58 protein-coding genes are annotated in these 56,161 nt (G+C 59.7%); 15 read left to right on the top strand and 43 right to left on the bottom strand.

Annotated elements, in window-relative coordinates; translation table 11 throughout:
• Positions 1–116: 116 nt before the first annotated feature.
• A complete protein-coding gene (locus HMPREF3140_RS07155) occupies positions 117–512 on the top strand; it encodes a YybH family protein (RefSeq protein WP_004180829.1) in 396 nt (131 codons plus the stop codon).
• Here HMPREF3140_RS07155 and cysM read toward each other — a convergent pair.
• The 5 genes from cysM to cysP form a co-directional block, all read right to left on the bottom strand.
• Positions 509–1,420: a cysteine synthase CysM gene (cysM, locus tag HMPREF3140_RS07150; RefSeq protein ID WP_023285409.1), complete on the bottom strand. Its 912-nt coding sequence runs from the start codon at positions 1,418–1,420 to the stop codon at positions 509–511. The genes HMPREF3140_RS07155 and cysM overlap by 4 nt on opposite strands.
• A 118-nt stretch (positions 1,421–1,538) precedes the next feature.
• On the bottom strand, positions 1,539–2,633 hold the full coding sequence (cysA, locus tag HMPREF3140_RS07145; RefSeq protein WP_023285410.1) for a sulfate/thiosulfate ABC transporter ATP-binding protein CysA: 1,095 nt from the start codon (positions 2,631–2,633) through the stop codon (positions 1,539–1,541).
• The gene (gene cysW / locus HMPREF3140_RS07140) at positions 2,623–3,498 is read right to left on the bottom strand and encodes a sulfate/thiosulfate ABC transporter permease CysW (protein ID WP_002913625.1); all 876 of its coding nucleotides are present in this window, start codon (positions 3,496–3,498) and stop codon (positions 2,623–2,625) included. Before cysW ends, cysA begins: the two co-directional genes overlap by 11 nt.
• A complete protein-coding gene (gene cysT / locus HMPREF3140_RS07135) occupies positions 3,498–4,331 on the bottom strand; it encodes a sulfate/thiosulfate ABC transporter permease CysT (protein WP_070552898.1) in 834 nt (277 codons plus the stop codon). Before cysT ends, cysW begins: the two co-directional genes overlap by 1 nt.
• The gene (cysP, locus tag HMPREF3140_RS07130; RefSeq protein WP_004185040.1) at positions 4,331–5,347 is read right to left on the bottom strand and encodes a thiosulfate/sulfate ABC transporter substrate-binding protein CysP; all 1,017 of its coding nucleotides are present in this window, start codon (positions 5,345–5,347) and stop codon (positions 4,331–4,333) included. The genes cysT and cysP overlap by 1 nt, the downstream gene beginning before the upstream one ends.
• Positions 5,348–5,622: 275 nt before the next feature.
• Between cysP and HMPREF3140_RS29625 the strand changes: the two genes are divergently transcribed.
• Positions 5,623–5,832, top strand: coding sequence for an endonuclease domain-containing protein (locus tag HMPREF3140_RS29625; protein ID WP_352600667.1), 210 nt, complete (start codon positions 5,623–5,625; stop codon positions 5,830–5,832).
• 154 nt (positions 5,833–5,986) lie between these two features.
• On the opposite strand, the gene HMPREF3140_RS07115 is transcribed toward HMPREF3140_RS29625, so the two are convergent.
• From HMPREF3140_RS07115 to HMPREF3140_RS07100, 4 genes are all read right to left on the bottom strand, one after another.
• The gene (locus HMPREF3140_RS07115) at positions 5,987–6,886 is read right to left on the bottom strand and encodes a Dyp-type peroxidase (RefSeq protein WP_004145614.1); all 900 of its coding nucleotides are present in this window, start codon (positions 6,884–6,886) and stop codon (positions 5,987–5,989) included.
• 94 nt (positions 6,887–6,980) lie between these two features.
• Positions 6,981–7,556 (bottom strand): RpoE-regulated lipoprotein, encoded by a 576-nt coding sequence (locus HMPREF3140_RS07110; RefSeq protein ID WP_032412112.1) that lies wholly within the window; start codon positions 7,554–7,556, stop codon positions 6,981–6,983.
• A gap of 61 nt (positions 7,557–7,617) precedes the next feature.
• Complete coding sequence (locus HMPREF3140_RS07105) at positions 7,618–8,067, bottom strand: DUF2919 domain-containing protein (protein ID WP_004185043.1); 450 nt, start codon at positions 8,065–8,067, stop codon at positions 7,618–7,620.
• Entirely contained in the window at positions 8,054–8,479 is a 426-nt protein-coding gene (locus HMPREF3140_RS07100; protein ID WP_002913637.1) for a GNAT family acetyltransferase, read from the bottom strand. Before HMPREF3140_RS07100 ends, HMPREF3140_RS07105 begins: the two co-directional genes overlap by 14 nt.
• Before the next feature lie 211 nt (positions 8,480–8,690).
• Between HMPREF3140_RS07100 and amiA the strand changes: the two genes are divergently transcribed.
• Complete coding sequence (gene amiA / locus HMPREF3140_RS07095) at positions 8,691–9,563, top strand: N-acetylmuramoyl-L-alanine amidase AmiA (protein WP_070552897.1); 873 nt, start codon at positions 8,691–8,693, stop codon at positions 9,561–9,563.
• Positions 9,563–10,462, top strand: coding sequence for an oxygen-dependent coproporphyrinogen oxidase (gene hemF / locus HMPREF3140_RS07090; protein WP_004145617.1), 900 nt, complete (start codon positions 9,563–9,565; stop codon positions 10,460–10,462). The genes amiA and hemF overlap by 1 nt, the downstream gene beginning before the upstream one ends.
• 43 nt (positions 10,463–10,505) lie before the next feature.
• Here hemF and eutR read toward each other — a convergent pair whose 3' ends face one another.
• The 18 genes from eutR to maeB all read right to left on the bottom strand — a co-directional run bounded on the left by eutR (position 10,506) and on the right by maeB (position 27,882).
• Positions 10,506–11,558 carry an HTH-type transcriptional regulator EutR gene (gene eutR, locus HMPREF3140_RS07085; RefSeq protein ID WP_070552896.1) on the bottom strand — a complete coding sequence of 351 codons (1,053 nt, stop codon included), beginning with the start codon at positions 11,556–11,558 and terminating at the stop codon, positions 10,506–10,508.
• Between the two features lie 45 nt (positions 11,559–11,603).
• Positions 11,604–12,089, bottom strand: a complete 486-nt coding sequence (eutK, locus tag HMPREF3140_RS07080; protein WP_004213215.1) for an ethanolamine utilization microcompartment protein EutK — start codon at positions 12,087–12,089, stop codon at positions 11,604–11,606.
• Positions 12,090–12,100: 11 nt separating this feature from the next.
• Positions 12,101–12,760, bottom strand: coding sequence for an ethanolamine utilization microcompartment protein EutL (eutL, locus tag HMPREF3140_RS07075; RefSeq protein ID WP_004174905.1), 660 nt, complete (start codon positions 12,758–12,760; stop codon positions 12,101–12,103).
• A 9-nt stretch (positions 12,761–12,769) separates the two neighbouring features.
• Positions 12,770–13,669: an ethanolamine ammonia-lyase subunit EutC gene (gene eutC, locus HMPREF3140_RS07070; protein WP_004213213.1), complete on the bottom strand. Its 900-nt coding sequence runs from the start codon at positions 13,667–13,669 to the stop codon at positions 12,770–12,772.
• Positions 13,670–13,689: 20 nt separating this feature from the next.
• Positions 13,690–15,051 (bottom strand): ethanolamine ammonia-lyase subunit alpha, encoded by a 1,362-nt coding sequence (eutB, locus tag HMPREF3140_RS07065; RefSeq protein ID WP_004152001.1) that lies wholly within the window; start codon positions 15,049–15,051, stop codon positions 13,690–13,692.
• Between the two features lie 11 nt (positions 15,052–15,062).
• On the bottom strand, positions 15,063–16,466 hold the full coding sequence (eutA, locus tag HMPREF3140_RS07060; protein ID WP_029884016.1) for an ethanolamine ammonia-lyase reactivating factor EutA: 1,404 nt from the start codon (positions 16,464–16,466) through the stop codon (positions 15,063–15,065).
• Positions 16,463–17,695 (bottom strand): ethanolamine utilization protein EutH, encoded by a 1,233-nt coding sequence (gene eutH / locus HMPREF3140_RS07055; RefSeq protein ID WP_004149260.1) that lies wholly within the window; start codon positions 17,693–17,695, stop codon positions 16,463–16,465. Before eutH ends, eutA begins: the two co-directional genes overlap by 4 nt.
• 199 nt (positions 17,696–17,894) lie before the next feature.
• Positions 17,895–19,082, bottom strand: a complete 1,188-nt coding sequence (gene eutG / locus HMPREF3140_RS07050; RefSeq protein ID WP_016947278.1) for an ethanolamine utilization ethanol dehydrogenase EutG — start codon at positions 19,080–19,082, stop codon at positions 17,895–17,897.
• The gene (gene eutJ, locus HMPREF3140_RS07045; protein WP_004180842.1) at positions 19,072–19,911 is read right to left on the bottom strand and encodes an ethanolamine utilization protein EutJ; all 840 of its coding nucleotides are present in this window, start codon (positions 19,909–19,911) and stop codon (positions 19,072–19,074) included. Before eutJ ends, eutG begins: the two co-directional genes overlap by 11 nt.
• Positions 19,912–19,920: 9 nt before the next feature.
• On the bottom strand, positions 19,921–21,324 hold the full coding sequence (locus HMPREF3140_RS07040; RefSeq protein WP_004152003.1) for an aldehyde dehydrogenase family protein: 1,404 nt from the start codon (positions 21,322–21,324) through the stop codon (positions 19,921–19,923).
• An 11-nt stretch (positions 21,325–21,335) separates the two neighbouring features.
• Positions 21,336–21,623: an ethanolamine utilization microcompartment protein EutN gene (gene eutN, locus HMPREF3140_RS07035; protein WP_002913719.1), complete on the bottom strand. Its 288-nt coding sequence runs from the start codon at positions 21,621–21,623 to the stop codon at positions 21,336–21,338.
• 128 nt (positions 21,624–21,751) lie between these two features.
• The gene (eutM, locus tag HMPREF3140_RS07030) at positions 21,752–22,042 is read right to left on the bottom strand and encodes an ethanolamine utilization microcompartment protein EutM (protein WP_000387720.1); all 291 of its coding nucleotides are present in this window, start codon (positions 22,040–22,042) and stop codon (positions 21,752–21,754) included.
• A gap of 38 nt (positions 22,043–22,080) precedes the next feature.
• A complete protein-coding gene (pta, locus tag HMPREF3140_RS07025) occupies positions 22,081–23,097 on the bottom strand; it encodes a phosphate acetyltransferase (protein WP_032412119.1) in 1,017 nt (338 codons plus the stop codon).
• Complete coding sequence (gene eutT / locus HMPREF3140_RS07020; protein ID WP_004890478.1) at positions 23,087–23,893, bottom strand: ethanolamine utilization cob(I)yrinic acid a,c-diamide adenosyltransferase EutT; 807 nt, start codon at positions 23,891–23,893, stop codon at positions 23,087–23,089. Before eutT ends, pta begins: the two co-directional genes overlap by 11 nt.
• The gene (eutQ, locus tag HMPREF3140_RS07015) at positions 23,890–24,579 is read right to left on the bottom strand and encodes an ethanolamine utilization acetate kinase EutQ (RefSeq protein WP_032412121.1); all 690 of its coding nucleotides are present in this window, start codon (positions 24,577–24,579) and stop codon (positions 23,890–23,892) included. The genes eutT and eutQ overlap by 4 nt, the downstream gene beginning before the upstream one ends.
• Positions 24,557–25,036: an ethanolamine utilization acetate kinase EutP gene (gene eutP, locus HMPREF3140_RS07010; protein ID WP_002913727.1), complete on the bottom strand. Its 480-nt coding sequence runs from the start codon at positions 25,034–25,036 to the stop codon at positions 24,557–24,559. Before eutP ends, eutQ begins: the two co-directional genes overlap by 23 nt.
• Positions 25,037–25,048: 12 nt before the next feature.
• Positions 25,049–25,384, bottom strand: coding sequence for an ethanolamine utilization microcompartment protein EutS (gene eutS, locus HMPREF3140_RS07005; RefSeq protein WP_002913729.1), 336 nt, complete (start codon positions 25,382–25,384; stop codon positions 25,049–25,051).
• A gap of 218 nt (positions 25,385–25,602) precedes the next feature.
• On the bottom strand, positions 25,603–27,882 hold the full coding sequence (maeB, locus tag HMPREF3140_RS07000; RefSeq protein WP_004185057.1) for an NADP-dependent oxaloacetate-decarboxylating malate dehydrogenase: 2,280 nt from the start codon (positions 27,880–27,882) through the stop codon (positions 25,603–25,605).
• A 294-nt stretch (positions 27,883–28,176) separates the two neighbouring features.
• On the opposite strand from maeB, the gene tal reads away from it, so the two are divergent.
• Positions 28,177–29,133: a transaldolase gene (gene tal / locus HMPREF3140_RS06995; RefSeq protein WP_004174884.1), complete on the top strand. Its 957-nt coding sequence runs from the start codon at positions 28,177–28,179 to the stop codon at positions 29,131–29,133.
• A 16-nt stretch (positions 29,134–29,149) separates the two neighbouring features.
• Positions 29,150–31,144, top strand: coding sequence for a transketolase (gene tkt / locus HMPREF3140_RS06990; protein ID WP_032412124.1), 1,995 nt, complete (start codon positions 29,150–29,152; stop codon positions 31,142–31,144).
• Here tkt and HMPREF3140_RS06985 read toward each other — a convergent pair.
• The 3 genes from HMPREF3140_RS06985 to aegA all read right to left on the bottom strand — a co-directional run bounded on the left by HMPREF3140_RS06985 (position 31,134) and on the right by aegA (position 34,881).
• Positions 31,134–32,180, bottom strand: coding sequence for a DUF1176 domain-containing protein (locus tag HMPREF3140_RS06985; RefSeq protein WP_004149270.1), 1,047 nt, complete (start codon positions 32,178–32,180; stop codon positions 31,134–31,136). The two genes, tkt and HMPREF3140_RS06985, sit on opposite strands and share 11 nt — an antisense overlap.
• Before the next feature lie 63 nt (positions 32,181–32,243).
• The gene (gene nudK, locus HMPREF3140_RS06980; RefSeq protein ID WP_002913754.1) at positions 32,244–32,840 is read right to left on the bottom strand and encodes a GDP-mannose pyrophosphatase NudK; all 597 of its coding nucleotides are present in this window, start codon (positions 32,838–32,840) and stop codon (positions 32,244–32,246) included.
• Between the two features lie 58 nt (positions 32,841–32,898).
• Complete coding sequence (aegA, locus tag HMPREF3140_RS06975; RefSeq protein ID WP_070552895.1) at positions 32,899–34,881, bottom strand: formate-dependent uric acid utilization protein AegA; 1,983 nt, start codon at positions 34,879–34,881, stop codon at positions 32,899–32,901.
• Between the two features lie 372 nt (positions 34,882–35,253).
• Between aegA and acrD the strand changes: the two genes are divergently transcribed.
• A complete protein-coding gene (gene acrD / locus HMPREF3140_RS06970) occupies positions 35,254–38,367 on the top strand; it encodes a multidrug efflux RND transporter permease AcrD (RefSeq protein WP_070552894.1) in 3,114 nt (1,037 codons plus the stop codon).
• A gap of 127 nt (positions 38,368–38,494) precedes the next feature.
• Here the strand turns inward: acrD and ypfM are convergent, their stop codons facing one another.
• The gene (gene ypfM / locus HMPREF3140_RS28245) at positions 38,495–38,554 is read right to left on the bottom strand and encodes a protein YpfM (protein ID WP_100181659.1); all 60 of its coding nucleotides are present in this window, start codon (positions 38,552–38,554) and stop codon (positions 38,495–38,497) included.
• 365 nt (positions 38,555–38,919) lie between these two features.
• Here ypfM and HMPREF3140_RS06965 point away from each other — a divergent pair, with 365 nt between their 5' ends.
• The 3 genes from HMPREF3140_RS06965 to HMPREF3140_RS06955 are packed head-to-tail and all read left to right on the top strand — an operon-like array spanning position 38,920 to position 40,634.
• Positions 38,920–39,273, top strand: a complete 354-nt coding sequence (locus tag HMPREF3140_RS06965; protein WP_002913764.1) for an ArsC family reductase — start codon at positions 38,920–38,922, stop codon at positions 39,271–39,273.
• A gap of 3 nt (positions 39,274–39,276) precedes the next feature.
• Positions 39,277–40,404, top strand: coding sequence for a succinyl-diaminopimelate desuccinylase (gene dapE / locus HMPREF3140_RS06960; RefSeq protein WP_002913766.1), 1,128 nt, complete (start codon positions 39,277–39,279; stop codon positions 40,402–40,404).
• Between the two features lie 26 nt (positions 40,405–40,430).
• A complete protein-coding gene (locus HMPREF3140_RS06955) occupies positions 40,431–40,634 on the top strand; it encodes a YpfN family protein (protein ID WP_002913768.1) in 204 nt (67 codons plus the stop codon).
• A 48-nt stretch (positions 40,635–40,682) separates the two neighbouring features.
• Here HMPREF3140_RS06955 and ypfH read toward each other — a convergent pair whose 3' ends face one another.
• The 6 genes from ypfH to dapA form a co-directional block, all read right to left on the bottom strand.
• On the bottom strand, positions 40,683–41,378 hold the full coding sequence (ypfH, locus tag HMPREF3140_RS06950) for an esterase (RefSeq protein WP_070552893.1): 696 nt from the start codon (positions 41,376–41,378) through the stop codon (positions 40,683–40,685).
• A 76-nt stretch (positions 41,379–41,454) separates the two neighbouring features.
• Complete coding sequence (locus HMPREF3140_RS06945) at positions 41,455–43,458, bottom strand: tRNA(Met) cytidine acetyltransferase TmcA (RefSeq protein WP_032412131.1); 2,004 nt, start codon at positions 43,456–43,458, stop codon at positions 41,455–41,457.
• A gap of 9 nt (positions 43,459–43,467) precedes the next feature.
• On the bottom strand, positions 43,468–44,343 hold the full coding sequence (locus tag HMPREF3140_RS06940; RefSeq protein ID WP_002913800.1) for a KPN_02809 family neutral zinc metallopeptidase: 876 nt from the start codon (positions 44,341–44,343) through the stop codon (positions 43,468–43,470).
• A 119-nt stretch (positions 44,344–44,462) separates the two neighbouring features.
• Positions 44,463–45,176 carry a phosphoribosylaminoimidazolesuccinocarboxamide synthase gene (purC, locus tag HMPREF3140_RS06935; protein WP_002913801.1) on the bottom strand — a complete coding sequence of 238 codons (714 nt, stop codon included), beginning with the start codon at positions 45,174–45,176 and terminating at the stop codon, positions 44,463–44,465.
• Positions 45,177–45,392: 216 nt separating this feature from the next.
• The gene (gene bamC, locus HMPREF3140_RS06930; RefSeq protein WP_004149279.1) at positions 45,393–46,427 is read right to left on the bottom strand and encodes an outer membrane protein assembly factor BamC; all 1,035 of its coding nucleotides are present in this window, start codon (positions 46,425–46,427) and stop codon (positions 45,393–45,395) included.
• A 16-nt stretch (positions 46,428–46,443) separates the two neighbouring features.
• Complete coding sequence (gene dapA, locus HMPREF3140_RS06925; protein ID WP_002913803.1) at positions 46,444–47,322, bottom strand: 4-hydroxy-tetrahydrodipicolinate synthase; 879 nt, start codon at positions 47,320–47,322, stop codon at positions 46,444–46,446.
• 153 nt (positions 47,323–47,475) lie between these two features.
• Between dapA and HMPREF3140_RS06920 the strand changes: the two genes are divergently transcribed.
• Entirely contained in the window at positions 47,476–48,042 is a 567-nt protein-coding gene (locus HMPREF3140_RS06920) for a glycine cleavage system transcriptional repressor (protein WP_002913804.1), read from the top strand.
• A gap of 3 nt (positions 48,043–48,045) precedes the next feature.
• Positions 48,046–48,516, top strand: coding sequence for a thioredoxin-dependent thiol peroxidase (gene bcp, locus HMPREF3140_RS06915; RefSeq protein WP_002913805.1), 471 nt, complete (start codon positions 48,046–48,048; stop codon positions 48,514–48,516).
• Positions 48,517–48,577: 61 nt separating this feature from the next.
• Here bcp and HMPREF3140_RS06910 read toward each other — a convergent pair whose 3' ends face one another.
• Both HMPREF3140_RS06910 and HMPREF3140_RS28665 read right to left on the bottom strand, forming a co-directional pair.
• Entirely contained in the window at positions 48,578–49,639 is a 1,062-nt protein-coding gene (locus HMPREF3140_RS06910; protein WP_002913806.1) for an AI-2E family transporter, read from the bottom strand.
• Positions 49,640–49,693: 54 nt separating this feature from the next.
• Positions 49,694–49,810, bottom strand: coding sequence for a hypothetical protein (locus HMPREF3140_RS28665; RefSeq protein ID WP_004221267.1), 117 nt, complete (start codon positions 49,808–49,810; stop codon positions 49,694–49,696).
• Positions 49,811–49,861: 51 nt separating this feature from the next.
• Here HMPREF3140_RS28665 and bepA point away from each other — a divergent pair, with 51 nt between their 5' ends.
• From bepA to HMPREF3140_RS06890, 3 genes are all read left to right on the top strand, one after another.
• Entirely contained in the window at positions 49,862–51,325 is a 1,464-nt protein-coding gene (gene bepA, locus HMPREF3140_RS06900) for a beta-barrel assembly-enhancing protease (RefSeq protein ID WP_002913807.1), read from the top strand.
• Between the two features lie 9 nt (positions 51,326–51,334).
• The gene (arsC, locus tag HMPREF3140_RS06895; protein ID WP_004174871.1) at positions 51,335–51,694 is read left to right on the top strand and encodes an arsenate reductase (glutaredoxin); all 360 of its coding nucleotides are present in this window, start codon (positions 51,335–51,337) and stop codon (positions 51,692–51,694) included.
• A 128-nt stretch (positions 51,695–51,822) separates the two neighbouring features.
• Positions 51,823–52,746, top strand: coding sequence for an Rpn family recombination-promoting nuclease/putative transposase (locus HMPREF3140_RS06890; protein WP_032412135.1), 924 nt, complete (start codon positions 51,823–51,825; stop codon positions 52,744–52,746).
• Here the strand turns inward: HMPREF3140_RS06890 and HMPREF3140_RS06885 are convergent.
• The 4 genes from HMPREF3140_RS06885 to HMPREF3140_RS29225 form a co-directional block, all read right to left on the bottom strand.
• Positions 52,743–53,444 carry a DnaA inactivator Hda gene (locus HMPREF3140_RS06885; RefSeq protein ID WP_020947395.1) on the bottom strand — a complete coding sequence of 234 codons (702 nt, stop codon included), beginning with the start codon at positions 53,442–53,444 and terminating at the stop codon, positions 52,743–52,745. The two genes, HMPREF3140_RS06890 and HMPREF3140_RS06885, sit on opposite strands and share 4 nt — an antisense overlap.
• A gap of 98 nt (positions 53,445–53,542) precedes the next feature.
• Positions 53,543–54,829 (bottom strand): uracil permease, encoded by a 1,287-nt coding sequence (gene uraA, locus HMPREF3140_RS06880; protein ID WP_002913824.1) that lies wholly within the window; start codon positions 54,827–54,829, stop codon positions 53,543–53,545.
• Between the two features lie 95 nt (positions 54,830–54,924).
• Positions 54,925–55,551: a uracil phosphoribosyltransferase gene (gene upp / locus HMPREF3140_RS06875; RefSeq protein ID WP_002913827.1), complete on the bottom strand. Its 627-nt coding sequence runs from the start codon at positions 55,549–55,551 to the stop codon at positions 54,925–54,927.
• 217 nt (positions 55,552–55,768) lie between these two features.
• A partial coding sequence (locus HMPREF3140_RS29225) for a family 1 glycosylhydrolase (protein WP_049118932.1) occupies positions 55,769–56,161 on the bottom strand: 393 nt, incomplete at its 5' end.

Here is a 56,161-nt window from a genome sequence, read left to right as displayed (position 1 = left end):
GGGGAGTGATGGCAGCTGCCGACAAATTAATGAAAAATAAACGACAGCAGGCTAGTCTTACCTGCATGCCCTGATCGCCGAGGCGGACAAATCGCTCACAACAAGGAGCACCAGAGATGCATCACCCTGACCCGGCACTGAAAGCGGTCATTGAAGCCTGCGATCGCGCTATCTCGCAGGAAGATTACGATACCCTGATGAGTTATTACGCAGAAGACGCCGCGCTGGTCGTCAAACCGGGCATGGTGGTCAGAGGGAAAGAGAATATCCGCAAAGCCTTTATCGCCATTGCCGACTATTTCCAGCACCGACTGGTGGTGACTCAGGGGAAAATGGAGGTTATTGAAGGCGGCGGCAATGCGCTGGTGATTATGGAGACCCGGCTGGATATCCCGACGGCGGACGGGATATCCCAGGTCACGCGACGCGCCACCTATGTCTTTCAGAAGCAGGGCGAACGCTGGCTGTGCACCGTCGATAACTCCTACGGCACCGACCTGCTTGATGATTAAATGCCCGCCCCCTGGCTAAAGTGTTCTTCGCCGAAGACGCCGGTGGAAAGGTAACGATCGCCGCGATCGCAGACGATCGCCACCACCACCGCGCCAGGATTTTCGCGGGCTATGCGTAACGCGCCCGCTACCGCGCCGCCCGAACTGACGCCGCAGAAAATGCCTTCCCGCACCGCCAGCTGACGCATGGTGTTCTCGGCATCCTGCTGATGAATATCCAGCACCGTATCCACCAGCGAAGCGTTAAAGATCCCCGGCATATACTCTTCCGGCCAGCGGCGGATCCCGGGAATACTGCTCCCCTCCTCCGGCTGCAGGCCAACAATGGTCACCGGTTTACTCTGTTCACGCAGAAAACGTGACACGCCGGTAATGGTGCCGGTGGTCCCCATACTGGAGACAAAGTGGGTGATACGCCCCGCGGTCTGCTGCCAGATTTCCGGCCCGGTGGTGGTGTAGTGGGCGTAGGGGTTATCCGGGTTGTTAAACTGATCGAGCAGTTTGCCTTCTCCGCGCTGGGCCATTTCCAGAGCCAGGTCGCGGGCCCCCTCCATCCCCTGCTCTTTGCTGACCAGGATAAGCTCGGCGCCGTAAGCGCGCATCGCGGCCCGACGCTCCTGGCTCATGTTGTCGGGCATCAGCAGCTTCATCCGGTAGCCTTTCAGCGCGGCGATCATCGCCAGCGCAATACCGGTGTTGCCGCTGGTCGCTTCGATCAGCACGTCTCCGGGCTGAATTTCGCCGCGCTTTTCCGCTTCGACGATCATCGACAGCGCGGCGCGATCTTTCACCGAGCCGGCCGGATTATTGCCTTCGAGTTTGACCCAGACTTCGCTGCCGTTGTCCGGTCCCAGACGCTGAAGTTTGACCAGAGGGGTATTGCCGATGGTTTGTTCGAGTGTATTCACGATTTTTACTCAATAAAAAAGCCGGGCGGCGCTTCGCTTACCCGGCCTGGCAGACGCGTGATAATTCCAGACCGGGTGAGCAGAGCCTCACCCGGCAAAAGCACATGGATTTAAGCTATCAGGCCGACTCCGCCAGAGCAAGCTCGCCGCGCGGCTCGATACGCTCGGTACCGTTGTACAAACGCGCGTTTTGCAGCCCGACGAACAGCCGTTCGCCGCGGGACGGCGCCTCGCCGCCCGTTAACACCACGCTCAGCGGTTCATCATACCACCCCAGAGGCTGGACGACTAATTGGGTGTAGTGCCCTTTCGGACTGGCCTCCAGGACCTGCACCGGCAGCGGCGAATCCAGGCTGGTCCGCCGGCTGATGTCCACTTCCCACGGGCGCAGGAACAGGTCCACTGGCCCCTGGTATGCCGGGGTATAGCCTAACGGCCAGCGGTGGGCGCCGACCTGGAACTGTCCACCGCGGATGACCCCCTGCAGGCGGTTCACTTCCCCCATAAACTCCAGCACGAAACGGGTAGACGGCTCACGCCATACGCGCTCCGGGGCATCGGCCTGTTCGATGTTGCCCTGGCTCATGACCACCACTCGGTCGGCAACTTCCATCGCCTCTTCCTGATCGTGGGTGACGAACACGCTGGTGAATTTCAGCTCTTCATGCAGCTGACGCAGCCAGCGGCGCAGCTCTTTACGCACCTGCGCATCCAGCGCACCGAAAGGTTCATCCAACAGCAAAATTTGCGGCTCCACCGCCAGGGCGCGCGCCAGCGCCACGCGCTGCTTCTGGCCTCCGGACAGCTGCGCCGGATAGCGATCCGCCAGATGGGCCAGCTGCACCATCTCCAGCAGTTTGGTCACCTTGGCTTTAATCGCCGCCGCATTGGGGCGTTCGCGGCGCGGCAGCACGGTCAGGCCAAAGGCGATGTTATCGAACACCGTCATATGGCGGAACAGCGCATAGTGCTGGAAAACGAAGCCCACTTTACGGTCGCGAGCGTGCATCCGACTGACGTCGGTACCGTGGAAGCGGATATGACCGCTGGTCTGATGCTCCAGACCGGCGATAATTCGCAGCAGGGTGGTTTTTCCGGAGCCCGAGGGCCCCAGCAGCGCAACCATTTGTCCGGAAGGGATATCCAACGAGATATCATTCAGCACCTGGGTGCGACCAAACGATTTCTTAATATTGGCAATCTCAATGCTCATGATTTCCCTCCTGTTGCGCGCGTTCTTTCTGATTGGCCAGACGCCATTGCAACATACTCTTTAAAAACAGGGTCAGAATAGCCATTAACGTCAGCAGGGCGGCGGCGGTAAACGAGCCGACGGTGTTGTAATCCTGCTCCAGTAGTTCAATTTGCAGCGGCAGCGACAGCGTTTCGCCGCGGATCGAGCCGGAAACCACCGACACCGCGCCAAACTCGCCGATGGCGCGGGCGTTGGTCAGCACCACGCCGTACAGCAGCGCCCAGCGAATATTGGGCAACGTCACCCGGCGGAACATCTGCCAGCCGGACGCGCCCAGCAGCACCGCGGCCTCATCTTCATGACTGCCCTGACTCATCATCACCGGCACCAGCTCACGCACCACAAACGGACAGGTAACAAAGATGGTCGCCAGCACCATGCCCGGCCAGGCGAACATGATTTGCAGATTATGCGCGTCAAGCCAGCCGCCCAGCGGACCGTTAGAGCCGTAAAACAGCAGATACACCAGACCGGCCACCACCGGCGAGACGGCGAACGGGATATCCAGCAACGTCAGCAGCAGCTGGCGCCCCGGAAAGGTAAAACGTGTCACCAGCCAGGCCAGCAAGGTACCGAACACCAGGTTCACCGGTACGGTAATCAACGCAATCATCACCGTCAGCCAGATGGCATGCAGCATGTCCGGGTTCGCCAGGTTTTCCAGCACCGGCATCAATCCTTTGCTGAAGGCCTGGATAAAGATGTAGAGCATCGGCACCACAAGGATGAAGGCGGAGACCAGCATCCCGACGCCAATCAGAAACCATTTTCCCCAGTTGATACGGGGCGCGTCGTAGCGTTTCAATTGAGTAACTTCCGCCATTAGTGACCTACCACGCGTCGACCAAAGCGACTCTGCAGGGTATTGATGGAAAACAGCAGCAGCAGTGAGCCGGCCAGGATCACCGAGGCGATGGCGCTCGCCGCCGGATAGTCAAACTCCTGCAGACGAATAAAGATCATCAGCGACGTCACTTCCGTCTTCCACGCGATGTTGCCGGCGATAAAAATCACCCCGCCGAATTCGCCGAGGCTGCGGGTAAACGACAGAGCAATGCCCGCCAGCAGCGCCGGCGACAGCTCCGGCAGCACCACCTTGCGGAAACTCTGCCAGCGCGTGGCGCCCAGCGTTTCCGCCGCTTCCTCATACTCGGGCCCCAACTCTTCCAGCACCGGCTGCACGGTGCGTACCACAAACGGGATGCTGGTGAAGGCCATCGCCACGGCGATGCCGAGCCAGGTATAGGTGACTTTAATATCGAACTTCGCCAGCCATTCCCCGTAAATACCGTTCACCGAAAACAGCGAGGCCAGGGTCAGACCGGCTACCGCCGTCGGCAGCGCAAACGGCAGGTCCATTAAGGCATCCAGCAGCGTGCGGCCCGGAAAACGATAGCGGGTCAGGATCCAGGCCATCAGCAGACCAAAGACGCCGTTAAAAATCGAGGCCACAAACGCCGACAGCAGCGTAACCTTATAGGCAGCCACCACCTGCGGGTTGGTGATCACATCCCAGTACTGCGCCCAACTCATCTGCGCCAGCTGCATCACCAACGCGCTGAGCGGTAATAACAAAATCAGACAGACAAACAGCAGGCTGGTGCCAAGGCTCAGGGTAAAGCCCGGCAGCACGCGCTTGGACGACACAGCAAACATTACTTACGCCCCGCCGCCAGCAGTTTGTCCAGTTCGCCGCCGCTGGCGAAATGGGTTTTCATCACCTCAGGCCAGGAGCCAAACTTATCTTCCACGCGGAACAGCTCGGTCTGCGGGAATTTATCCTTCAGAGCATCCATCACTTTCGGGTTGTTTACCCGATAGTAGTAGTCGGTAATGATAGTTTGCGCCTGTGGCGTATAGAGCCAGTTCAGGTAGGCTTTCGCCGCCTTTTCCGTGCCATTGGCTTTGACGTTTTTATCGACCCAGGCCACCGGGAACTCCGCCAGAATGTTGGTTTTCGGGATAACCACTTCAAATCCCTGCGCCTCATACTGCTTGCGAATATTGTTCACTTCCGATTCGAAGCTAATCAGCACATCGCCGAGGCCGCGCTCGGCGAAGGTGGTGGTCGCTCCGCGCCCGCCGGTGTCAAAGACTTCGACGTTCTTGAGAAACTGAGTCATAAACTGTTCGGTTTTAGCTTTATCGCCGCCATCGGCTTTATCCGCCGCGCCCCATGCCGCCAGGTAGGTGTATCGGGCGTTACCCGAGGTTTTCGGATTCGGGAAGATCAGCTTAACGTCAGAGCGAACCAGGTCGTTCCAGTCATGAATGTTTTTCGGATTGCCTTTACGCACCAGGAAACCCATCGTCGAATAGAACGGTGAGCTGTTGTTCGGCAGACGGCTTTGCCAGTCGGCCGGGATCAGGTTGCCTTTGTCATGCAGGATCTGCACGTCCGTCACCTGGTTGTAGGTGACCACGTCCGCCTTCAGGCCCTGCAAAATAGCCAGCGCCTGCTTGGATGAACCGGCATGCGACTGCTTGATGGTCAGCTTGTCCCCGCCATTGTCTTTCGCCCACTGCTGCTCAAAAGGCGGGTTAAGGGCGGCAAACAGCTCGCGGGAGACATCATAGGAGCTGTTCAGCAGCTCCGTCGCCTGCGTCTGCGCCACCAGCAGCATGGAAGCCGCCAGCGCCAGATATCCTTTTTTCAGTGATTTAACGGCCATTGCGCACCCTTATCAACGTTGAACATTTTCTGATGATCATCATATTTATAACGGGTACGAAAGGAGTAACGGTTTTATATACCGTTTGGCGATTTGGAAGTCGAAAAGGGAATAAGCAACTGGCAAAGCTTAGCTGAAAGCGGCTCGCAGATTAGACGGGTCATTGTGACAAACGGCAGCCAGGCGTGCACTGTGTTTATATGAAAAACACACAGATATTTGCTCGTCAGCTCAGACGTAGCTTAACGCCCGCAGAACGTCGACCAGGGTACTGACTGGGCAACCGCCGTTTTGCTAGCGATACGTTTCGCCGCCAGCGCCCCGTTGCCCCCTATATTCTCGATTTCGCCTGCTGCGCAATACGGCTGGCGATTGAACTGGACGGCGGCCAACACGATGACGCCGCACCCGCTGGCAACAGAGCGAGGGATGGCGAGTTTTACGCTTCTGGAATATTGAGTTTGAAGAGTATGGTGATGCGGTGATGGAGGGGATACTTGAAGCGCCTGAGTCGCCGATGCCCTCACCCCTCCCCTCTGACTGAGGGAGAGGGAGTAAAAGAATCCGCACGCAGATCCCATAGCCGCACCTTACCGTCCCCTCTCCCCTTTGGGGAGAGGGTTAGGGTGAGGGGAAAAATTACAGCGCCTGGATACGCTCCAGCGACGGCGCGAAGTAATACCCGCCGGTCACCGGTTTGGTGAAGCGCAGCATCGCGTCGCGTTTACCGTCGGTATCGCCAAACATGCTCAGCAGCTGCTGCTCGATGTTATACAGGCGCGCGCAGTAGGCGCAGAAATAGAGGCCATGGGTGCCGCTGGCGGTGCCGTACGGCAGGCTCTGACGGACGATTTTCAACCCTTTGCCATCTTCTTTTAAGTCCACGCGGCTCAGGTGCGACGTGACCGGACGTTCATCGCCATCGATCTCTTCGTTAGCGTCTTTAGTACGGCCGATCATCATCTCCTGATCCGGCACGCTCATGCGGTTCAGCTGTTTGAGATTATGCTCCCAGCGCTGGACGAACACGTAGCTGCCGCCCGCATCCACGCCGTCTTTAATGACCGCCACTTCGCGGCGGGTTTCTTCCCCCGCCGGGTTTTCGGTGCCATCGACGAAGCCGCTGAGGTCACGCTCTTCCACCCAGCGGAAGCCGTGGATCTCTTCTTTCACGTCGATAGCGTCGCCAAAGGCGGCCAGCGCGGCCTGCGCCACCGAGAAGTTAACTTCATGACGGGCGGATAAAATATGAATCAGCAGGTCATACTGGGTGGACGGCGCCAGCCCTTTGCCATAGACCGGGAAATCTTTTAACTCATCCGCCCCTTCGCCGCCGCTCAGCTGACGCCAGACGTTATTGCCGAACGCCACCACCGCACCGAGTTTGGCGTCGGGGAATTTAGCCTGGAAGGTGGCCACGTTATCGACAAAAATTTTGCTCGCTTCGCGCAGGGCGTTAACGTCCCCTTTGAGATTGGCTTCAATCCAAATCGCCGCGCGGCAATGTTCCGGCAAAATGCCGCTCTGAACCTGAGACATCGCTCCTCCTGAAATGATGCAACCACAACGCTGTCGCGTTGCTAACGCGCCATTGTAACCGTTTTTCAGAGCTGTCGTGTCTCTTCAGATCAATTTAGCGACGCCAGATAATCTTGCTGACCTTCCAGTTTTTCAGCGTATCGTCGGAGGGCATCAGCTCGTCCGGACCGCTCCAGTGGCCAGTGAAGGCATAGCTGATATGCTGGCTCCCCTCGGCCTGACACTCGACGACCGCCCCGTTGTCATGGCTGCCTTTCTGGCAGTTGCCGAAGGCTTTGCTGTACAGGTCGCTAAACGGTGTGCCGATTTTCACGCCGCTGGCGGTTTTGATATCCGCATCACGCACGTCAATCCGGCTGATAGCACCGTTGTCGCCATTGATGGTCAGCGCCACGCTGTTGTTTTTCAGCGCTTCAAAGTAGTGGACGATATTGCCCTTATGGGTCTTCATTCCGCTGCGTAAACGGTAGTCGCTGCCCAGCGCATCGCTAATCGCCTGTTCATTGAGCGGCGTGGAAGCCGTCAGTTTACCCACTCCCTGCTCGGTCACCTCGGTGGAAGCGCCAAACCAGTTCCACGGATAGGCCGCCGACCAGTTGACTGCGCTCATCGTGGAGCAGCCGGTCAGCGCCAGCGGAAGTGCACAGAGCATTACACGTAGCGATTTCATATCTCAATCCTTTCTGAGTCATTCAACGCATGTTGGAGTTCACGATCGGCAAAAAGTGCCATTAAAAGGTGGTCTGGTGAAAACAGGCGCCCAGGCGACGGCTGGTTAACAGCCACCACAGGGCATAGCCATCCGCGACCAGAAGCGCAATGGTCAACGAGGAGGGAGATTCGCCGCTCAGCCATAGCATCGGCTGCCACAGCAACAGCAGCACTTGCGATAGCACCAGCAGCCAGCGCATCGCCCGCCACAGGCGCGGCAGGCGCTGACGATAGCCGCTAAGCAGAAAGGCCAGCACCGCCGGCACGCCTGGCAGTAAACCAAGCCAGAAGCGCTCGTGATCGGGATAGAACAGATTAAGAATCGCGTCGCCCTGCTGGCGCGATGCGCCGGCTATCAAAAACAGCACCCACGTGCGGGCCTGCAACAACAGCACGCACCAGAAAAGCAAAGGCAGGCGCAGACGGCCATGGGCATCAAAATCGGCGGGGATAAACTCAGTATTCTTCATCTTCGATCAGGCGCTTGCCCAGGGTCAGGACATCGGCGTACTCATAGCCCAACCGCTCGTACATTCCCTGCACCACGTCGTTGTCTTCACGGACCATAATGTTGATTTTCGGGCAGCCGCGGGCAATCAGCTTTTTCTCCAGACGGTTGAGCAGCGCGTTCGCGATACCCCGGCCGCGATATTCCGGATGGACGCCGAGATAATAGGCCGATCCGCGATGACCGTCATATCCGCCCATCACTGTGCCGACCACTTCGCCATTCACTTCCGCCACCAGAAACAGGCTGACGTCGTGATTCAGCTTGCGCTCAATATCCATCTCCGGATCGTTCCACGGGCGCAACAGATCGCAGCGCTCCCACAGCGTCACAACCTCTTCGAAATCCTGCTGGCGAAAAACGCGAATCTCCATGGTATTCCCCACCATTGACGGTTAAAAACAGTGATTATGGCGCGAATATAACTGATAGCCAATATCAGGCGAAATCAGCGACAAAAAATGGCATAATATGACTTTGTCATGTATTGAAATGAAAAGTAAAACAATTCTTATTTTGAATGGTCGTAACGGCAAACGCGATACGATATAACATTGGACATCACTTGTTTACAATTCAGGCCGAATGAGCACTTTTAAACCCTTAAAAATACTTGCTTCGCGCCGTCAGGTGCTGAAAGCCGGGCTGGCTGCGATGACGCTGAGCGGCGTCGCCTCACAGGTCAGCGCAAAAGAACAGCCACAGAAAACGTCAAATGGACATAGCAAACCCGCCGCCAAAAAGGCCGGGGGTCGCCGGATTGTAATGTTAGATCCGGGCCACGGCGGCATCGATACCGGCGCTATCGGCCATAACGGCTCGAAAGAGAAGCATGTGGTGTTGGCGATCGCTAAGAACGTGCGCAGCATTTTGCGCAGCAACGGCATCGACGCCCGCCTGACCCGCACCGGGGATACCTTTATCCCGCTGTACGACCGCGTGGAGATCGCCCATCAGCACGGCGCCGATCTGTTTATGTCAATCCACGCCGATGGCTTCACCAACCCGAGCGCCGCCGGCGCCTCGGTGTTCGCCCTGTCAAACCGCGGCGCAAGTAGCGCCATGGCGAAATACCTCTCCGATCGCGAAAACCGCGCCGATGAGGTCGCCGGTAAGAAAGCGACGGATAAAGACCATCTGCTGCAGCAGGTACTGTTCGATCTGGTGCAGACCGACACCATCAAAAACAGCCTGACGCTGGGCTCGCATATCCTGAAAAAGATCAAGCCGGTACATAAGCTGCACAGCCGCAATACCGAGCAGGCGGCGTTCGTGGTGCTGAAGTCACCATCCATACCGTCCGTGCTGGTGGAAACCTCGTTTATCACCAACCCGAACGAGGAGAAACTGCTCGGCACCACCGCCTTCCGGCAGAAAATCGCCACCGCGATTGCCAACGGCATTATCAGCTATTTCCACTGGTTCGATAACCAGAAAGCCCATTCGAAGAGACGTTAATGAAACCCGATGCCGCGCAGGTAAAAACTTTTCTGCTCCAGCTCCAGGACAGCCTCTGTCAGCAGCTGAGCGCCGTGGATGGCGCGCCGTTTATTGAAGATGCCTGGCAGCGGGAAGGCGGTGGCGGCGGACGCAGCCGGGTGCTGCGCGAAGGCCGGGTGTTCGAGCAGGCGGGGGTCAACTTTTCCCACGTCCATGGCGACGCCATGCCTGCCTCCGCCACCGCGCACCGCCCGGAGCTGGCCGGACGCAGTTTTGAAGCCATGGGCGTCTCGCTGGTGGTTCATCCGCTGAACCCCTACGTGCCCACCAGCCATGCCAACGTGCGGTTCTTTATTGCCGAAAAGCCTGGCGCCGACCCGGTGTGGTGGTTCGGCGGCGGCTTTGATTTAACCCCTTACTACGGCTTTGAAGAGGATGCCGTCCACTGGCATCGTACCGCCCGCGATCTGTGTCTGCCGTTCGGCGAGGAAGTCTATCCGCGCTATAAAAAATGGTGCGATGATTACTTCTATCTCAAGCACCGCCAGGAGCAGCGCGGCATCGGCGGCCTGTTCTTTGACGACCTGAACACCCCGGATTTTGACCACTGCTTCGCCTTTATGCAGGCGGTCGGGAACGGCTATGCTGACGCCTATTTACCTATCGTCGAACGCCGGAAAGCCACGCCGTACGGCGAACGCGAGCGCCACTTTCAACTCTACCGTCGCGGCCGCTATGTCGAGTTCAATCTGGTCTGGGACCGAGGCACCCTGTTCGGCCTGCAGACCGGCGGGCGTACGGAGTCGATTCTGATGTCGATGCCGCCGCTGGTGCGCTGGGAATACGATTATCAGCCCGAGCCCGGCAGCCCCGAGGCGGCGCTGAGCGAGTTTATTCAGGTGCGCGACTGGCTGTAACGGCCGGATGGCGGCTGGCCACCCGGTAGCGGAGTCTCTTCCCTCACACCCACTGGCGCAGGCGATGGTGCAGCGTCATCGACGGTTTCTCAGCAAACAGCTGCTGATAGTCGGTGGCGAACTGCCCCAAATGCCAGAACCCCCACTGCATGGCCGCCTCCTTGACCGTCTCGCGCTCTGACCAGGGGCTTATCAGCTCCCGACGCACAGCGTTCAGGCGGATCCGTTTGAGCCAGGCGTTAGGACCAATCCCCAGAATCGCATGGAAGGCGTTTTGCAAAGTGCGACGGCTGACGTACAGCTGCTGGCACAGATCGAGAACGGTTAACGGCTCCGCGCTGTTTTCCAGCACATATTCGCGCGCCTGCGCCAGCAGGCGGCGGTAGCTCTGGTGGCTGACGCTCTCTGCACTTACCATCGGCTGCGCTTCTTCCAGCATCGTGCCCATCGCCAGCAACAGATTATCCCGCAGGACTTTACGCACGGCCGGCTGATGAAGGGTATCCGGATGCTCGCTAAAGGTGGCCAGCGCCTGCTGGACAAACCCCCACAGCGCGGCCTTATGCGGCTCGCGGACCGCCAGCGCTGACTGGTTGCGTAGCATATGTAGCACCCGTTCCGGGTGGTGCAGGAAACTGGCGTGACGCGCAATCACCTCCTGCGAAATCACTACCCCGAGAATGGTGTAATCATCCGGCGTGCTGAGCTCGAACTCCGTACCGCCGGGACGGGTGGCGATTTCTGCCCGGCCCAGACACTGCGAGTCGATAAACCCCTGTTCACCCCGGGTCGCCGGAATGCCAAACCAGAAGGAGTTCGGCCAGACCAGGCAGGACTGGCGCAGCGCCAGCCCGGTATATTCGCGGAAGACCTGGATCTCATCGAGTAGGATTTCGGTAAACTCGCCGCGAAACTGCCCCGGATGCAGCTGATCGTAGATCTGTTGCCAGGCGGTAATGGTCAGGGCGTGCTCATACACATCGGTTGTGTGTCGTTGATGAATATTGTCAATTTCAACCTGAGGCGTCAGCCTGGTGTCTTCCGGCAACGCCTCGCAACAGAGATGGTGCAAATTTGCAGAACGACGCTTTTTCATAATCGTTAAAGCCGGGGGCAAGCCGCTCCCGGCACCTCCGACAGGTTATGGATTTTTGAGACGATAGCGGCTACTGCGTTTTCGTAGCGTCCCTGCGGAAAAGAGCTGCTCCAGCGCCTGGCGGGCCTTATCCAGCGGCCAGGCAAAATGCGCGGCGACCTCGCCGGCCGTCATGCCCTGACGAACTGAAGCCAGCAGCGTCAGTAAGGCTTCCGATGAAGCCGGGTCAGCAGGCGGCATGGGCGCTGGCGGCGGTGGCTGAAAACCGCCGATCAGCCGCTGGGTATCCTCTTCCGGGCGACCAATTTCCCGACGGCTGATCACGCAGCCGGTCCGCCGGGCAGCGGCGGACCCGGCATCCAGCGCGGCGCGGCAGGCCGCCAGGTCGCCCTCCACCACCAGCGTTAACCTGCCCGGGTCGAGCACTTCATGACTGAGCAGGCGCACATTGGCCGCCTTAAGCATGGCATCCGCAGCGTCTATAGCCGCGACCATGCCCTCCACTTCGAGCAATCCCAGCGCATTGATCATCGCTCCCTCCATTACGCACGCTGTACAGGATGACGGGCAATATCGAGAACGGCATCGGTAAAGGCATTGCAGGCGGCTTTACAGGCGGCCTGGCTTCCCGTCAAAAAGGCGGCCGAATAGTTGGTTTCCGATGGCGGCGGGACGTAGGTCACCAGCTGAACGTCGGCCGACTTCATCGCCGCATCGATACCAAACGTCGCCTCCAGCGGCGGCGCCACCAGATAAGCGATCGGATCGCCCAACGCGATGCCAGCGGCCGATGAAAGATAAGAGCCGGTACGCGACACCACGTGCGCCAGAAACGCGGTATCTTGCGCGTCGTTAGCCCACTGGAATGCCGCCCCACCTTCAATATGCGCCATCATGGCATCCAGCCCGGCGCGAACTTCCGCCGGATTCGGGCCGCCAAGCATGATCAGTACTTCGCCGGCGGTAGGCGACGGACCATGGGCCGCGCCGGCGTAGAGGGAGCGGCCATAGACCACCTCCACCATCGCCTGCTTTGTCGCTTCGTCGGCGGCAATATACGTCACATCGTCAGAATCTGCCGTGATGAGTCCGAGGCTACGTATATGCGACGGTAATTTAAGCTCGCGCGCGAAACCGTCATTCACCGAGGCAATCACGCGCATCGCGGTGACCGAGGGTCGAATCAAATCTAATGCTGGCATGATGCCTCCTTAACGGCTCATGTTGATGCCGGAGGCTTTCTGCTCCAGCATGCGTTTGGCTAAATCCACGATCACCGCGGCGGCTTCTACCGGCGGGGTGCCGCCCTGGTGGATATTGGAGATACAGGTCCGGTCGGCCTCGACGGTGGTCGCCACCCGCGGGGAGTACACCGCGTAGCAGGAGAGGCTCTCCGACTGGCCGAGCCCCGGGCGCTCGCCAACCAGCAGGATCACCACCTTCGCGCCGAGGATCTCGCCGATCTGATCTTCAATCTTGACGCGGCCATAGCGCACGAAGAACGGCGTCCCGACCTTCAGACCCGCCTGTTTCAGGCCGGCAAGCAGCGGCGGCAGGATCTCTTCGTAGTTGGCGGTGATGGCATCCGTCGACAGGCCATCGGACACCACCACCTGCACATCCGGATCCATCACGCACTGCGCCTTCAGCGCATCAATCGCTTCCGGACTGAGGCGACGGCCCATATCCGGACGCGTGAGGTAGAGGTTCTTATCGCTAATCTCGGAACGCACTTCCAGCAGCCCCTGCGCTTTCACCCACGCTTCCGGCACCTCTTTGAGCACCGTGTCTTTCGAGCGCGAGTGATCGGCCAGGAAGCGCAGCAGCGCCTGAGTGCGCGGACGCGGGCCGGCGCGGCCGGTGCAAACGCGCGCCGCGGTACTGCGTTTCAGTTCAGTCAGTACTTCGGCGCGGTGCGGATGTTGTACCCCAATCCAGGCTTTCGCTTCCGCTGAGCCCAGGTCCAGCGTGCAGCTTTCCACCACCGCTTCGCTGGCGCAGGCGGCATGGCAGGCCGGCGTCGACGCTGCGGGGGCCTGCGGCTGCGACTGTGGTTGTCCCATTGACGCCATTACGCTGCGTACAATGTCTTCAATCTGTTTTTGATCCATGATGTGTCATCCCCGCGTCATCAGAAGAACAGTGACGGATCGCCCGCCCGTTTGGTCAGGCGACCATTTGCCATAATGCCCATCGTTTCCAGCCAGCGTTCAAACTCCGGCGACGGCCGCAGGCCCAGCAGCTGGCGCACGGTCGCGGTATCGTGGAAGGCGGTGGTCTGGTAGTTGAGCATGATGTCGTCGCCGAGCGGCATGCCCATGATGTAGTTGCAGCCTGCGGTCGCCAGCAGGATCATCAGGTTTTCGTTGAGGTTCTGGTCGGCATCGGCATGGTTGGTATAGCAGCAGTCGCAGCCCATTGAGATGCCGCTCAGCTTGCCCATAAAGTGGTCTTCCAGGCCGGCGCGAATGATTTGCCGGTCGTTATAGAGATACTCCGGCCCGATAAAGCCCACCACGGTGTTGACGAGGAACGGATCGTAGTGCCGCGCCAGGCCATAGTTACGCGCTTCCATGGTCACCTGGTCGGCGCCGAAGTTAGCGCCCGCGGAAAGCGCCGAGCCCTGCCCGGTTTCAAAGTAAAGACAGTTCTCCCCGGCGATGCGGTTAAACTCCGCCCCCACCGCCCGCGCTTCATCGAGCATCGCCAACTCGACGCCGAACTCTTTAAGCCCTTTTTCACTGCCGCAGATGCTCTGGAAGATAAGCCCCCCCGGCGCGCCGCGGCGGATGGCTTCAATCTGGGTGGTGACGTGCGCCAGCACGCAGCCCTGGGTCGGGATGTTAAACTTGTCGATCACCCCGTACACCGTATCCAGCACCCGGCTCAGGTTCTCCACGTCGTCAGTGACCGGGTTGACGCCAATCACCGCGTCGCCCGCGCCGAAGGAGAGCCCTTCATAGATTTGCGCGGCAATACTCTGCACATCGTCGCGGGTATCGTTCGGCTGCAGGCGGCAGCTAAAGGTCCCCGGCAGACCGATGGTGGTATTGGCTTTTTTGATCACCGGCATTTTTTTACCGCCGTAGATCAGATCGGCGTTGGAGCAGATCTTGGCCACCGCAGCCACCACCTCGGAGGTCAGCCCTTTGCGGACAAAGGCGATATCGTCGCTGGTGACCTCGTCGTTGAGCACGTATTCCCGCAGGTCGCTGATGGTCCAGTGTTTAATCCGCTGATAGGCGGTTTCGTTCACGTCATCCTGGATCAGGCGCGTAACGCAGTCCTCCTCATACGGGATCACTGGGTTATTACGGATATCGGCCACCGTCATATCGGAGAGCACCTGCTTGGCGGCCACGCGCTGCTGCGAACTCTCCGCCGCTACCCCCGCCAGCACATCCCCCGAACGCAGTTCGTTGGCTTTCGCCAGCACCTCTTTTACATCCTTAAACTGATAAACATTGCCGAACAATGTGGTCTTTAGTTTCATAAGTCGTTCCCTCAGGAAGGAAATGCGAGTGATTTCACCGTCACCGGCACAACCGATCCGCCAAAAAGAGGCGTACCAATGTCGATATAGTCTCCCGCCCGGATGCTCACCTCATCGATGACCGCCAGCGGAAGGTGTGGAAGCTGTGGCCGCAGCAGCATGCCCAGCGCTTTGCCAAAATCCTGCTCGGCCACCAGCAGCAGCGGACGGGGATTGGGAAAGCGGGCGACAAACGCCAGCAGGGCGTCAATTACGGTCAGTAAGGTGGCGTAGCGCACCGGAAGTGAAGCGGGAAGCGCCAGCACGTAAGCGTCCGCCTCGGGAGCCAGATCGAGCTGCGTCAGCGCCTGGAGCCAGGCGTTCGGCAGATCGGCGGCATCCTGCGGGATAGCCACCGGCAGATTGCGCAGCGGCAATGGAACCCCCTCCAGCCAGATGGTGCTCCCGGACAGGGACAGCGTATGCGCCCCGGCGCCAATCACCGTGGCGCGCACGGTTTGCGTCGGGAACTGCACGTTCATCTCACGCAGGCGCGGATGCTCATGCAGGGCCGTGGCCAGCAGCGGCCCGATATCGGAAAAACAGAAAGGATCGGCGGGCTGATGGCGGTAGCACTCCCCCACTCCGCCGGAAAGGGTAATCACCTCCGGCTGAACACCCGCAGGCAGTACTTCGGTTTGCATCAGCCCCTGCGCCAGCGGTGAGAGGGTGCCGTCGATCACCTCGACGATCAGCGCCGCCATCCGGCTCGCCACCTGCGCCAGCTGCCCGGCGGTCAGCGCCAGGGCGTTAGTGCCGGCGCCAAACAGCGCATCGACAATCCGCTGCCCCGGCGGGTGCGCGTGGACCACGCGCCCCTGAGCGTCGGTTTCCAGCAGGCGGCCGCCGACGTTGAGGCAGGCGGTGGCGCTGACGTTTCCGGCGTCAAACAGGGCATAGTTCGAGGTACCGCCGCCAATATCGATATTGAGCACCCGGCACATCCGCTGCCGGGACAGGGTCTGCGCCCCGGCGCCGTGTCCGGCAATGACCGACTCCAGATGCGGCCCGGCGCTGGCGACGACAAAATCGCCCAGCGACTGCGAGAGCGCCATTACCGCCGGGCGGGCATTGCGGGTTTTCGCGCTTTCGCCGGTGATGATGATCGCCCCGGAATCCACCGCTTGTGGAGCGATCCCTGCGGCCCGGTACTGAGCCAGAATCAGCGCCTCAAGCTCGGCCTCTTTCAGTTCTCCCTGCTTATCAACCGGCGTAAAGAAGACCGGGCTTTGCCAGCTAATGTCGCGTTTGATGAATTCATAACGCGGCACCTGGGAAACCGCCGCGCGGTTCACCAGCTCGAGGCGCGAGAAGATCACCTGCGTGGTGGTGGTGCCGATATCAATACCGACGCTCAACAGCTGGCGCGTGTTCACGAGTGCGCCTCCGCTTCGTTGTTGGCAGGCGCCGGTACGTTTTCATCTTTTGGCACCAGCAGCATCGCCACGCCAATCGCGGTAACGCCGCCGACCAGCTTGCCGACAATCATCGGAAAGATCATGGCGTTCATATTGGCCGCCGCAAAACCGAGATGGTCGCCGAGGGCGAACGCCGCTGACACCGAGAAGGCGCAGTTGATCACTTTCCCGCGGGTATCCATCTGCTTCATCATGCCGAACATCGGGATATTGTTCGCCAGGGTAGCGACCATGCCGCCGGCAGCCATATTGTTGATTTTTAGCAGATTACCAACGCGCATCAGCGGTTTTTCAAACCAGCGGGTCAGCAGGAGCACCATCGGATAAGCGCCGAGCAGCACGCAGGAGATAGAGCCAATGACTTCGATGGCGCGCATCACTTCGCCGGGCTGGTCGCCAGGCGCCATAAAGATCGGATCGAGCCCGGGGATCAGCTCCCAGCCGAGCAGGAACTTGATCACCGCCGCCGCCAGGCCGATGGTGATCAGCGCCACGAGGAATTTAGCGAAGATCTGGAAGCCGTTGATCATTTTTTCCGGAATAAACTTCAGCCCCAGCGCCACCAGCACGGCGACGATGATCACCGGGATCATATTCATCAGGATCAGCGCGAAGGTAAACTCTACCGGCTGGCCGTTGATCTCCACCCCGGAATACATCGCCACCAGACCGCCAGCGATACAGCCGATGGGAATGGTGACAATGCCCGCCAGCACGCCGAGCGCCAGCCAGCGGCGATCGGTTGGTTCGATAATGCCCAGCGCCACCGGAATGGAGAACACAATGGTCGGACCCATCATAGAGCCGAGGATCAGGCCTGAGTACATCCAGGCCGCCACGTCGCCGCCCGCGAGTTCTTTAGCGAGGAAGAAACCGCCCATGTCGCACGCCAGCAGCGTGCCGGCGAACATCGACGGGTTGGCGCCGAGCATCTCATACAGCGGAATAATCACCGGACCAAGCAGATGAGCCAGCACTGGCGCCAGGGCGGTCATCCCGACCATCGCCAGGCCCAGCGCGCCCATCGCCATAAACCCTTCTTCAAACTGACCGCCGGATCCCTCAATGCTTTTCCCCAGTTTGCCGAGAAAGCGCGCCGAGCCGCCGAACTGCGACAGGATCCTGTCCACGGCGGCAATCAGCATAAAGAACATCATGATGTACATGATGATTTCGTTAATTCCCATAGCCCTTACTCCCTGTCATTTATGATTTGTAGATACTGTGAATACCGGGACATTAGCCGCACTCAGGCGACTTTCCCGGGCCGCGGCGTGAACGCCTTACCCGGGCTACGGCATAGCAGACGGCTGTGATCCTGTAGCCCGGCTAAGCGCAGCACGAGCCGGGAAAGCCACAGCCACACGCCTCCGGGAAAATCGGCATTTATCGCGCCGCCGCGTACAGCTCGATAATCTGCTCCCGGCTGGCGGTGCGTGGATTGGTGCGCAAACAGATGTCCTCCTGCGCCGCTTGCGCCCAGGCGGCGTAGTGCGCGGACGTCGCGCCAGCCTCCGTCAGCCGCATCGTCAGACCGACCTCGGCGATCAGCTCGCGCACGGCGGCGATAGCCTCGCGGTCATCGGTTTTCTTGCCGGTTAACGCCCGGCCGATCTGGCTGAAGCGCGCCCGGCGCACCATGCGGTTAAACTCCATCACCGTTGGCAGCAGCATGGCGTTGGCCAGACCGTGTGGAATATGCAGCGCCGCCCCCGGCTGATGCGCCATGGCATGGCATAGCCCCAGCCCGGCGCTGGAAAACGCCATCCCCGCCATGCAGGAAGCCAGCAGCATGTTTTCCCGCGCCGCCAGATCCTGACCGCAGCCCACCGCTTTCGGCAGCGCCTCGCCGATCATGGCTATCGCCCCCATCGCCAGACTGTCGGTAAACGGCGTGGCGTGGCGGGCGCTGTAGGCCTCGACGGCGTGGGTCAGCGCATCAATCCCGGTCATTGCCGTGATATGCGGCGGGACGCCCTCGGTCAGCGCGGCGTCGAGGATCGCCACATCCGGCATCAGCGAGGCATGCGCCAGCACCTGTTTGCGTCCACTCACCGCATCGATAATCACCGTTACATTGGTGGTTTCAGACCCGGTGCCAGCGGTGGTCGGCACCGCGATCAGCGGCAGACGTGGACGCAACTCGCTGTGCTCCGTCATCTCCCCCAGCGTCTGCTCAGGATTGGCGACCAGCAGCGCCACCGCCTTCGCCGCATCCAATACCGATCCACCACCAAAGGCCACCACGCCGTCGCAGCGCGCGTCCCGCAGCTGGGCGACGGCGGCGCAGACATCGGTGACGCAGGGTTCGCCGGCGGGACAGGGCCAGAGAGTCATAGCAATCCCTTTCATCGCCAGGCTACGCTCCAGCCCGGCGGTCATTCCCGCCTGATGGAGAAAACTGTCAACCATGACAAACAGATGCCTAAGGCCCCGGGACTGCGCTTGCGGACCGCAGGCCGCCAGCGCGCCGACGCCGTGCAGCGTCACCGGCGGAACGTTGAAGCTTTTCATTTGCTGAAGATTCAGCGTATCAAAGGCATGGAACAGCGCCGTCTGCAGTTCAGCTTGCATACATCCCCTCCGCTTTTTCTCTCCCGCTGTTGGCGATTGCCAGCGGGGTCATAAACAGGCTGTGCTGCGGCAAATGCACCGGTAATGCCGGGAAGCGCTGACGAAACAGCTCATGCACGCCCGGCTGCATACAGGCGCCGCCTGCCAGCCACAAATCGACAATCCCTTGTCCGGCAATATGTCGGGCGACAATTTCGGCCATCTTCTCGTACACCGGCTTAACCACCGGCCAGATCTCCCCGGCGTGGCTGCGCTTGTACTGCTCCGCCTCCTCAAGCCCGATGCCGCGATTCCCGGCCAGAGTCAGGGAGATATGGTGGCCGCCGGTGGCTTCATCCGCCGAATATGTCACCCTGCCCTGTTTAACGATGGCGATCCCGGTGGTGCCGCCACCGATATCCACCACCCCGGCGTTATCGAGCTGCAGCAGATCGGCCACCGCGGTAGGCTCATCCAGCACATGACTGATCTCCAGCCCGGCGGACTCCAGGACATTGATCGAAATGCGCGGATCGGTGCCGGGCGGAAACGAGGTCGCCGCATGGGTGAAGCGGCAGCCCAGCTGCTGCTCGAGAGTCGCAAGATGTCGGCGCACGAGGGTGACGGCGCCAAAAAAATCCCAGACGATGCCGTCGCGCACCACGTCGGCCCAGTCAAGGCATACCGCAACCGGTTGGCCGTCACGGTCAACCACCATCGACACCACGTCGCAGGTGCCCAAATCGATGCCCAGCCACAGCGGCGACTCGCTGGCGGCGGGCGCCTGGTTACACAGGGCAGCGGCTTTTTGTAGTCTCGGCGAAAGCCAGCGTTGTTCGTCGTGCGCCATGTTCATCCCTTATACGATTCGAAACGCATCCACCAGCACGCAGCGGCGCAGACGAACGAAGGTCCGCGCGCTGGTCACCCCTTCCCCGGTTGGGGTGGTGATGGTCATGGTGGTCCAGCCCTCGCCGCCCAGCCCAAGCCCGGCGATGCACGGTCCGTTTTTGACGAAGATGCTGGTGTCGATGGCGTTCGCCATCTGGTTCATGTTGTCGATGTTGCGCGAGTGCATCGCCGCGGTGTGGTGGCAGCCGCCTTCCAGTTGCACCGCCAGGGCGATGGCCTCTTCAACGTTCGCCACCCGCACCACCGGCAGCACCGGCATCATCAGTTCAGTCACCGCAAACGGATGGCTGGCGGGCGTTTCCACAAACAGCAGGCGGGTTTGCGCCGGCACCTGCAGACCAATCGCCGCGGCGATTTTGCCCGCGTCGCGACCGACCCAGTCGCGGCTGACCGTGCCTTTGCCGCGCTCGTCAATATTTTTCAGCAGCAGCGGCTGGAGCTGTTCGGCCTGCGCCGCCGTGAGTTTCACCGCCTGCTGACCTTCCATCAGGCGCATCAGTTCGTCGGCAACGCTATCGACCACGATCAGCACCTTCTCGTCGGCGCAGATAATGTTGTTATCAAAAGAGGCGCCTTTGACGATCGCCTGCGCGGCGCGCGGCAGATCGGCGGTCTCATCCACCACCACCGGCGGGTTGCCGGCCCCGGCGGCGATCAGGCGTTTGTTGGTATGTTTGCGCGCCGCCTCGACCACCGCTTCGCCGCCGGTCACCACCAGCAGGCCGATGCCAGGGTACTTAAACAGCCGCTGGGCGGTGTCGATATCCGGGTTCGCCACGGTCACCAGCAGGTTGGCCGGGCCGCCGGCGGCCACTACCGCCTGGTTAAGCAGGGTAATTGCCCTTTGCGAGACCTTTTTCGCCGCCGGATGGGGGGCGAAAACCACGCTGTTGCCGGCGGCTATCAGGCTAATGGCGTTGTTGATCACCGTCGCCGCCGGATTGGTGGACGGCGTCACCGAGGCCACCACGCCCCAGGGCGCATTTTCAATCAGCGTCAGGCCGTTATCGCCGGTGAGCACCTGCGGAGTCAGACACTCCACGCCCGGCGTGCCGCGCGCCTGCGCCACGTTTTTGGCAAACTTATCTTCAACGCGTCCCATGCCGGTCTCCGTCACCGCAAGCTCCGCCAGTTCACGGGCATACTTTTCACCCGCCTCACGAATGGCCTGAATCACCTGCTGACGCATCGCCACCCGCTTTAATCCCTGCTGGGCCACCGTTGCCGCCGCGACAGCGTCATCCAGTGAGGCAAAAACGCCCATATCATGAACGGTGCCGGCAGGCTGGCTGCTGTCTTTCATTTTCAGCAGTACCGCTTTCACTACCTGTTCAATGTCCTGTTGATTCATGATTTTTCACCCTACTTATGGAAGAGCACCTGACCATCGGCCGCAGCCTCATCCACGATACCAATCACGCACAGATCGACCGGAGAGGCGCCGTGTGCGTGCGCCTGTCGCGCCGAGCTGCCGCTGACCAGCAGTACCCACTCTCCGCATCCCGCGCCGATGCTGTCGATGGCGACCGCGCATTGCCCGTCGGGCTCGCCGCGGGCATTGAGCATCTCCACCATCAGCAGTTTGTCGTGGGCCAGACCTTCATGGCGTACGGTGCAGACCACATATCCGGTTACCACAGCCAGCTTCATGTCCGTCTCCGCGTGTGATGTGCAGGCCGGAAAAGCGCAACGCCATCCGGCATTCATGCCTTTTCATGGCCGGATAGCGACGCGCTGGCGTCTTATCCGGCCAGAACTTTCCGGCACCCCCTCCCCCGTTAGATGTTGCTGTCGCCCTTGAAGCTAATCGGGAAGACCTCTTCCAGATCGCCATGCGGGCGCGGGATGACATGTACAGAGACCAGCTCACCGATACGCTGAGCCGCCGCCGCCCCGGCATCCGTCGCGGCTTTGCACGCCGCGACATCGCCGCGCACCATGGCGGTCACCAGGCCCCCGCCGATCTGTTTCACTCCCACCAGCTTGACGCGGGCCGCTTTGACCATGGCGTCGGAGGCCTCAATCAGTGCAACCAGGCCCCGGGTTTCAATCATTCCTAATGCTTCCATTGTGTTTTCCTCTCATAAGGGGTCCTGAAGGGGACCATTCATTCAACCAGCGTGGACGAGTCGGGGATCCGGCTTGCGTCCGTCTGGCGCGGTACCGACGCCACCAGCGCCAGTTCGATAATTTCCTCTACGCTACAGCCTCGCGAGAGGTCGTGAAGCGGGGCGGCCAGGCCCTGGATCAGCGGCCCGATGGCGCGATATCCGCCCAGCCGCTGGGCGATTTTGTAGCCGATGTTGCCCGCCTCCAGCGACGGGAAGACCAGCACATTGGCCCGGCCCTGCAGCGGGCTGCCGGGCGCTTTGTGCGCAGCGACGTCCGGTACAAAGGCGGCGTCAAACTGCAGCTCGCCATCGACCATCAGCTGCGGCGCCCGCTGACGCACGATCTCCGTGGCCTGCTGGACGTTAGCCACACAGGGATGCCGGGCGCTGCCGTGTGTCGAGAAGGACAGCATTGCCACCCGCGGCGCTTCGCCAGCGATCGCTTGCCAGGTCTCGGCGCTGGCAATCGCGATATCCGCCAGCTGCGCCGCGGTCGGCTGCGGCACCACGCTGCAGTCGGCAAACCCCAGCGGCTGTCCGGCATACTGCGGCAGCATCAGAAACAGCGAAGAGAGCGTTTTACATCCCGGCTGCAGGCCGATAAGGCGCAGACCAGCGCGCAGCACGCTGGCGGTTGACGAGAGATTTCCGGCGATACACACCTCGGCCTGCCCGGCGCTGACCATCGCCGCGGCGAACATCAGCGGGTCGGCCAGCTTGTCGACCGCGTCAGCGGGCGCTTTATCGCCGGCGCGCGCCTGCCAGGCGGCGGCAAACGTCTCGCGCATCGCCAGGTTGCTGTGCGGATCGATGACCTGCACCCCGGTCAGCGGCAGACGTTCGCCAAGAGCGAACTGCCGCAGCGCGAAGGGGCTGGCGACGAGGATCGGATGCGCCAGGCCCTGCTGCTGCAGATAATGCGCCGCCTTCAACACGCGGACGTCCAGCGCATCCGGGAACACCACCCTGGCGGGGGCGCGCAGCGCCAGTTTGCGACACTGGTCAATGATCATCTTCACCTCCCAGCTGCTGCAGTTGGCTGAGCGCCGGCGGCGAGTCCGTCACGCCCAGGATCATCATCACGTAGACCGCGCTGGAAAGGCGGTTGAGCGCCTGTAGAATATCGGCACGCTGGACCGCAAATTGCGGCGTAATAAACACCTGCGCCGCGGTCACCTCCGCCTCGCGCACTTTGCCGCGCAGCAAATTAAGCAGCGCGACATCGCGCCCATGGCGGGCCTCCGGCACCAGGTGATCGTGACCCAGGTAACGCAGCGGCTGATGGGACAGACGATGCAGCTGCGCCTCGCTGAATCCGGCTATCGACTGCGCCGCCAGCGGTTCCTCCAGCGCATCGGCGCGCATGATGTTGCCCAGCCGCGAACGGATATCCGTCAGCCACGGCTGCCAGGGCTCCGCCAGTTCAATTTGCAGCCACACCGTCAGGGCGATGGTGCTGTCCAGCACCGCGCGGAAGGCCAGCCGCGGATCGTTTTTCGCCACCAGGGTATCGGCCGTCAGATGAGTTAAGGTGTCCGGCTTTTTGCCCACCGGCTGGTGACAAAGCTCGCAGCAGGCCTGGGGCGGATGGTCGCTGCTGGTCAGGACATGCACCGGCTGCGGCGTCTGTTCGTCATCCTCGACAAACAGGCGCCCCTGGCGGTCGAGAAATTTGACCCGCAGATGCCGACTTTCCAGCAGTTCCCTCGCCGAGGGCGTCAGGCGGGCATCGGCAGGAAGATGGATTTCACCGCCTTCGCTGAGCGTATGATTCGCTCTGAGCCACGCTTCGGTAATGAAATCGTTCATAGCGATTGCCAGTTTGCCGGCCAGGCGACGTACAGGAAGCGCACCGTCGACGGGGTACCGAATTCGATGCTGGAGCCTTTCGGGATGAACATGACGTCCCCCGCTTTGGCGACCAGCGTTTCCCCCTGATGGCACACATGCAGCTCGCCCTCCAGCACCATATCGATTTCGTCGTAGTTCAGCGTCCACGGGAAGAAGGCGTTCTCCCACTGCATAAATCCGGCCGCCATGCTGCTGCCATCCTGGTCAGTCACCAGGTCCGTTAAGCCAACGCAGTGCGGCTGGGCGCCGTCGAAGCGGCCAAACTTCACGCTGCTGCCGTCGATCACTTTGATGCCGCCTTTGCCGGTCACGGAGTCAAATCCCGGCTGCATCGCCTCCTGCTCCAGGGACTGCTTCTCCTTCATCACCTTTTCCATCAGCTGCGCCACCAGGCTTTCGGTAAACTGGCCTTCCGGCAGCTGCGCCAGGATGGTTTCCCGGATCCGCTGGCTTTCCGTTTTGTCGCTGTCCGCCGCTGTCGCCGCCGGCGCGGCGCCATCGTCTTCGGTGATAGTGAATCCCAGCAGCTCGGCGACTTCGCGCGCTTCCGGGGTGATAATGCTGGCGCGCAGAACTACTGACATCGCCTGTTCGCCGCGCGCGTGGGCGGCACGAATATCGTTAGCGGTAATGAGTTTCTTCACCTGGCCCTTCCTCCTTTTGGCTGAGCTCACTCAAGTAATTTTCCAGCGGCGCAACGCTTTGCGGATCGCAACCGTTGAGGGCGAAAACCGGCGCCTGAAACCCCATCCCGTCCAGCAGCTGCCGCACCGCGGCGACGTTGGCATCCGGCAGATCCGTTTTGCTGATCGCCACGATAAGGTGCTTTCGGCTGCCAATATCCAGCAACCCGGGTGGCAAGCGACTTTCGGTATCATTGGCCGCATGGACATAAATCAGGGTGTCCACATCCTGCAAGGTGGTAATTAAGGCGTGATACCAGCGCGGATGGCTGAAATATTCCCCGGGTGTATCGATGTCGCCACGATCGTTAAATTCCAGCGCCTGCGTTTTTCTGGCGAGGGAATAATTCCCTTGCAGGGCATTAAATAACGTGGTTTTTCCTGCACCGACGGCGCCGACAATCGCAATACGCTTCATGGTCGCTCTCAATTAACTTTTCGTTAATTCGCACAAGGTATAATTTAATAAGCGGCCTAATCCGCCGATGGTCTGCAGAAGCGCCTCCTCCACCGCGCCGACCGAGCCGTAGATCACCAGCGCGCCGCTAAACCGGTCGAGAAAACCGATGTGCACGTCGGCGGCCTTCATCGCCAGATCGCCGGCGATCATCGCCGTTTCTCCCGGCGTCAGCGTCATAATGCCGATCGCGCCGGATTCGGGTACGCCGATCTTTTTCGCCAGCTCAGCTCCCGGGTGGGCAATCAGATGCGCCAGCGTGACCTGTTTGCCTGGTACGAATTCCTGAATAATGCGTTCTTTATCCATGACTGATTGCCCCCTGAAATCTGTCCTCATGGTGACGACATTTCAGCGCGGCAAATAACAAATTTCGGCAAGTGGGGTTAAAAGGTGAAGTGGATCACTCAGGAGAGAAAATAATATTGCGGCGGAATTAAAAAGGCAGGCTCAGCGTTTTTTACTCACCGGCCTGCCTGATATTGCGCGCGGAAACGGATCCGCGCGTAAACGGGGGAAATAGAAAATTACAGCGGTTCGGTTTGCGCTTCAACAACCGCCAGCGCCACCATATTAACGATCCGGCGTACGGAGGCGATCGGCGTCAGAATATGCACCGGCTTCGCCACCCCCATCAGCACCGGCCCGACGGTCACCCCTTCCGAACTGGAGACGCGCAGCAGGTTATAGCTGATCCGGGCGGCTTCCATATTCGGCATCACCAGAATATTGGCCGCCCCCTTCAGCGGGCTGTCCGGCATGCGATCGTTGCGGATGCTTTCCACCAGCGCGGCGTCGCCATGCATTTCGCCATCGATCATCAGCTCCGGGGCGCGGGCCTTCACCAGCTCCAGGGTTTTACGCATTTTGCTGGCTGACGGACAGTCGGCAGAGCCAAAGTTGGAGTGCGACAGCAACGCCACGCGCGGTTCAATACCAAAGCGTCGCACGCTTTCCGCCGCCATCAGGGTGATCTCCGCCAGCTCTTCCGGCGACGGATCGTGATTGACATAGGTATCGGCGATAAAGGTGTTGCCGCTCGGCAGCAGCAGCGCATTCATCGCCCCGGCGGTGCTGACGCCGTCGCGATAGCCAAACAGCGGCTGCACCACGCGGTAGTGATCGTGGTACTCGCCAATAGTCCCGCAGATCATCGCATCCGCTTCACCGCGATGAACCATGATGGCGCCAATCACCGTGGTGTTGCTAATCACCGCCCGCTGCGCCTGCTCCTGGGTAATGCCGCGGCGCTTCATCAGCTGGTAGTACTCGCTCCAGTACTCTTTAAACCGCGGGTCGGATTCATTATTGACGATCTCAAAGTCAACACCGGCCTTGATCTGCAGGCCCAGCTTCTGGATGCGCATTTCAATCACGCTCGGGCGCCCCACCAGAATCGGTTTGGCCAGTCCCAGAGACACCAGCTCCTGGGTGGCGTGCAGCACCCGGGTCTCCTCCCCTTCCGCCAGCACCACGCGCTTCGGCTCTTTGCGCGCCTGAGAGAAGATAGGCTTCATAAACAGGTTGGTTTTATAGACGAACTCGCTCAGCTTCTCGATATAGGCGTCAAAATCAGCGATGGGGCGCGTTGCCACGCCGGAATCCATCGCCGCCTTCGCCACCGCAGGGGCTATCTTGACGATCAGCCGCGGGTCGAACGGTTTCGGAATGATGTAGTCCGGACCAAAGCTTAAATCCTGATCGCCGTAGGCGGAGGCCACCACTTCGCTCTGCTCGGCATGGGCCAGCTCGGCAATTGCATGCACCGCCGCCAGCTTCATCTCTTCGTTGATCGCCGTCGCGCCGACGTCCAGCGCGCCGCGGAAGATGAACGGGAAGCAAAGTACGTTGTTGACCTGGTTAGGGTAGTCGGAGCGGCCGGTACAGATGATGGCGTCATCGCGGACCTGCTTCGCCAGCGGCGGCAGAATTTCCGGCTCCGGGTTGGCCAGGGCGAGGATCAGCGGCGCCCGCGCCATCTTCTTCACCATCTCCTGAGTCAGCACTTTCGGGCCAGAGCAGCCGAGGAAAATGTCGGCGCCGTCGATCACGTCATCGAGGGTGCGTTTGCCGTCGTCTTCCACCGCATAGGCCGCTTTGGTTTCCGCCATGTTCGGCTCACGGTCTTTATAGATAACGCCTTTCGAATCGCAGACCACGATGTTGTGCTTTTGCATCCCCAGCGCCACCAGCAGATTCATACAGGCGATCGCCGCCGCGCCCGCGCCGGAGACCACCATCCGCACGTCGGACAGATTCTTCTCGACGACGCGCAGACCGTTGAGGATCGCCGCGGTGCTGATGATCGCCGTGCCGTGCTGATCGTCATGGAAGACCGGGATATTCATCCGCTCGCGCAGCTGCTGCTCGATGTAGAAACACTCCGGCGCTTTAATATCTTCCAGGTTGATACCGCCGAAGGTTGGTTCGAGGGCGGCGACGACGTTAATGAATTTGTCCGGATCCAGCTCATCGACTTCGATATCAAACACATCGATACCGGCAAATTTCTTAAACAGGACGCCTTTGCCCTCCATTACCGGCTTACCGGCCAGCGCGCCGATGTTGCCGAGCCCCAGCACCGCGGTGCCGTTGGAGACGACCGCCACCAGGTTGCCACGGGCAGTGTATTTGTAGGCGGCCAGCGGATCTTTTTCGATTTCCAGGCAGGGGGCTGCGACGCCCGGCGAGTAGGCCAGCGCCAGATCGCGCTGGGTGGCGAGAGGTTTGGTCGGCGAGACCTGGATTTTTCCGGGAACCGGAAATTCGTGGAAGTCGAGGGCGCTCTGTTTTAACTGCTCATCCATTTTCTATTCCTTTCTTTCACGTATCGTTCGTAGGGGAAAAGCGTGATGACCATCCTGTCGTTCACCTTTCAGTGGCAGACAGTATCCCTCCTGGCGGGGCGATAAACTTTGAACACCGCCAAACTCTGGCCATCGTTATGATTTTGTTGTTATCAATTTATAGCGGTTATGTTACCCGGATTCGCCGCCAATAATAGCCCTGTCTGCTATGCTTTTTGGTTATGTACCTCATCAATGTTTATACCGTATACCGGCAAGCACTCATGTAACACCTTGTTCCAGGAGGACTTATCCATGAATCAGTTAGACAGCATCAAGCAGTTCACCACGGTGGTCGCCGACAGCGGAGACATCGAATCCATCCGCCACTACCATCCGGAAGACGCCACCACCAACCCCTCTCTGCTGCTGAAGGCCGCCGGCCTGGCGTCCTATAGCGGCCTCATCGACGACGCTATCGCCTGGGCCAAAAAACAGGGTGGCGGCCGCGAAGCGCAGGTGGCTCACGCCTGCGATAAGCTGGCGGTCAATTTTGGCGCGGAGATCCTCAAAAGCATTCCCGGGCGGGTCTCCACCGAGGTGGACGCCCGGCTCTCCTTCAACCGCGAGAAAAGTATCGAGAAGGCTCGCCACCTGGTGGCGCTGTATCAGGAGATGGGCATTGATAAGTCGCGGATCCTGATCAAGCTGGCATCCACCTGGGAGGGGATCCGCGCCGCGGAGGTGCTGGAGAAAGAGGGGATCCACTGCAACCTGACGCTGCTGTTTTCCTTCGCCCAGGCCCGGGCCTGCGCCGAGGCCGGGGTTTATCTCATCTCCCCGTTCGTTGGGCGTATTTATGACTGGTATCAGGCGCGCAAACCGCTGGAGCCTTACGTGGTGGAGGAAGATCCGGGGGTGAAATCGGTGCGCAATATCTATGACTATTTCAAACAGCATAAATACAACACCATCGTGATGGGCGCCAGCTTCCGCCGCACCGAGCAGATCCTGGCGCTGGTCGGCTGCGACCGGTTGACCATCGCCCCGCCTTTATTAAAAGAGCTGCAGGCCAGCGATACCCCGGTGGTGCGCAAACTGATCCCTGCCAGCCAGATCCTGCCGCGTCCGGTGCCGCTCAGTGAAGCGGAGTTCCGCTGGGAACATAATCAGGATCCGATGGCGGTCGAAAAGCTAGCGGAGGGGATCCGCCTGTTCGCCGTCGATCAGCGCAAACTGGAAGATCTGCTTGCCGCCAAACTGTCACTTTAGTCTCACGGAGAAAAATATGTCCCGAAGAGAGCTTGCCAACGCCATCCGCGCCCTGAGTATGGACGCCGTGCAGAAAGCCAACTCCGGCCATCCCGGTGCGCCGATGGGGATGGCTGATATTGCCGAAGTGCTGTGGAACGATTTTCTCAAGCACAATCCGCAGAACCCTGACTGGGTGGACCGCGACCGTTTCATCTTGTCCAACGGCCACGCGTCGATGCTGCTCTACAGTCTGCTGCACCTGACCGGCTACGATCTGCCGCTGTCTGAACTGAAGCAGTTCCGTCAGCTGCACTCTAAAACGCCCGGCCACCCGGAGCATGGCTATACCCCTGGGGTGGAAACCACCACCGGCCCGCTGGGCCAGGGGCTGGCGAACGCCGTCGGGATGGCCATCGCCGAACGGACGCTGGCGGCGCAGTTTAATCGCCCCGGCCATGAGATCATTGACCATCACACCTGGGTGTTCATGGGCGATGGCTGTTTGATGGAGGGGATCTCCCATGAGGCCTGTTCGCTGGCCGGCACGCTCGGACTGGGCAAGCTGATCGGTTTTTACGATCACAACGGCATCTCCATCGACGGCAAAACCGAAGGCTGGTTTTCCGATGATACGGCGGAACGCTTCCGCGCCTATCACTGGCACGTCATAGGCGATATCGACGGCCACGATCCGCAGGCTATCAAACAGGCGATAACGGAAGCGCAGGCGGTGAAAGATAAACCGTCACTGATTATCTGCCGGACCATCATCGGCTTCGGTTCGCCCAACAAAGCCGGCTCAGAGGAGTCTCACGGGGCGGCGCTTGGCGAAAAAGAGGTAGCGCTGGCCCGCCAGCAGCTTGGCTGGAAATATCCTCCGTTCGAGATCCCGAAAGAGATCTACGCGGGCTGGGATGCGCGTCCGCGCGGGGAAAAAGCGGAGCACGCCTGGAACGAGAAATTCGCCGCCTACCAGCAGCAGTTCCCGGAGCTGGCCGCTGAGCTGACCCGACGTATGAATGGCGCCCTGCCGGAAGACTTTGCCGCGACCGCCCGCGACTACGTGGCGAAACTGCAGGCCGAGCCGGCGAAAATCGCCAGCCGCAAGGCTTCGCAAAACGCGCTGAACGCCTACGGCCCGCACCTTCCGGAACTGCTGGGCGGTTCTGCGGATCTTGCGCCGAGTAACCTGACCATCTGGTCTGGATCGACATCGATTAAAGACGATCCTGCGGGCAACTATATCCACTACGGCGTGCGCGAATTTGGCATGACCGCGGTGGCCAACGGCATCGCCCTGCACGGGGGCTTCATTCCGTATACCTCGACCTTCCTGATGTTTGTGGAATACGCCCGCAACGCCGCGCGCATGGCGGCCCTGATGAAGGCCCGGCAGATCATGGTCTATACCCATGACTCGATCGGTCTTGGGGAAGACGGGCCGACGCACCAGGCGGTGGAACAGCTGGCCAGTCTGCGGCTGACGCCCAACTTCAGCACCTGGCGCCCCTGCGACCAGGTGGAGACCGCCGTCGCCTGGCAGGCGGCTATCGCGCGACAGGGCGGGCCGACGGCGCTGATCCTGTCGCGACAAAACCTGGCGCAGATGCCGCGTACCCCGGAACAGGTGCAGGATATCGCCCGGGGTGGCTACGTGCTTAAGGATGCCGGCGGCAAGCCCGACCTGATCCTCATCGCCACCGGCTCGGAAGTGGAGATCACCGTCCTGGCCGCGGAAAAACTGTTGGCCAAAGGGGTAAATGTGCGGGTCGTCTCGCTCCCTTCCACTGATGTGTTTGACGCCCAGGATGAGGCCTGGCGCGAATCGGTGCTGCCGTCGGACGTCAGCGCCCGGGTGGCGGTCGAAGCCGGGATAGCGGACTACTGGTATAAATATGTCGGCTTAAAAGGCAAGATCGTCGGCATGACCGGCTATGGCGAATCCGCCCCGGCAGAGCAGTTGTTCCCGTTCTTTGGCTTTACGGTCGACCATATCGTCGCCACCGCCGAACAGGTGCTTAACGGGTGATCCACAGCGTGGGCCAGGCATCTGGCCCCTGCCAGTTGTCGCACGTCGGCTGCTGCGCGTAGCGGGAGAGGCTGAACCGCTGGCCGTCAAAACGCCAGCGGGTTTGGATCCCGCAATCGCCGGCCCCGCGGCCTTTGTCCAGGGTCACCAGCTCATGGCGGCGGTCATCATAGCTGGCGTTGATCAGCTCAATCTCACGCGGCGCCTCGCCCGGCGGCTGAAATGGCAACGTTAGCCGCACCTGACGGGCGACATAGGGGCGCTGGCGGGAGACCAGCCAAGCCAGCCAGACGGTGTTGTAGGCGCCGGATTCGCAGCTGGTCATCAGCAGCACTTTGTCATCCGTCAGCGCAGTAACGCGAATTTCACGGCGGAAGGGATCGAGGGAACAGTGGCTGTTGGTCATCCGCTCATTACCGTAGTCCATCAGATCGTTGAGCTCCTCACGCCCCAGCGGCGACTGCGCCGTTTCCGCGCTCGCCACCGCGCGCAGCGCCGGCGCCGGCGGTACGCTGAGCGGCGGCTCTTCCCCTTTGCCGACCCAGGCCGTTTCGCTACCTACCCGCTTTTGCCGATCGTCGATAAAAAACAGAGCCGCTTTCAACCCCTGCAGGGAGATGGTCTGCAGGCCATTGGCCAGCGAGAGCGCTTTACCCTCCTGAACCTGCTGGAGAAACGCATCGATCGTCACGCTGTCGGCGGTTTTAATGAGCTTATCTTCAATGTGCCAGCGCTTGTCGGTCAGGGACAGCGGTTTACCATCCAGCAGCAGGCGCGGCGCTATCGGCGCGAGCGTCGCCACTGGATTGCCGGTGCCGCCCAGCTCGATACGCAGACTGGCGTCAGTGACTGCCCCAGCGCTGCGGCTGAGGGTCATCACCAGGCCATGATGCAGCCCCACGTTACGGGTGACGCAGAAATTTTGGTTGTTACAGGTGACCAGCCAGTCGTTGAAGCGCTGCTGCGTCGGTGCCGACCATGCCTGCGAGCAAGGCAGCACCGCCAGAAAAAGGAAAAAGATGACGCGAAAAAGCATGAACCGCCCGACCCCAGATAAACCCGACCACGGCGCCTATCCTGGACAACGGCAGCGGGTTACTCAATCGGATTTGTCAGAGTTCCCCGACATCAGGCCGGAGGTTTGCAGATATTGCAGCAGAATGACCGCCTTACCGTCGCGGATCTCCCCGTCAGCGACCATCTGCAGCGCCTGGCTAAAAGGCAGCTCCAGCACCTCGATGGCTTCATCATCCACCCCGCCGCCGCTGGTGGTTCGCTGCGCGTCGCTGTACTCGGCGATAAAGAAATGCACTACCTCGGTGACGCCCCCTGGCGACATAAACAGCTCAAACAGCTTTCTCACCTCGCCCACTTCGTAGCCGGTCTCTTCCACCGCCTCTTTACGAATGCAGGCTTCCGGCTCGTCGTTGTCCAGCAGCCCGGCGCAGGTTTCAATCAGCATGCCGTCATGATTGCCATTGACCCAGGTGGCGACACGGAACTGACGCACCAGGACCACCGTCTGCTTATGGCGGTTATACAGCAGCACGGTGGCGCCATTGCCGCGATCGTAGACCTCGCGCTTGTGGCGCACGACGCTGCCGTCCGCCCGCGTCAGCTCATAGGTCATGTTGCGTAGTACGAACCAGTTCTCAGAGAGGATTTTATCTTTAATGACGTGAATATTGAGTGACATACCGACCCCACAGCGTAAAAGGACGCCCTCATACTACGCTGCGGAGCCGGGTTTGTCGTCAGTGAAGCGGCGTCGTTTTCCGCGCCAGATAGTCCAGGATCCCCTGCGCCGCGTGGCGGCCTTCCGCCATCGCCGTCACTACAAGGTCTGCGCCGCGCACGGCATCGCCGCCGGCAAAGATCTTCTCCTGACTGGTCTGATAACGGTAACGGCTCTCCACTCCGGCTTTAATACGCCCCTGACTGTCCAGCGCCACCCCCGCCGCTTCCAGCCAGGGCATGCGGTGCGGATGGAAGCCAAAGGCCATGATCACCGCATCTGCCGGCATAACAAACTCGCTGCCGGGGATCGGCGTCGGGCGGCGTCTTCCCCCGGCGTCCGGAGCGCCCAGCTCGGTGCGCAAAAAGCGAACCCCGTTAACTCGCCCTTTCTCGTCCAGCTCAAGCGTCACCGGCTGGACGTTAAACTCAAAGAGCGCCCCCTCTTCGCGGGCGTTTTTGACCTCTTTTTTCGAGCCCGGCATGTTGGCTTCATCTCGCCGATAGGCGCAGGTCACCTGGCGGGCGCCGTGGCGCAGCGCGGTGCGCACGCAGTCCATCGCCGTATCGCCGCCGCCCAGCACCACCACGTTCAGCCCGGCGGTGTTGACATAAGGCTCTTGCGCCGATGCCGCCAGCCCCATCACCTGTTTGGTGTTGGCGATGAGGAACGGCAGCGCATCGTAGACCCCGGGGGCCTCTTCGTTCGGCAGCCCCGCCTTCATGGAGCGATAGGTTCCGGCGCCGACGAACACCGCGTCATAATCGGCCAGCAGTGTCGCCATGGAGATATCTTTCCCCACCTCGCAATTGAGCTCAAAGCGGATACCCACCTCGCTGAAGATCGCCCGCCGCCGGGCCAATAGCGATTTATCCAGCTTGAACGCCGGAATGCCGAAGGTCAGCAGACCGCCAATCTCCGGATGACGGTCGAAGACCACCGGCTGGACGCCGTGGCGCACCAGCATATCGGCGCAGGCCAGCCCGGCAGGCCCGGCGCCGATAATCGCCACCCGCTTGCCGCTCGGCTTAACCTGCGAAAGGTCCGGACGCCAGCCGCTGGCCAGCGCCTGGTCGGAAATATAGCGCTCAATATTGCCGATGGTGACTGCCCCGCTTTCATCGCGCAGGGTGCAGGCGCCTTCACACAGCCGGTCCTGGGGACAGACGCGGCCGGTGATCTCCGGCAGGCAGTTGGTCTGATGGGAAAGCGCGACCGCGGCGGCGATATTCCCCGCTTTAACCAGCTCGATCCACTGCGGGATATGGTTATGCAGCGGGCAGGTCCATTCGCAAATACTGTGCTCCCCACACGTGAGACAGCGGGCGGCCTGCTGCTGCGCCTGCTGCGGGGTGAACGGCTGATAGATCTCCTCAAAGTGGCTCTTACGCACCTCCGCCGCCAGCTTATCCGGCTCCCCGCGCGGGGGCGTCATCGCCATTTGCCTGACCTTCGCGCCAGCATTGGGCTGGCTGCAGAGCGACGTAGCGCGCTGCCACGGCTGCACCTCCTGGCATGCCGAGCGCAGTCGCCGCTGCTTCGCCAGGGTGATCAACGTCTCATCGTCGGCGAGGGTCAGCGCCTGCGCGGGACAGTTTTCCACACAGGCCGGCCCCGCCTCGCGGCCCTGGCATAGATCGCACTTGTGCGCGCTGGCTTTCACCAGGCCTGCGGCCTGCGGCGTCACCACCACCTGCATCACCCCGAACGGGCAGGCCACCATGCAGGATTTACAGCCAATGCATTTCTCCTGACGGACCTGAACGCTGTCGCCGGACTGGGCGATGGCGTCGTTGGGACAACTGCGGACGCAGGGGGCGTCCTCGCAGTGGCGGCAGGTGATGGCGTTACGCTGGCCCTCCGCTTTGATCACGGTGATACGTGGCAAAAAGCGCTGCGGGGTCAGCACGTGTTGCTCCTCGTTATGCGCCATCACGCAGGCCACTTCGCAGGCCTGGCAGCCGATGCACTTTCGGCTATCGCTCAAAATAAAGTGGTTCATGGCTTCCTTTTGTCTTCTTGGTGAATAACCCCTCAATGCGCATGCCTATTTATTACCCGACAAGATGACGCCGGAACAATGTCCAATTGCCCAGGATAAACTTTTTCTGGAGAGAATCCGTTTTGGATCAATTTTTTTGACTTAAATGAAATGAGGTTTCACACCGGCAAGGGATAATGCGCCGGTCTGCGGTGACGAAGCAGACTCGCTACCTGCTGGCAGGAAAGCTCGAGGTTTCTTTACGATACGGCAAAAGCAACATGATAAATTACACTATCTCCTTAATTTCTCCACGATTGCCGGAGAGGCTGGCGCTAAAGTGGCACAGGCTGTGCAATAACAAGAAAATGTGCATATGAGGTTTTTATTCTGATGGCGAATTTCTTTATCGATCGCCCCATTTTTGCATGGGTGCTGGCAATCCTGTTATGCCTGACGGGCACCCTTGCCATTTTGTCGCTGCCGGTTGAACAGTATCCCGACCTCGCCCCGCCGAATGTGCGGATCACCGCCAACTATCCCGGCGCTTCCGCGCAAACCCTGGAGAATACCGTCACTCAGGTTATCGAACAGAATATGACCGGCCTCGATAACCTGATGTATATGTCCTCCCAGAGCAGCGCCACCGGCCAGGCGACGATCACCCTCAGCTTTACCGCCGGTACCGACCCGGATGAAGCCGTGCAGCAGGTTCAGAACCAGCTACAGTCGGCGATGCGTAAGCTGCCGCAGGCGGTGCAAAACCAGGGGGTGACGGTGCGCAAGACCGGTGATACCAATATCCTGACGCTCGCCTTCGTCTCCACTGACGGCAGTATGGATAAACAAGATATCGCCGACTACGTCGCCAGTAACATCCAGGACCCGCTCAGCCGCGTCAACGGCGTGGGGGATATCGACGCCTACGGTTCGCAATACTCAATGCGCATCTGGCTCGACCCGGCGAAGCTCAACAGCTACCAGATGACCACCAAGGATGTTACCGACGCCATCAGTTCGCAGAACGCCCAGATTGCCGTCGGCCAGCTTGGCGGGACGCCTTCGGTCGATAAGCAAGCGCTGAACGCCACCATCAACTCGCAATCTCTGCTGCAAACCCCAGAGCAGTTCCGCAATATCACTCTGCGCGTCAATCAGGATGGTTCAGAGGTGACGCTGGGCGATGTCGCCACCGTCGAGATGGGGGCGGAGAAGTACGACTATCTTAGCCGCTACAACCGCCAGCCGGCCTCAGGCCTCGGGATCAAGCTGGCTTCCGGCGCCAACGAAATGGCCACCGCGGAGCGCGTGATCAATCGCCTCAATGAGCTGGCGCAGTTTTTCCCCCACGGTCTGGAATATAAGGTCGCCTACGAGACCACCTCCTTCGTGAAGGCTTCTATCATCGACGTGGTGAAAACCCTGCTGGAGGCGATCCTGCTGGTCTTCCTCGTGATGTATCTGTTCCTGCAGAACTTCCGCGCCACCCTGATCCCGACCATCGCCGTGCCGGTGGTGCTGATGGGCACTTTCGCGGTGCTGTATGCCTGTGGTTACAGCATTAACACCCTGACGATGTTCGCGATGGTGTTGGCGATCGGCCTGCTGGTGGATGACGCCATCGTGGTGGTGGAGAACGTCGAGCGCATCATGAGCGAGGAGGGCCTGTCGCCACGCGAGGCGACCCGCAAATCGATGGGACAAATTCAGGGCGCGCTGGTGGGGATCGCGATGGTGCTGTCGGCGGTATTTGTGCCGATGGCCTTCTTCGGCGGCACCACCGGCGCCATCTATCGCCAGTTCTCAATCACTATCGTCGCGGCGATGATCCTCTCGGTGCTGGTGGCCATGATCCTCACCCCTGCCCTTTGCGCCACGCTGCTTAAGCCGGTTAAGCCAGGTGAATCCCATGAAAGAACAGGCTTCTTCGGCTGGTTCAACCGCACCTTCAACCGCAGCGCCAGCCGCTACGAAACCTTCGTCGGCAAAATCCTGCACCGCTCGCTGCGCTGGATGCTGATCTACGTCGTCCTGCTCGGCGGGATGGTGTTCCTGTTTCTGCATTTGCCGACCTCGTTCCTGCCGCTGGAGGATCGCGGGATGTTCACCACCTCGGTCCAGTTGCCGAGCGGCAGCACCCAGCAGCAGACGCTGAAGGTGGTGCAGAAGGCGGAAGATTACTTCCTCAATAACGAGAAGCAGAACGTCGAGTCGGTGTTCGCTACCGTTGGCTCCGGCCCCGGCGGCAATGGGCAGAACGTGGCCCGTATGTTCGTTCGTCTCAAAGACTGGGACCAGCGCGACCCGCAAACCGGCACCTCCTTTGCCATTATTGAACGCGCCACCAAAGCGTTTAATCAGATTAACGAAGCGCGGGTTATCGCCAGCAGCCCGCCGGCGATCAGCGGCCTCGGCAGTTCGGCAGGCTTCGATATGGAGCTGGAGGATCATGCCGGGAAGGGGCACGATGCGCTGATGGCGGCGCGCGATACGCTACTTGAGCTGGCCGGGAAAAATCCGCTGTTGACCCGCGTCCGGCATAACGGGCTCGATGACAGTCCGCAGCTGCAGGTCGATATCGATCAGCGTAAAGCGCAGGCGCTGGGCGTCTCCATTGACGACATCAACGATACGCTGCAAACCGCGTGGGGGTCGAGCTACGTCAACGACTTTATGGATCGCGGCCGGGTAAAGAAAGTCTACGTCCAGGCGGCGGCGAAATACCGGATGCTGCCTGACGATATCAATCTTTGGTACGTGCGCAACAGCAGCGGCACGATGGTGCCATTCTCGGCCTTCGCCACCTCGCGCTGGGAGACCGGCTCGCCGCGGCTGGAGCGCTACAATGGCTACTCAGCGGTGGAGATCGTCGGTGAGGCGGCACCGGGTATCAGTACCGGTACCGCGATGGACATGATGGAGAAGCTGGCCGCGCAGTTACCCACAGGCTTTGGCCTCGAATGGACCGCCATGTCCTACCAGGAACGCCTCTCTGGCGCTCAGGCGCCGGCCCTGTACGCGATTTCTCTGCTGGTGGTGTTCCTGTGCCTGGCGGCGCTGTACGAGAGCTGGTCAGTGCCGTTCTCGGTGATGCTGGTGGTGCCGCTGGGGGTGATTGGCGCCCTGCTGGCGACCTGGATGCGCGGGCTGGAGAATGACGTGTACTTCCAGGTGGGTCTGTTGACGGTGATCGGCCTGTCGGCGAAAAACGCCATTCTGATCGTCGAGTTCGCCAATGAGCTCAACGAGAAGGGCCAGGATCTGCTCAGCGCCACGCTGTCGGCTTGCCGTCAGCGCCTGCGCCCCATCCTGATGACCTCGCTTGCGTTCATCTTCGGCGTGCTGCCGATGGCGACCAGCACCGGCGCCGGTTCCGGCAGCCAGCATGCGGCCGGCACCGGAGTGATGGGCGGGATGATCTCCGCCACCGTGCTGGCGATCTTTTTCGTGCCGCTGTTCTTTGTGCTGGTGCGTCGCCGTTTTCCGCTAAAGGAGCGTCCGCAATAAACCGACGAGCTTCGGCGGCGAGGCGTAATAACAGAAAAGGCGACCACGGTGGTCGCCTTCTTTATGTGTTCAGAACCCTAGCGCGCTTATTTACTTCGCGTTATTCCCCTGCTCACATTGCGGAAATTTATTTACGAAGCATGCCTTCAATAAAGTCTTTCCAGTTCCCCAGTTCATGTTCAATCATAATAGCCTCTCTTATTATTATGGTCGATTCTATATAACTTCATTACCGATGGGAAGTTGTGCTCCCCTATTGCTCTGATTGTCTTATGGACCGCTGACAGAGATAAAACCTCTGGTTGTCGCTACTATGCCGCTTCGTATGTAAACATAATGTGACGTAGAGCAACCTCAGACAACATTTTTGCAATAATGTTAAAGCCCTCACATCATGCCCACAGGTGGCCAACATTTAACCACCCGATATATCGAATGAGATCCCTGGTAAAAAGTTATATTTATTCATCTGAATCACGTATTATTTCAGTAAGACTTATATATTCGGAAATATCTGAGTTAACCGCTTAATTGAATGTAAAAGGTTTATCTATGCTCACCATGTACGGAATTAAAAACTGCGATACCATTAAAAAAGCCCGCCGCTGGCTGGAAGCGCATCAGATTGAGTATCGCTTCCATGATTACCGCGCCGATGGCCTTGAGCGCGCGCAACTGGATACCTTTATTGCCGAGCTGGGCTGGCAGGCGCTGCTGAACACCCGTGGCACCACCTGGCGCAAACTCGACGAGTCGCTGCGCAATAGCATCGATAATGCCGACGCCGCTGCCGCATTGATGCTGGAAATGCCGGCAATTATCAAACGCCCATTGCTCTGCGCGCCCGGTCGTCCTATGCTGCTGGGTTTTAGTGAAGCAAGTTATCAGCAGTTTAACGAGGTATAGTCTATGTCTTGCCCGGTCATTGAGCTGGCTCAGCAGCTTATTCGCCGCCCTTCCCTTAGCCCCGATGATGCGGGATGCCAGGCGTTAATGATTGAACGCCTGCGTGCGATCGGCTTTACCGTTGAACCGATGGATTTCGGCGATACGCAGAATTTCTGGGCCTGGCGCGGCCACGGCGAGACGCTGGCCTTCGCCGGCCACACCGACGTAGTCCCGGCAGGCGACGCCGACCGCTGGATCAATCCCCCGTTCGAACCGACCATCCGCGACGGGATGCTGTTTGGCCGCGGAGCGGCGGATATGAAAGGCTCGCTGGCGGCGATGGTGGTTGCCGCAGAGCGTTTTGTCGCGCAGTACCCGAACCACAGGGGCCGACTGGCGTTTTTGATCACCTCTGATGAAGAGGCCAGCGCCAAAAACGGCACCGTCAAAGTGGTGGAGACGCTGATGGCGCGTAACGAGCGTCTGGACTATTGTCTGGTCGGCGAACCTTCCAGTACCGAAGTGGTCGGCGATGTGGTGAAAAACGGCCGCCGCGGCTCGCTGACCTGCAACCTGACTATTCACGGCGTGCAGGGCCATGTCGCCTATCCGCACCTTGCCGATAACCCTGTCCACCGCGCGGCGCCGATGCTGGCGGAACTGGTCAATATCGAGTGGGATAAAGGCAATGAGTTCTTCCCGCCGACCAGCATGCAGATCGCCAACGTGCAGTCCGGCACCGGCAGCAATAACGTGATCCCCGGCGATATGTTCGTCCAGTTCAACTTCCGCTTCAGTACGGAGCTGACGGACGAGATGATCAAATCCCGGGTGATCGCCCTGCTGGAAAAATACCAGCTGCGTTACAGCGTGGAGTGGTGGCTCTCCGGCCAGCCGTTCCTCACCGGACGGGGCAAGCTGGTGGATGCGGTCGTCAACGCGATTGAGCACTATAATGAGATCAAACCGCAGCTGTTAACCAACGGCGGCACCTCAGACGGACGGTTTATCGCGCGCATGGGGGCGCAGGTGGTTGAGCTGGGCCCCGTAAACGCAACGATTCACAAAATTAATGAATGTGTGAACGCCGCCGACCTGCAGCTGCTGGCGCGGATGTATCAACGCGTCATGGAACAGCTGGTCGCCTGACGAATTGACGTAAAGAGGAAGCGCGCATGGAATGGCTTATTAAACACTGGTGGATTCTGGTGCTGGTCTTTTTGGTGGGGGTAATTATCAACGTGATTAAAGATCTGAATCGCGTTGACCACAAAAAATTCCTCAACAACAAACCCGATCTGCCGCCGCACCGTGATTTTAACGATAAATGGGACGATGACGACGACTGGCCGAAGCACGACCAGTCGAAGAAACCGTAAGTTTGCCTTTATCGCGGTACCGCCCGCCTGTAACCCCGCTCACCGGGGTTACAGCATTTCGATGATATCGTCCCCTTTTGGCGTACTGCCGCTCAGCGCCTCATCAAAATAGTGCTTCGGCACGGTATAACGCAGACGCTCGATCGCCAACTGCATGCTGCGATCGTCAATGGCATGCCCGAGATCGTCGACAATATCTAAGGTCACGTCGCCGCCCGCCTGCTGTAACGCCTCCTCGGCCGACACCGCCCACGCCAGGTCGATAACCCGATCTTCACCACCGTGGATCAGGTGAATGGTAGTGGCCGTCGTTGCCGTCTCCGGCAGCGTCGCATAGCGGCCATTAAAGGCGATGACCCGCGAAGCCAGATCCGGCGCCGCTTTGATACTCTCCAGCGACATAATCGCCCCCTGAGAGAAACCGATCAGCGCGGTGGCCAGTGGACTGACGCCGCTCTTTTCCTGCCAGTAGCGTACAATTTCAATAAAGGTCGGCATAATGGCGTCGATGCGCTGCTGACGATTCTCTTCCGTCATCCCCTGCAGTGAAAACCACTGCCGACCGTTGGGGCCGCAAGGTTCCACCCCGCCAATGCTGACGATCAGCGCATCAGGAAACTGCGGCGCGAACCAGCTGCCGATTTGCCCCATGGAGACCGGGTTATCCCCTACGCCATGAAACAGCAGCAACAGCTGTTGCGCAGGTGTCGCAGGACTTTGAACAATAAAATGATCGTGTTTCATGGCTGTCTCCTTAGTGTTTGCGGGCAGTGTACGCCGCTCGCCAGATATGACCATGCCATTTAACTGAATGAGTTAGTTAAAAAAATTGCAGATGCGCCACCTGCTGACGCAGCGCATCAGCGCGCGCTGCATCAAGGGAGCGCAAGGCGTCAGCGGCCTCCCGACGCCATCTCGCCTGCAAGGCTTTTCGCCCCGTCAGCTGCAGCACGGCGCAGAGTGCGGCCTCCTCTTTGCCCTGCAGTCGTCCCCGCAGGGCCGGCAACGGCATGTCGGCCTGCATCAGTAGGCGGTTGAGGCAGCCCAGCGCCGCGGCCAGCGGGCGGTGGGCGAAGGCAAAGCTCGCCGCTTCCAGCCAGTCCTCATCACTAAGCATAGCGTCTGCGACGGCCGGCAGCGGCGCGGATTCCTCTCGCCACGGGCGAAGCCAGTATTCATCGCGCTGCAGCCGCTGCGCCTCCCGCTGCGCCAGCTGGCGCCCTGCCGCGGTCAACGGATAGAGGGCCATCGCCGTATAGCAGCCGCTGCTGGCCTCGCGATGGGTACCCAGCCGTACGAGGGTAAACCCGCAGCGTTGCCAGAAGCGCCACAGCTCAGCGGTATAGCCGAAGCTGACGGAGAGATAGTCATAGCCAGCGGCATCGGCGGCGATATCGGCGATCATCTTCCGCCCGAGGCCTTCCCGCTGGCGGGTGGGATGGACAGCGATCCGACTGACCCGCAGCCCGCGCAGCGTCGCCGCCAGGGGACTGCCGCCGTGCGCCGCCAGCGACTGGGCGACCAGATTCCCGCGCGGCCGGCGAAAACCCGCCCATACCGCCCGGCTCAGTTCGCGAGAAAGTCCCCCCTCGGCCACCAGCCACAGGGCGCCCGCTACCGCGCCGCCGGCGCGAGCGCAGCGGAAAGCCTGGCCCGGAGCATCCATCATGCGCCGCAGATCGAGCGGGGAAGTTCGGTAATGCGCCCCGGACAATAGCTGGTACATCGCCTCCGGTAGCGCTGGCTGCGTTTGCCAGCAGGACTGATTGACCGCCTCCAGGGCTAGCTCCCCCATCGGCGCGTCGCGAAATGCCTCATCGTTAAAGATAAGCAACTGACTGATGGCTGACTCCAGCGGACAGCCCGCCGCCCAGCGGATCGGGGCGTTCAGGGTGAACGATTGCAGATGGGGCAGACTGGCGCAAAATTTCAGCAGGAACCCGCGACCGGTGCCCTCGTACCCTTGCACCGTCGTGGTGAGTAGCGTGCGGGGAAAACGGCTCACCAGTTGCCGGAGAAGCGGAGCCGGGATAGCCGCGGCCTCATCGACTATCAGCCACGCCGCCTTTTCTTTCGACGCCAGCAGCGCATCGGGCGCCATAAAGCGCAACGTCTCCCCGGCAAAGCTGGCCAGCACCTCGACAGCGCTACGCGTTGGGGCGGTGACGATGGCCTCGCCCCCAAGCTGGCGCAGGAGCATGCCCGCCAGCGCGGACTTCCCCCGTCCACGCTCCGCCGTCACCGCCGCGATACCGGGCGGCAGGCGTATCAGTTGCTCAAGGATTGCCGCCTGCTCGGCCTGCGGGCGGCCATCGGCGGGATGCCAGTCGGGACGCGAGGCGGCCAGCGGGAAACGTGGCCGGTCCGACTGCCGCCAGAGCAACACCTCCGGATCGGCGATAAACTGCCGACAGCAGCGGTGAACAAAGTTAGGGGTAACGATAGGGTCAGGCGTATCGCTCCAGCGCAGAGAGTCCTCATCCGCCCGGGTCGGCCAGTCGGCGAAGGGGGGCGTCAGCAGCACCAGCCAGCTTCCCGCCCGCAGCGTGCCGCTCAGGGCCGCCATGGCGGCCACATCAAACCCGCGCCGGGCATCGAAAAAGGCGTGCATCACTTCCCGCCCCAGCAGCGTTTTCAGCGCGCCGGGCGCCACGCAGGGCGCAGAAACCGGCTCGGGGCCAACCCACAGGCCATCGCCGCCGAGCCTCTCCCGTAGCGCCTGCGCCTGCTGCAGCGTCCAGCTCTCATCGCCGCTGAGCACCAGCAGGCGACGGATCCCCTCCCGCGCCATTTGCGCGGTGAGGTTAAGCAGCGCGTCCATCATGGGGGACGATTACAGCGCGCTGCCGAAGGTATTGCACTGCGCCGGATCGCCGCTATCGAAACCGCGTTTGAACCAGGTGTAGCGCTGTTTCGAGGTGCCGTGGGTAAAACTGTCCGGCACCACGCGTCCCTGGCTCTGCTGCTGTAGACGATCGTCGCCGATGGCCTCGGCGGCGTTCAGCGCCTCCTGCAGATCGCCAGTTTCCAGAATATCCTGCTGCTGCATATTATGACCCCAGACGCCGGCGAAGCAGTCTGCCTGCAGCTCCATCTTAACCGACAGGCGGTTGGCTTCGGCCTGCGTGGCATGCTGCTGTTGCTGGCGGACCTTCGGCTCAATGCCCAGCAGTTTTTGTACGTGATGACCCACTTCATGAGCAATGACGTACCCCTGGGCAAAGTCGCCGTCGGCGCCCAGTTTATTTTTCATCTCATCGTAGAATGACAGGTCGATATAGACCGTACTGTCGGCAGGACAATAGAAGGGGCCCATCACCGACTGACCGGTGCCGCAGCCGGTACGGGTCGCGCCGCGGTAGAGCACCAGCTTTGGCTGCGGGTACTGGCGGCCCATCTTTTCAAAGATCGGCCCCCAGGTATCTTCGGTGGTAGCCAGAATGACGGAAGTAAACTTCGCCGCTTCATCGTCTTTCGGACTGATGGAGCGCTGCGTGGAGGTCTGCTGCTGCGGCATCGGTTCGCCGGTCAACATGCCGGTCAAATCCACGCCGTAGTAGCCCGCCACCAGCACAATAATCAGCAATACAATGCCGCCCTTCCCGCTCGGCAGACGGAAGCCGCCGCCCCCGCCGCCGCCAAACGGCGAGCCTGATTGTCCACGTCGATCTTCAACATTGTCGCTTTCGCGACGCCCTTGCCAGCGCATAAGCACCTCATTCCCTGTTATGTATCAATAGCAGAGATCGTAGGCGGTTCAGCGCAGGATTACCACAGGAAACAGCAAGAGACGCCAGAAGATGAGGCCATCTTCTGGCTGCGGGCGGGTTAGTCGAGCTTAACGCCCAGGCGGTGAGCCACTTCTTCGTAGGCTTCGATCAGGCCGCCAAGGCTCTGGCGGAAGCGGTCTTTGTCCATTTTATCGAGGGTGTTTTTATCCCACAGGCGGCTGCCGTCCGGCGAAAACTCGTCGCCCAGCACCACTTCGCCTTTGAACAGACCAAACTCCAGCTTAAAGTCCACCAGAATCAGACCGGCGTCATCGAACAGTTTTTTCAGCACGTCGTTGGCTTTGTAGGTCAGCTCGCGCATCCGCGCCAGATTCTCTTTACTCACCCAGCCGAAGGTTTCGCAGTAGGAGTCGTTGACCATCGGATCGTGCATAGCATCGTTTTTCAGGAACAGGTCGAACAGCGGCGGATTCAGCTCGATACCTTCTTCAATGCCTAAACGTTTTACCAGCGAGCCTGCCGCACGGTTACGCACCACGCACTCTACCGGCACCATATCCAGTTTTTTCACCAGACATTCGGTATCGGAGAGCAGCGCTTCCATCTGGGTAGGGATGCCCGCTTCTGCCAGTTTACTCATAATGAAATGGTTGAATTTGTTGTTCACCATGCCTTTACGATCGAACTGCTCGATGCGCGCGCCATCACCTGCTGACGTATCGTTACGGAATTCCAGTACCAGCAGGTCCGGATTATCGGTGCTGTATACTGTCTTCGCCTTACCACGATACAACTCAGCTTGCTTTTTCATCTTTCACTACTCCAGTGATATTGAGCCAAAAAATGACGTGTCGGTCTTACATAACATCCTGCAACGGGCGTTGGAGCGGATGCTGTACGCTTGCGGGGCGAACTGCAGTCAGGCGACTGGAGCAGCCTTAACGCGGCGATTTACAGGATTATATGGCCACGCACACGTTTGCGTCACTATACATGAAAAAGGGCCGGATTGCTCCAGCCCTTTTGATTACTTGTTAAATGCGGCCTGGAATACGGCTACCAGGGCGTCATTTTGCGACTGCGTCAGGGTGTGGCCTTTCGGGTCGATAAACTGCAGGCTACTGCGGTTATCGAGGTCGCCGACCTGCAGTTTGTAGTCGCCGGAGACCAGCTGCGGGTCACGTGCGCCCAGCTCCTGCCAGCTGCTGTCAGACAGCGGCTTATAGGTCAGCGCCATGCTGCCCTGAGAGCGCGTGCTGTCGGTCACTTTCATCCCCACTTTCTCGAGGGCGCCCGGCAGACGCTGCCACACCAGGTTAAACGGCGCGCGAACAACGAGCATCGGCAGGCCGGTATCGTCGGCGGCGCTCTGCACGTCGAAGGTGGCCCCCGCGCTGCGCTGTGCGGCGTTCTGGGCGCTGGTGGCATTCATGTCAAGGCCTTCCGAAATGACGTTCAGCATAGCGGTGCTGTAGCGCTGCAGAGACGCCGGATCGGCAACCGGTTTACCCGCCTGCTCCAGATTCACCAGCTTAACGACCACCGCTTGCTGATAACCCTGCGGTTTGACGGAGATTTGATAACGACCGCGATACTGCTGATCTTCATCAAGACGGTTCCACTCAACCCAGTCGGTGTTCAGCGTCTGGCTCGCATCATCGCGCTTGGCGATAACGTAGTTCTTCGCCTGAAGAATACTGGTGACCTGTGCCCACAGCGAACCGCTGCGGCCGTTCTCGACCATCAGCGTCGCGGTATCGCCGTTAAACTGGGTCCGCGCACCGCTCACCAGCGCCAGCGGCTGCGCCGGCGGACGAATGTCCAGCGCTTTACCGACCGCGCCGGTGCTGTTAGCCACCGGAATATTGTAATCACCCACCTGAATCGGCAGGATCATCCCCGCCGGCGCGTGAAGTTCGCTCAACGGTGATGCCTGTAAATAGGCCTCATCACCGCTCACCTGACGCTTATAGCGCGAGTCAGAACTACAGGCCGCGAGGAGTAGAACCAGCGAAACACCCGCAACCTTCGCCAGGCGCGACTTCTGTACTGAGTAAGCCATCAAATCTCCCTAAACTTTACAGCAAACCGGCATGCTTCAGCGCGGCAGTGACGGCTTCACGACCATGATCGGTGATAGGCGTCATCGGCAAGCGCAGCGTATCGGTCGCCACAAGACCCAACGCCTTGCATCCCCATTTCACCGGGATAGGATTGGGTTCGACAAATAATTTTGTATGCAGTGGCATCAGACGCTGGTTAATCGCACGAGCTTCGGCAAATTGACCCGCCAGCGCCAGACGGCACATGTCGGCCATTTCGCGCGCCGCCACGTTGGCCGTAACAGAAATCACGCCTACGCCGCCGAGCTGCATGAAGTCCATACCGGTCGCATCGTCACCGCTCAGCAGAATAAAGTCGTCTGAAACCAGCTCTTTGATCTGGTGAACGCGACTTAAGTTCCCTGTTGCTTCCTTAATACCGACAATATTTTTAATTTCCGCCAGACGGCCAACGGTTTCCGGCAGCATATCGCAACCGGTACGGGACGGCACATTATACAGAATTTGCGGCAGGTCAGTATGTTCGGCGATAGCTTTAAAGTGCTGGAACAGGCCTTCCTGGGTCGGACGGTTATAATAAGGAGTGACCGTCAGGCAGCCAACAACACCGCTATCGTTAAAACGTTTGGTCAGGCTAATCGCCTCTGCGGTTGCATTGGCTCCCGTTCCAGCGATAACCGGAATACGCCCGTCGGCCAGCTCCAGCGTCATCATCACCACGTCGCCATGCTCTTCATGGCTCAGCGTTGCGGATTCACCGGTAGTCCCTACCGAAACGATCGCCGAGGTTCCGTTGGCGACATGGTAATCAATCAGTTTTTTCAGGCTTGTCCGGCAGACATTACCGTTTTCATCCATCGGCGTGACAAGCGCTACAATACTTCCCGTGAACATGGGCCATCCTCAGAGCAGAAGTGCGACAAGATTCTCAATGTTACGTTTGGAGCTGTAATAAAAGCAAGAGACCCGACGCCATCAGGGATGTTGTATGGCGGTTTTTTTTATGCTTTCCTAATGTTACCTCACCTTTTTAAAGGAAGAACAGGTTTGACAGCCTCATTACAACACTATCTGGTTATTACCGCCCTGGGGGCTGACCGTCCCGGCATCGTGAATACGATCACTCGCCACGTCAGCAGCTGCGGTTGTAATATCGAAGACAGCCGGCTGGCCATGCTCGGTGATGAGTTTACGTTTATCATGCTGCTTTCCGGGTCGTGGAATGCGATTAACCTGATCGAATCAACTCTGCCGCTGAAAGGCGCGGAGCTGGAGCTGTTGATCGTGATGAAACGCACCACTGCGCGCCCGCCGCAGGCCATGCCAAACACCGTTTGGGTCCAGGTTGAGGTGCCGGACTCACCGCATATCATCGAGCGCTTTACTGCCCTGTGCGATACATGGAATATGAATATTGCGGAGCTGGTGTCCCGCACGCAGCCGGGAGACGGCGATTCCGCGCAGCTTTTTATCCAGATAACTGCCCACAGTCCTGCGACGCAAAATGCAGCAAATATCGAACAAGCGTTCAAAGCCCTATGTACAGAACTGAACGCACAAGGCAGTATTAACATCGTTAATTATTCACAGCATGATGAACAGGATGGAGTTTAACCCATGACCCCACTGAAAGCCGGTGATATCGCACCGAAATTTAGCTTACCGGACCAGGACGGCGAGGAAGTAAATTTAACCGACTTCCAGGGACAACGTGTCCTGGTTTATTTTTACCCGAAAGCCATGACCCCGGGCTGCACCGTACAGGCGTGCGGCTTGCGCGATAATATGGACGACCTGAAAAAAGCCGGCGTTGAAGTGCTGGGCATCAGCACCGATAAACCGGAAAAACTCTCCCGTTTCGCCGAAAAAGAGCTGCTGAACTTTACGCTGCTGTCTGATGAAAACCATCAGGTTTGCGAGCAGTTTGGCGTCTGGGGCGAAAAATCCTTTATGGGGAAAACCTACGACGGGATCCACCGGATTAGTTTCCTCATCGATGCCGATGGCAAAATCGAACACGTCTTTGATGATTTCAAAACCAGCAATCACCACGACGTGGTGCTGAACTGGCTGAAAGAAAACGCCTGATGCAAAGCAAGACGCCGGGAGAGGAAGCCCTCGCCCGGCGTCTTTTTTTATTCTCATTGCCTTAGTCGTCGACCGCCAAACCATCCGGCCAGGCATGCACCACTGCTTTAATCAGCGTGGCCAGCGGAATGGCGAAGAAGACGCCCCAGAATCCCCACAGTCCGCCAAAGATCACCACCGACAGGATAATCACCAGCGGGTGTAAATTGACCGCTTCCGAGAACAGCACCGGAACCAGCAGGTTACCGTCCAGCCCCTGAATAATCAGATAGACCGCAAACAGGCTCCAGAACTCGGTGCCAGCGCCAAACTGAAACAGCGCCACCCCCACCACCGGAATGGTCACCACAAACGCGCCGATATAGGGGATCAGCACCGAGAAGCCCACCAGCACCGCCAGCAGCAGCGAGTAGTTGAGGCCAAAGAGGATAAAGCCTATCCAGGTGGCGACGCTGACGACAATCATCTCCAGCACCTTGCCGCGAATATAGTTGGTGATCTGCTGGTTCATCTCTTTCCACACCTGCCCGGCAAGCCCGCGATTGCGCGGCAGAACGCGGCGCACCGCGTTGAGCATCTGCTCTTTATCCTTCAGCAGGAAGAAGACCATCAGCGGCACCAGCACCAGATAGACCGCCAGGGTGAGTAACCCCACCAGCGAAGCCAGAGAGTACTTAACCACCGAGTCGCCCACCGTCAGCATCCGGGTGCGCATATTTTCCGCCATCGCATCGATAATGCCGGCATCCATTAACGCCGGATAGCGCCGCGGCAGCGTGGCGGCGAAATCAGAGAGCTTATTTAGCATGCCCGGCATATCGCGGATGAGGTAGATCCCTTGCTGCCAGGCTACCGGCAGCACCACAAAGGCCAGCAACAGCAGGATGCCCACAAAGAGGATCAGCACCAGCGAGGTGGCCCAGGTGCGCGACAGACCGATGCGCTCCAGACGAACGGTCGGCCACTCCAGCAGATACGCCAGCACGATAGCCACCAGCAACGGGGCCAGCAGGCCGCTGAAAAAGAACATAATGCCGAAACCGGCAAGCAAAATAACCAGCAGCGCTATCGCCTCAGGGTCGCTGAATCGACGGCGGTACCACTGCATTAACATCTCAAGCATAAAACCTTCCCTGAAGGGCCAAGCGGCGACAATCCAGGGAATTGTATCGAAATGTCACAAAAAAGACTTCGCTTTTTGATGCGCCGCAGTCAAACCGTTCTCCGCCATGAAGAACATATTTTCAAGGCGGCCAACGCCAGCTAAACTCGCTGGGATGCGGCCAGGGAACATTACGCCGCACAATCGGTCAAACTGGCACACCCACATTACAGGACAGAGGTTATGTTCAGGCAGTTGAAGAAAACGCTGGTGGCGACCGCGATCGCGTCGCTGACGCTGGGTTCGATAGGTCCTGCTTTTGCTGACTCCGCAGATACCCTGCCGGACATGGGAACCTCCGCAGGAAGCACGCTGTCAATCGGTCAGGAAATGCAGATGGGGGATTACTACGTCCGCCAACTGCGCGGTAGCGCGCCGCTGATCAACGACCCTCTGCTGGTGCAATATATCAACGGGCTGGGTATGCGTCTGGTGGCTCACGCCAACTCGGTGCGTACCCCGTTCCACTTCTATTTGATTAATAACGACCAGATCAACGCCTTCGCCTTCTTCGGCGGCAATGTGGTCCTCCACTCCGCCCTGTTCCGCTACTCTGATAACGAGAGCGAACTGGCCTCTGTCATGGCGCACGAAATCTCCCACGTGACGCAGCGGCATCTCGCCCGCGCGATGGAAGATCAGAAGCGCAATGCGCCGCTGACCTGGGTCGGTGCCCTGGGTTCGATTCTGCTGGCGATGGCCAGCCCGCAGGCCGGAATGGCGGCCCTGACCGGGACGCTGGCCGGTACTCAGCAGGGTATGATCAGCTTCACCCGCCAGAACGAAGAAGAGGCCGACCGGATTGGCATTCAGGTTCTGCAGCGCTCGGGTTTCGACCCGCAGGCTATGCCGATGTTTATGGGTAAACTGCTTGACGAGTCGCGCTACTCGACGCGACCGCCGGAAATGTTGCTCACCCACCCCCTGCCGGAAAGCCGACTGGCCGATGCCCGTAACCGCGCCAACCAGATGCGCCCGGTGGTGGTACAGTCCTCGGCGGACTTCTATCTGGCGAAGGCGCGTACCCTCGGGATGTACACCAACGGCGACAACAAGCTGGGCACCGATCTGCTGAACGCCTGGGATAAAGGCAATATCCGCCAACAGCATGCCGCCCAGTATGGTCGCGCTCTGCTGGCGATGGAAAGCAACAACTTTGACCAGGCACGCAAAACGCTGCAGCCGCTGCTCAACGCCGACCCACAAAATGCCTGGTATCTCGATCTGGCCACCGATATCGACCTCGGACAGAAGAAAACCAGCGACGCCATCAATCGCCTTAAAAACGCCCGCGAGCTGCGTACTAATCCGGTGCTGCAGCTGAACCTGGCCAACGCCCTGCTGCAGGGCGGGCAGCCCGGGGAAGCGGCGACCATTCTGAACCGGTATACCTTTACCTATAAAGAGGATGGCAACGGCTGGGACCTGCTGGCCCAGGCGGAAGGCGCGCTGGGCAATCGCGATCAGGAGCTGGCGGCGCGGGCTGAAAGCATGGCGCTGGTCGGCCAGCTGGAGCAGGCGATTTCCCTGCTCAGCAGCGCCAGCTCGCAGGTGAAACTCGGTAGCCTGCAGCAGGCACGTTACGATGCCCGTATCGATCAGCTACGCGATCTGCAGGCTCGCTTCCGTCCCTATCAAAAAATGTAAGGAGACCCCATGACCGACGCGGTAAAAATTTACCATAACCCACGCTGCTCCAAGAGCCGCGAAACGCTGAGCCTGCTGCAGAGCCGCGGCATCGATCCTGAGGTGGTGCTTTATCTTGAGACGCCACCGGATGCCGGGACGCTGCGCCAGCTGCTGCAGCTGCTGGGTATGGAGAGCCCCCGCGAGCTCATGCGCCAGAAAGAGGAGCTGTATAAATCGCTCAATCTGGCCGACCCGGCTCTCAGCAACGCGGCGCTGATACAGGCGATGGTCGACAATCCGAAACTCATCGAGCGCCCTATCGTCGTCAGCCGCGGCCAGGCGCGTATTGGCCGCCCGCCGGAACAGGTTCTTGAGATCGTAAGCTAACTCACCCGCGCCGCGTTTGCGCGGCGCTTTTTTTTACGTGGGCGATTCCAGATCTTTCACGCCAATATCTCCCGCCCGACGGACGGTGCTACTGTTCATCCATCGCTCAATCCACTGGACGGATGAACATGAAAAAGCCGACCTCCACGCCCCATGACGCCGTGTTTAAGACCTACCTCTCCCATCCCGATACCGCCCGTGATTTCCTGCAACTGTATCTGCCCGAGACGCTGCTTAAAGTGTGCGATCTGCGTACGCTGCATCTCGAGTCCGGGCATTTTGTCGAAGACGATCTGCGTCCCTTTTACGCCGACATTTTGTATTCCCTGAAAACCACGGCGGGCGACGGTTATATTTATGCGCTTATCGAACACCAGAGCACGCCCGACCGGCATATGGCCTTTCGTCTGATGCGCTACGCCATCGCCGCCATGCAGCGCCATCTAGATGCCGGCCACGATCGCCTGCCGCTGGTGATCCCTGTTCTCTTCTACCACGGTCTGGTGAGCCCCTATCCGTTCTCTCTGCGCTGGCTCGATGAATTCGTCGCTCCGGAGCTGGCCGGCCACCTTTATCACGGGGCGTTTCCGCTGGCGGACATAACCGTCATTCCGGATGACGAGATTGTCACCCACCAGCGCATGGCAACGCTGGAGTTACTGCAAAAACATATTCGACAACGCGATCTGGCGCAGCTCCTCGACAAGCTGAGCGAATTATTATTGACTGGACTGGCGACGGAATCGCAGGTACAAGCCCTGATGCACTATCTGGTACAGGCAGGCAACACGCGCGAGCCGATTAAATTCATTCGCGAGCTGGCGTTACGAACGCCGCAGCATAAGGAGACGTTGATGACGATTGCGGAATATCTGGAACAACAGGGGCTGGAGCGGGGCCTGGCGCAGGGGCGACAGGAAGGCCGTCAGGAAGGACGGAAAGAAGAGGCGCAGCGCATCGCTGTCGCTATGCTGCACAGCGGCCTTCCGCGCGACCTGGTCGCCCGGTTGACCGGGCTGACGGAGCAGGAGCTGACTCCCCTGGCAGACTAAAGCTTAAGGATCTCTTTCACGAAGGGGATCGTCAGCTTGCGCTGAGCGGTAATCGAGGCATGATCCAACTGATCGAGGGTCATAAACAGCGAACGCATCTCGCGATCCAGCCGCTTCAGCAGGAAGCGGCACACATCTTCAGGCATCTCGAAGCCGCGCAGTCTGGCGCGCAGCTGCAGCGCCTGCAGTTTGTCTTCATCCGACAGCGGCTGCAGCTTATAGATCTGCCCCCAGTCCAGCCGTGAGGCCAGATCCGGCAGGCCAAGATTCAGCTGCCGCGGCGGCCGATCGCCGGTGATCAGCAGCCGGGTTTTGCCTGATTCCAGGATCCGGTTATAGAGATTAAAGATGGCCATCTCCCAGGGCTCATCGCCGGCGACGCACTCGATGTTATCGATGCACACCAGCGCCAGCTGTTCCATCCCCTCCAGCACCTCGGGCACAAACCACGTCCGTTTATCCAGCGGCACGTAGCCTACCGCATCCCCGCGCTGGGAAAGCTCCGCGCAGGCGGCGTGTAACAGGTGGCTACGACCTGCCCCTTCACGTGACCAGATATAAATGTACCCGCTGTGTTCCTGGCGCAGTACGTTCTGGAGGGCGGCAAGTAGGGAAGGATTATCACCCGGCCAGAAACTCGCGAAGGTTTCGTCGTCAGGAAGATACAGTGGCAAAGAGAGCTGTGCCGGTGCGTTCAGATGGACCTCAACATAGGCTTACAGAAAAACGCGAAGAGTTTACCACAGATTTAGGTCAGGAGAGAACCGGGCGGGATCGCCGCCCGGTCAGGCGATCGTTATTTAAACTCTTCGCTATCCGCCGCGTCGAGGACCACCTCTTCCGGACGCAGGACGCTGATAAGCTTGAAAATCAGGCTGAGGGCGATGCCCACGATAGTCGCCAGCGCCATCCCTTTCAGCTCGGCGGCGCCAATGTGCACTTTAGCGCCGCTAACGCCGATGATCAGGATCACTGAGGTGAGGATCAGATTCTGCGCTTTACTGTAATCCACCTTCGATTCAATCAGTACGCGGATCCCCGAGGCGCCGATCACCCCGTACAGCAGCAGGGAAACGCCGCCCATCACCGGCACCGGGATGATCTGGATAGCCGCCGCCAGTTTGCCGACGCAGGAGAGCAGAATCGCAATGATCGCCGCGCCGCCGATTACCCAGGTGCTGTAGACCCGGGTAATCGCCATCACGCCGATATTTTCACCGTAGGTAGTGTTGGGCGTCGAACCGAAGAAGCCGGAAACGATCGTCGACAGGCCGTTGGCAAACATCGAACGATGCAGGCCCGGGTCGCGGATCAGATCGCGCTTAACGATATTGGCGGTCACCACCAGATGCCCCACGTGCTCGGCAATCACCACCAGCGCGGCGGGCAGTATGGTGAAGATAGCAAACCACTCAAAGCGCGGAGTGTAGAAAGTCGGCAGCGCGAACCAGTGGGCCTCGGCGATCGGGGTGGTATCGACCACGCCCATCACAAACGACAGCGCATAGCCCACCAGCACGCCGATCAGGATCGGGATAATCGCCAGGAAGCCGCGGAACAGCACGGATCCGAACACCGTCACCGCCAGGGTCACCATCGAGATAATAATGGTTTTACTGTCCGGTGACTGGCCGTCGGCCGGCAGCAGCCCGGCCATATTAGCCGCCACGCCCGCCAGTTCGAGGCCGATAACCGCCACGATGGCGCCCATCGCCGCCGGCGGGAACATCACATCCAGCCAGCCGGTACCGGCTTTTTTGACAATAAAGGAGACGAGGCAGAACAGCACGCCGCACATAATAAAGCCGCCCAGCGCCACTTCGTAGCCCAGCGGCAACAGCAGCAGCACCGGGGAGATAAAAGCGAAGCTTGATCCCAGATAAGCGGGAATTTTGCCTTTACAGATAAAGAGGTACAACAGCGTACCGATGCCGTTGAACAGCAGGACGGTGGCCGGGTTAATGTGGAACAGAATAGGCACCAGTACCGTTGCGCCAAACATGGCGAACAGATGTTGCAAACTAAGCGGGATTGTCTGTAAAAGCGGCGGTCTTTCACTCACCCCGATGGCACGGCGCGTCATAGTGTATTCCTCTGAGAGTCGTCTGTTATTTGCTGTGGATTACTTTTATTCAAAAAAAAGCCGACTCTCAAAGTCGGCTTTTTTCGCGGTATATTTTATTTCGTTCCAAAAATCTTGTCGCCGGCATCGCCGAGACCGGGAATGATATACCCGTGCTCGTTCAGTCCCTTATCGACAGAGGCGGTGTACAGCTCAACGTCCGGGTGGGCTTTCTCCAGCGCGGCAATCCCTTCCGGCGCCGCCACCAGCACCAGCACCTTGATGCTGGTGCAGCCGGCGTTTTTCAGCAGATCGATAGTGGCGATCATCGACCCACCGGTGGCCAGCATCGGGTCAACGACCAGCGCCATACGTTCATCGATGTTAGACACCAGTTTCTGGAAGTAAGGCACCGGCTCGAGGGTTTCTTCATTGCGATAGATACCGACCACGCTGATACGCGCGCTTGGCACGTGCTCCAGCACCCCTTCCATCATGCCGAGGCCAGCGCGCAGGATAGGCACAACGGTAATTTTCTTGCCCTTGATCTGCTCGACTTCCACCGGACCGTTCCAGCCTTCAATAGTGACTTTCTCAGTCTCCAGATCGGCGGTGGCTTCATAAGTCAGTAAGCTGCCCACTTCTGAGGCGAGTTCACGGAAGCGTTTGGTGCTGATGTCGTGCTCGCGCATCAGGCCCAGCTTGTGTTTGACGAGTGGGTGTTTGACTTCCACAATCTTCATTCTCTTTCTCCTCTGAGGGGCAGCCACAAAAAAAATCGCGGGATTATACCGCTTTTTGCGGATTGTGCCATACCCATCTTGCTTGACGTATATCAAGCAAAGTGATTTAGAGACAAAAAAACCGGAGGCGAGGCTCCGGCTTGGGTGCGGGGTGCAGTCCATACGCTTACGCGGGCCTACGTGTATTGTAGGTCGGTTAAGCGTTAGCGCCACCCGACTACGACAGGTTCTCCCCGTTGCTGGCAATTACCTGCTGATACCAGGCAAAGGACTTTTTCCGGCTGCGTGCCAACGTGCCATTGCCTTCATTATCTTTATCGACATAAATAAAGCCGTAGCGTTTTTTCATTTCCCCCGTGCCGGCGGAAACCAGATCGATACAGCCCCAGGGGGTGTAGCCCATCAGATCGACGCCATCCTCGACCACCGCCTTTTTCATCTCCGCGATATGAGCGGAGAGATAATCGATACGATACTGGTCATTGACGCTGCCGTCCGCTTCGCGGACATCAATCGCGCCAAAGCCGTTTTCGACAATAAACAGCGGCAGCTGGTAGTGATCCCAGAACCAGTTCAGCGAATAGCGCAGGCCGACCGGGTCAATCTGCCA

The sequence above is a fragment of the Klebsiella sp. HMSC16A12 genome (assembly GCF_001808265.1).
Classification (GTDB): Bacteria; Pseudomonadota; Gammaproteobacteria; order Enterobacterales; family Enterobacteriaceae; genus Klebsiella; species Klebsiella pneumoniae.
Note: the sequence above shows the minus strand (reverse complement) of the source record. Positions and strands in the feature narration are given on the sequence as shown.

Excerpts from the sequence above, each read along its gene's own strand:
- HMPREF3140_RS07155 (WP_004180829.1), top strand. The coding sequence starts at position 117 with ATGCATCACCCTGACCCGGCACTGAAAGCGGTCATTGAAGCCTGCGAT.
- cysA (WP_023285410.1), bottom strand. The coding sequence starts at position 2,633 with ATGAGCATTGAGATTGCCAATATTAAGAAATCGTTTGGTCGCACCCAG.
- cysW (WP_002913625.1), bottom strand. The coding sequence starts at position 3,498 with ATGGCGGAAGTTACTCAATTGAAACGCTACGACGCGCCCCGTATCAAC.
- cysT (WP_070552898.1), bottom strand. The coding sequence starts at position 4,331 with ATGTTTGCTGTGTCGTCCAAGCGCGTGCTGCCGGGCTTTACCCTGAGC.
- cysP (WP_004185040.1), bottom strand. The coding sequence starts at position 5,347 with ATGGCCGTTAAATCACTGAAAAAAGGATATCTGGCGCTGGCGGCTTCC.
- HMPREF3140_RS07115 (WP_004145614.1), bottom strand. The coding sequence starts at position 6,886 with ATGTCTCAGGTTCAGAGCGGCATTTTGCCGGAACATTGCCGCGCGGCG.
- HMPREF3140_RS07110 (WP_032412112.1), bottom strand. The coding sequence starts at position 7,556 with ATGAAATCGCTACGTGTAATGCTCTGTGCACTTCCGCTGGCGCTGACC.
- HMPREF3140_RS07105 (WP_004185043.1), bottom strand. The coding sequence starts at position 8,067 with ATGAAGAATACTGAGTTTATCCCCGCCGATTTTGATGCCCATGGCCGT.
- HMPREF3140_RS07100 (WP_002913637.1), bottom strand. The coding sequence starts at position 8,479 with ATGGAGATTCGCGTTTTTCGCCAGCAGGATTTCGAAGAGGTTGTGACG.
- amiA (WP_070552897.1), top strand. The coding sequence starts at position 8,691 with ATGAGCACTTTTAAACCCTTAAAAATACTTGCTTCGCGCCGTCAGGTG.
- hemF (WP_004145617.1), top strand. The coding sequence starts at position 9,563 with ATGAAACCCGATGCCGCGCAGGTAAAAACTTTTCTGCTCCAGCTCCAG.
- eutR (WP_070552896.1), bottom strand. The coding sequence starts at position 11,558 with ATGAAAAAGCGTCGTTCTGCAAATTTGCACCATCTCTGTTGCGAGGCG.
- eutK (WP_004213215.1), bottom strand. The coding sequence starts at position 12,089 with ATGATCAATGCGCTGGGATTGCTCGAAGTGGAGGGCATGGTCGCGGCT.
- eutL (WP_004174905.1), bottom strand. The coding sequence starts at position 12,760 with ATGCCAGCATTAGATTTGATTCGACCCTCGGTCACCGCGATGCGCGTG.
- eutC (WP_004213213.1), bottom strand. The coding sequence starts at position 13,669 with ATGGATCAAAAACAGATTGAAGACATTGTACGCAGCGTAATGGCGTCA.
- eutB (WP_004152001.1), bottom strand. The coding sequence starts at position 15,051 with ATGAAACTAAAGACCACATTGTTCGGCAATGTTTATCAGTTTAAGGAT.
- eutH (WP_004149260.1), bottom strand. The coding sequence starts at position 17,695 with ATGGGAATTAACGAAATCATCATGTACATCATGATGTTCTTTATGCTG.
- eutG (WP_016947278.1), bottom strand. The coding sequence starts at position 19,082 with ATGCAAGCTGAACTGCAGACGGCGCTGTTCCATGCCTTTGATACGCTG.
- eutJ (WP_004180842.1), bottom strand. The coding sequence starts at position 19,911 with ATGGCGCACGACGAACAACGCTGGCTTTCGCCGAGACTACAAAAAGCC.
- HMPREF3140_RS07040 (WP_004152003.1), bottom strand. The coding sequence starts at position 21,324 with ATGAATCAACAGGACATTGAACAGGTAGTGAAAGCGGTACTGCTGAAA.
- eutN (WP_002913719.1), bottom strand. The coding sequence starts at position 21,623 with ATGAAGCTGGCTGTGGTAACCGGATATGTGGTCTGCACCGTACGCCAT.
- eutM (WP_000387720.1), bottom strand. The coding sequence starts at position 22,042 with ATGGAAGCATTAGGAATGATTGAAACCCGGGGCCTGGTTGCACTGATT.
- pta (WP_032412119.1), bottom strand. The coding sequence starts at position 23,097 with ATGATCATTGACCAGTGTCGCAAACTGGCGCTGCGCGCCCCCGCCAGG.
- eutT (WP_004890478.1), bottom strand. The coding sequence starts at position 23,893 with ATGAACGATTTCATTACCGAAGCGTGGCTCAGAGCGAATCATACGCTC.
- eutP (WP_002913727.1), bottom strand. The coding sequence starts at position 25,036 with ATGAAGCGTATTGCGATTGTCGGCGCCGTCGGTGCAGGAAAAACCACG.
- eutS (WP_002913729.1), bottom strand. The coding sequence starts at position 25,384 with ATGGATAAAGAACGCATTATTCAGGAATTCGTACCAGGCAAACAGGTC.
- maeB (WP_004185057.1), bottom strand. The coding sequence starts at position 27,882 with ATGGATGAGCAGTTAAAACAGAGCGCCCTCGACTTCCACGAATTTCCG.
- tal (WP_004174884.1), top strand. The coding sequence starts at position 28,177 with ATGAATCAGTTAGACAGCATCAAGCAGTTCACCACGGTGGTCGCCGAC.
- tkt (WP_032412124.1), top strand. The coding sequence starts at position 29,150 with ATGTCCCGAAGAGAGCTTGCCAACGCCATCCGCGCCCTGAGTATGGAC.
- HMPREF3140_RS06985 (WP_004149270.1), bottom strand. The coding sequence starts at position 32,180 with ATGCTTTTTCGCGTCATCTTTTTCCTTTTTCTGGCGGTGCTGCCTTGC.
- nudK (WP_002913754.1), bottom strand. The coding sequence starts at position 32,840 with ATGTCACTCAATATTCACGTCATTAAAGATAAAATCCTCTCTGAGAAC.
- aegA (WP_070552895.1), bottom strand. The coding sequence starts at position 34,881 with ATGAACCACTTTATTTTGAGCGATAGCCGAAAGTGCATCGGCTGCCAG.
- acrD (WP_070552894.1), top strand. The coding sequence starts at position 35,254 with ATGGCGAATTTCTTTATCGATCGCCCCATTTTTGCATGGGTGCTGGCA.
- HMPREF3140_RS06965 (WP_002913764.1), top strand. The coding sequence starts at position 38,920 with ATGCTCACCATGTACGGAATTAAAAACTGCGATACCATTAAAAAAGCC.
- dapE (WP_002913766.1), top strand. The coding sequence starts at position 39,277 with ATGTCTTGCCCGGTCATTGAGCTGGCTCAGCAGCTTATTCGCCGCCCT.
- HMPREF3140_RS06955 (WP_002913768.1), top strand. The coding sequence starts at position 40,431 with ATGGAATGGCTTATTAAACACTGGTGGATTCTGGTGCTGGTCTTTTTG.
- ypfH (WP_070552893.1), bottom strand. The coding sequence starts at position 41,378 with ATGAAACACGATCATTTTATTGTTCAAAGTCCTGCGACACCTGCGCAA.
- HMPREF3140_RS06945 (WP_032412131.1), bottom strand. The coding sequence starts at position 43,458 with ATGATGGACGCGCTGCTTAACCTCACCGCGCAAATGGCGCGGGAGGGG.
- HMPREF3140_RS06940 (WP_002913800.1), bottom strand. The coding sequence starts at position 44,343 with ATGCGCTGGCAAGGGCGTCGCGAAAGCGACAATGTTGAAGATCGACGT.
- purC (WP_002913801.1), bottom strand. The coding sequence starts at position 45,176 with ATGAAAAAGCAAGCTGAGTTGTATCGTGGTAAGGCGAAGACAGTATAC.
- bamC (WP_004149279.1), bottom strand. The coding sequence starts at position 46,427 with ATGGCTTACTCAGTACAGAAGTCGCGCCTGGCGAAGGTTGCGGGTGTT.
- dapA (WP_002913803.1), bottom strand. The coding sequence starts at position 47,322 with ATGTTCACGGGAAGTATTGTAGCGCTTGTCACGCCGATGGATGAAAAC.
- bcp (WP_002913805.1), top strand. The coding sequence starts at position 48,046 with ATGACCCCACTGAAAGCCGGTGATATCGCACCGAAATTTAGCTTACCG.
- HMPREF3140_RS06910 (WP_002913806.1), bottom strand. The coding sequence starts at position 49,639 with ATGCTTGAGATGTTAATGCAGTGGTACCGCCGTCGATTCAGCGACCCT.
- HMPREF3140_RS28665 (WP_004221267.1), bottom strand. The coding sequence starts at position 49,810 with ATGTTCCCTGGCCGCATCCCAGCGAGTTTAGCTGGCGTTGGCCGCCTT.
- bepA (WP_002913807.1), top strand. The coding sequence starts at position 49,862 with ATGTTCAGGCAGTTGAAGAAAACGCTGGTGGCGACCGCGATCGCGTCG.
- arsC (WP_004174871.1), top strand. The coding sequence starts at position 51,335 with ATGACCGACGCGGTAAAAATTTACCATAACCCACGCTGCTCCAAGAGC.
- HMPREF3140_RS06890 (WP_032412135.1), top strand. The coding sequence starts at position 51,823 with ATGAAAAAGCCGACCTCCACGCCCCATGACGCCGTGTTTAAGACCTAC.
- uraA (WP_002913824.1), bottom strand. The coding sequence starts at position 54,829 with ATGACGCGCCGTGCCATCGGGGTGAGTGAAAGACCGCCGCTTTTACAG.
- upp (WP_002913827.1), bottom strand. The coding sequence starts at position 55,551 with ATGAAGATTGTGGAAGTCAAACACCCACTCGTCAAACACAAGCTGGGC.